The 54,738-nt window shown below is 68.2% G+C and carries 51 protein-coding genes and 17 pseudogenes (1 of these 68 only partly in view); 29 read left to right on the top strand and 39 right to left on the bottom strand.

What is annotated here, in order from left to right; all coding sequences use genetic code 11:
* Positions 1-160: 160 nt before the first annotated feature.
* Positions 161-586 (bottom strand): annotated as a pseudogene (locus ACZ41I_RS07470) (ATP-dependent DNA ligase); the annotation flags it as partial.
* Positions 562-954 (bottom strand): hypothetical protein, encoded by a 393-nt coding sequence (locus ACZ41I_RS07475; RefSeq protein WP_468513445.1) that lies wholly within the window; start codon positions 952-954, stop codon positions 562-564. The pseudogene ACZ41I_RS07470 and the gene ACZ41I_RS07475, both read right to left, overlap by 25 nt.
* Before the next feature lie 526 nt (positions 955-1,480).
* Here ACZ41I_RS07475 and ACZ41I_RS07480 point away from each other — a divergent pair.
* Together ACZ41I_RS07480 and ACZ41I_RS07485 are read left to right on the top strand one after the other, a co-directional pair.
* Positions 1,481-2,103, top strand: a pseudogene (locus tag ACZ41I_RS07480) (alpha-glucosidase C-terminal domain-containing protein); the annotation flags it as partial.
* 205 nt (positions 2,104-2,308) lie between these two features.
* Entirely contained in the window at positions 2,309-2,881 is a 573-nt protein-coding gene (locus ACZ41I_RS07485; protein ID WP_468513446.1) for an EF-Tu/IF-2/RF-3 family GTPase, read from the top strand.
* A 6-nt stretch (positions 2,882-2,887) separates the two neighbouring features.
* Here the strand turns inward: ACZ41I_RS07485 and ACZ41I_RS07490 are convergent.
* Positions 2,888-3,765, bottom strand: a protein-coding gene (locus tag ACZ41I_RS07490; protein WP_468513447.1) for an IS5 family transposase whose coding sequence is annotated in 2 segments (ribosomal slippage) — positions 2,888-3,276 and positions 3,276-3,765 — 879 coding nt in all. Because the reading frame shifts where the segments join, the coding sequence is not laid out codon by codon here.
* Positions 3,766-3,998: 233 nt separating this feature from the next.
* On the opposite strand from ACZ41I_RS07490, the pseudogene ACZ41I_RS07495 reads away from it, so the two are divergent.
* Together ACZ41I_RS07495 and ACZ41I_RS07500 are read left to right on the top strand one after the other, a co-directional pair.
* Positions 3,999-4,908, top strand: a pseudogene (locus ACZ41I_RS07495) (transposase).
* Between the two features lie 98 nt (positions 4,909-5,006).
* Positions 5,007-5,772: pseudogene (locus ACZ41I_RS07500) on the top strand (transposase).
* A 75-nt stretch (positions 5,773-5,847) separates the two neighbouring features.
* On the opposite strand, the gene ACZ41I_RS07505 reads toward ACZ41I_RS07500, so the two are convergent.
* Positions 5,848-6,156 carry a DUF7677 family protein gene (locus tag ACZ41I_RS07505; RefSeq protein WP_468513448.1) on the bottom strand — a complete coding sequence of 103 codons (309 nt, stop codon included), beginning with the start codon at positions 6,154-6,156 and terminating at the stop codon, positions 5,848-5,850.
* Between the two features lie 304 nt (positions 6,157-6,460).
* Between ACZ41I_RS07505 and ACZ41I_RS07510 the strand changes: the two genes are divergently transcribed.
* Complete coding sequence (locus tag ACZ41I_RS07510; RefSeq protein ID WP_363215602.1) at positions 6,461-6,661, top strand: hypothetical protein; 201 nt, start codon at positions 6,461-6,463, stop codon at positions 6,659-6,661.
* A gap of 402 nt (positions 6,662-7,063) precedes the next feature.
* Here ACZ41I_RS07510 and ACZ41I_RS07515 read toward each other — a convergent pair whose 3' ends face one another.
* From ACZ41I_RS07515 to ACZ41I_RS07540, 6 genes are all read right to left on the bottom strand, one after another.
* Positions 7,064-7,321, bottom strand: a complete 258-nt coding sequence (locus ACZ41I_RS07515) for a hypothetical protein (RefSeq protein ID WP_468513449.1) — start codon at positions 7,319-7,321, stop codon at positions 7,064-7,066.
* Positions 7,318-8,478, bottom strand: a complete 1,161-nt coding sequence (locus tag ACZ41I_RS07520) for an LLM class flavin-dependent oxidoreductase (protein WP_468513450.1) — start codon at positions 8,476-8,478, stop codon at positions 7,318-7,320. Before ACZ41I_RS07520 ends, ACZ41I_RS07515 begins: the two co-directional genes overlap by 4 nt.
* Positions 8,479-8,511: 33 nt before the next feature.
* Complete coding sequence (locus ACZ41I_RS07525; protein ID WP_468513451.1) at positions 8,512-9,708, bottom strand: SfnB family sulfur acquisition oxidoreductase; 1,197 nt, start codon at positions 9,706-9,708, stop codon at positions 8,512-8,514.
* Positions 9,705-10,262, bottom strand: coding sequence for an NADPH-dependent FMN reductase (gene ssuE / locus ACZ41I_RS07530; RefSeq protein ID WP_468513452.1), 558 nt, complete (start codon positions 10,260-10,262; stop codon positions 9,705-9,707). The genes ACZ41I_RS07525 and ssuE overlap by 4 nt, the downstream gene beginning before the upstream one ends.
* A gap of 41 nt (positions 10,263-10,303) precedes the next feature.
* Positions 10,304-11,437: a dimethylsulfone monooxygenase SfnG gene (gene sfnG, locus ACZ41I_RS07535; protein ID WP_468513453.1), complete on the bottom strand. Its 1,134-nt coding sequence runs from the start codon at positions 11,435-11,437 to the stop codon at positions 10,304-10,306.
* 175 nt (positions 11,438-11,612) lie between these two features.
* On the bottom strand, positions 11,613-11,693 hold the full coding sequence (locus tag ACZ41I_RS07540) for a putative leader peptide (protein WP_351611030.1): 81 nt from the start codon (positions 11,691-11,693) through the stop codon (positions 11,613-11,615).
* A gap of 137 nt (positions 11,694-11,830) precedes the next feature.
* Here ACZ41I_RS07540 and ACZ41I_RS07545 point away from each other — a divergent pair, with 137 nt between their 5' ends.
* On the top strand, positions 11,831-12,757 hold the full coding sequence (locus ACZ41I_RS07545) for a LysR family transcriptional regulator (protein WP_468513454.1): 927 nt from the start codon (positions 11,831-11,833) through the stop codon (positions 12,755-12,757).
* Between the two features lie 4 nt (positions 12,758-12,761).
* Positions 12,762-13,264 (top strand): annotated as a pseudogene (locus ACZ41I_RS07550) (P-loop nucleotide/nucleoside kinase family protein).
* Positions 13,265-13,537: 273 nt separating this feature from the next.
* Here ACZ41I_RS07550 and ACZ41I_RS07555 read toward each other — a convergent pair.
* Both ACZ41I_RS07555 and ACZ41I_RS07560 read right to left on the bottom strand, forming a co-directional pair.
* A pseudogene (locus ACZ41I_RS07555) lies at positions 13,538-14,091 on the bottom strand (LLM class oxidoreductase); the annotation flags it as partial.
* Positions 14,092-14,496: 405 nt separating this feature from the next.
* Positions 14,497-15,396: an ADP-ribosylglycohydrolase family protein gene (locus tag ACZ41I_RS07560; RefSeq protein ID WP_468513856.1), complete on the bottom strand. Its 900-nt coding sequence runs from the start codon at positions 15,394-15,396 to the stop codon at positions 14,497-14,499.
* 697 nt (positions 15,397-16,093) lie between these two features.
* Between ACZ41I_RS07560 and ACZ41I_RS07565 the strand changes: the two genes are divergently transcribed.
* Positions 16,094-16,336, top strand: coding sequence for a DUF5133 domain-containing protein (locus ACZ41I_RS07565; RefSeq protein WP_468513455.1), 243 nt, complete (start codon positions 16,094-16,096; stop codon positions 16,334-16,336).
* 482 nt (positions 16,337-16,818) lie between these two features.
* The gene (locus ACZ41I_RS07570) at positions 16,819-17,307 is read left to right on the top strand and encodes a MarR family winged helix-turn-helix transcriptional regulator (protein ID WP_399775398.1); all 489 of its coding nucleotides are present in this window, start codon (positions 16,819-16,821) and stop codon (positions 17,305-17,307) included.
* Positions 17,308-17,338: 31 nt separating this feature from the next.
* Here ACZ41I_RS07570 and ACZ41I_RS07575 read toward each other — a convergent pair whose 3' ends face one another.
* The 7 genes from ACZ41I_RS07575 to ACZ41I_RS07605 form a co-directional block, all read right to left on the bottom strand.
* On the bottom strand, positions 17,339-18,556 hold the full coding sequence (locus ACZ41I_RS07575) for a PP2C family protein-serine/threonine phosphatase (RefSeq protein ID WP_468513456.1): 1,218 nt from the start codon (positions 18,554-18,556) through the stop codon (positions 17,339-17,341).
* Entirely contained in the window at positions 18,534-20,378 is a 1,845-nt protein-coding gene (locus tag ACZ41I_RS07580) for a PP2C family protein-serine/threonine phosphatase (protein ID WP_468513457.1), read from the bottom strand. The genes ACZ41I_RS07575 and ACZ41I_RS07580 overlap by 23 nt, the downstream gene beginning before the upstream one ends.
* Entirely contained in the window at positions 20,375-21,430 is a 1,056-nt protein-coding gene (locus ACZ41I_RS07585) for a SpoIIE family protein phosphatase (RefSeq protein ID WP_468513458.1), read from the bottom strand. The genes ACZ41I_RS07580 and ACZ41I_RS07585 overlap by 4 nt, the downstream gene beginning before the upstream one ends.
* The gene (locus ACZ41I_RS07590) at positions 21,427-21,873 is read right to left on the bottom strand and encodes an ATP-binding protein (RefSeq protein WP_468513459.1); all 447 of its coding nucleotides are present in this window, start codon (positions 21,871-21,873) and stop codon (positions 21,427-21,429) included. Before ACZ41I_RS07590 ends, ACZ41I_RS07585 begins: the two co-directional genes overlap by 4 nt.
* Positions 21,873-22,286 carry an STAS domain-containing protein gene (locus ACZ41I_RS07595; RefSeq protein WP_363220745.1) on the bottom strand — a complete coding sequence of 138 codons (414 nt, stop codon included), beginning with the start codon at positions 22,284-22,286 and terminating at the stop codon, positions 21,873-21,875. Before ACZ41I_RS07595 ends, ACZ41I_RS07590 begins: the two co-directional genes overlap by 1 nt.
* Positions 22,283-23,167 carry an STAS domain-containing protein gene (locus tag ACZ41I_RS07600; RefSeq protein ID WP_468326108.1) on the bottom strand — a complete coding sequence of 295 codons (885 nt, stop codon included), beginning with the start codon at positions 23,165-23,167 and terminating at the stop codon, positions 22,283-22,285. The genes ACZ41I_RS07595 and ACZ41I_RS07600 overlap by 4 nt, the downstream gene beginning before the upstream one ends.
* A 144-nt stretch (positions 23,168-23,311) precedes the next feature.
* Positions 23,312-24,472, bottom strand: coding sequence for a PP2C family protein-serine/threonine phosphatase (locus ACZ41I_RS07605; RefSeq protein ID WP_468513460.1), 1,161 nt, complete (start codon positions 24,470-24,472; stop codon positions 23,312-23,314).
* Between the two features lie 161 nt (positions 24,473-24,633).
* On the opposite strand from ACZ41I_RS07605, the gene ACZ41I_RS07610 reads away from it, so the two are divergent.
* From ACZ41I_RS07610 to ACZ41I_RS07625, 4 genes and pseudogenes are all read left to right on the top strand, one after another.
* Positions 24,634-25,119, top strand: a complete 486-nt coding sequence (locus ACZ41I_RS07610; protein ID WP_363220748.1) for a MarR family winged helix-turn-helix transcriptional regulator — start codon at positions 24,634-24,636, stop codon at positions 25,117-25,119.
* 651 nt (positions 25,120-25,770) lie between these two features.
* Positions 25,771-26,117: pseudogene (locus tag ACZ41I_RS07615) on the top strand (sigma-70 family RNA polymerase sigma factor); the annotation flags it as partial.
* A 480-nt stretch (positions 26,118-26,597) separates the two neighbouring features.
* Positions 26,598-26,939: pseudogene (locus tag ACZ41I_RS07620) on the top strand (PRC-barrel domain-containing protein); the annotation flags it as partial.
* Between the two features lie 125 nt (positions 26,940-27,064).
* On the top strand, positions 27,065-27,418 hold the full coding sequence (locus ACZ41I_RS07625) for a hypothetical protein (RefSeq protein WP_468513461.1): 354 nt from the start codon (positions 27,065-27,067) through the stop codon (positions 27,416-27,418).
* A gap of 43 nt (positions 27,419-27,461) precedes the next feature.
* Here ACZ41I_RS07625 and ACZ41I_RS07630 read toward each other — a convergent pair whose 3' ends face one another.
* Positions 27,462-27,875: an ATP-binding protein gene (locus ACZ41I_RS07630; RefSeq protein WP_468513462.1), complete on the bottom strand. Its 414-nt coding sequence runs from the start codon at positions 27,873-27,875 to the stop codon at positions 27,462-27,464.
* Between the two features lie 317 nt (positions 27,876-28,192).
* On the opposite strand from ACZ41I_RS07630, the gene ACZ41I_RS07635 reads away from it, so the two are divergent.
* The 4 genes and pseudogenes from ACZ41I_RS07635 to ACZ41I_RS07650 form a co-directional block, all read left to right on the top strand.
* Positions 28,193-28,366: a hypothetical protein gene (locus ACZ41I_RS07635; RefSeq protein WP_468513463.1), complete on the top strand. Its 174-nt coding sequence runs from the start codon at positions 28,193-28,195 to the stop codon at positions 28,364-28,366.
* A gap of 387 nt (positions 28,367-28,753) precedes the next feature.
* A complete protein-coding gene (locus tag ACZ41I_RS07640) occupies positions 28,754-30,325 on the top strand; it encodes a diacylglycerol kinase family protein (protein ID WP_468513464.1) in 1,572 nt (523 codons plus the stop codon).
* Positions 30,326-30,602: 277 nt separating this feature from the next.
* Positions 30,603-30,902 carry a hypothetical protein gene (locus tag ACZ41I_RS07645; RefSeq protein ID WP_468326086.1) on the top strand — a complete coding sequence of 100 codons (300 nt, stop codon included), beginning with the start codon at positions 30,603-30,605 and terminating at the stop codon, positions 30,900-30,902.
* Positions 30,895-31,309 (top strand): annotated as a pseudogene (locus tag ACZ41I_RS07650) (transposase); the annotation flags it as partial. The gene ACZ41I_RS07645 and the pseudogene ACZ41I_RS07650, both read left to right, overlap by 8 nt.
* 30 nt (positions 31,310-31,339) lie before the next feature.
* On the opposite strand, the gene ACZ41I_RS07655 reads toward ACZ41I_RS07650, so the two are convergent.
* From ACZ41I_RS07655 to ACZ41I_RS07670, 4 genes are all read right to left on the bottom strand, one after another.
* Positions 31,340-32,074: a hypothetical protein gene (locus ACZ41I_RS07655; protein WP_399775370.1), complete on the bottom strand. Its 735-nt coding sequence runs from the start codon at positions 32,072-32,074 to the stop codon at positions 31,340-31,342.
* Between the two features lie 601 nt (positions 32,075-32,675).
* Positions 32,676-32,849: a hypothetical protein gene (locus ACZ41I_RS07660; protein WP_468513465.1), complete on the bottom strand. Its 174-nt coding sequence runs from the start codon at positions 32,847-32,849 to the stop codon at positions 32,676-32,678.
* A 279-nt stretch (positions 32,850-33,128) separates the two neighbouring features.
* Positions 33,129-33,356, bottom strand: coding sequence for a hypothetical protein (locus ACZ41I_RS07665; protein WP_468513466.1), 228 nt, complete (start codon positions 33,354-33,356; stop codon positions 33,129-33,131).
* Between the two features lie 232 nt (positions 33,357-33,588).
* Entirely contained in the window at positions 33,589-33,852 is a 264-nt protein-coding gene (locus ACZ41I_RS07670; protein WP_468513467.1) for a hypothetical protein, read from the bottom strand.
* A gap of 101 nt (positions 33,853-33,953) precedes the next feature.
* Here ACZ41I_RS07670 and ACZ41I_RS07675 point away from each other — a divergent pair, with 101 nt between their 5' ends.
* From ACZ41I_RS07675 to ACZ41I_RS07710, 8 genes and pseudogenes are all read left to right on the top strand, one after another.
* Positions 33,954-34,154, top strand: coding sequence for a galactose oxidase-like domain-containing protein (locus tag ACZ41I_RS07675; protein WP_468513857.1), 201 nt, complete (start codon positions 33,954-33,956; stop codon positions 34,152-34,154).
* Between the two features lie 234 nt (positions 34,155-34,388).
* Positions 34,389-34,518, top strand: a pseudogene (locus ACZ41I_RS07680) (IS5/IS1182 family transposase); the annotation flags it as partial.
* 416 nt (positions 34,519-34,934) lie between these two features.
* Positions 34,935-36,281, top strand: coding sequence for a S8 family serine peptidase (locus ACZ41I_RS07685; protein ID WP_468513858.1), 1,347 nt, complete (start codon positions 34,935-34,937; stop codon positions 36,279-36,281).
* A 108-nt stretch (positions 36,282-36,389) separates the two neighbouring features.
* Complete coding sequence (locus tag ACZ41I_RS07690) at positions 36,390-36,626, top strand: hypothetical protein (protein ID WP_363220657.1); 237 nt, start codon at positions 36,390-36,392, stop codon at positions 36,624-36,626.
* 259 nt (positions 36,627-36,885) lie between these two features.
* Complete coding sequence (locus tag ACZ41I_RS07695) at positions 36,886-37,482, top strand: hypothetical protein (RefSeq protein WP_468513468.1); 597 nt, start codon at positions 36,886-36,888, stop codon at positions 37,480-37,482.
* Between the two features lie 283 nt (positions 37,483-37,765).
* Positions 37,766-38,083 (top strand): annotated as a pseudogene (locus tag ACZ41I_RS07700) (IS110 family transposase); the annotation flags it as partial.
* An 828-nt stretch (positions 38,084-38,911) separates the two neighbouring features.
* Entirely contained in the window at positions 38,912-39,052 is a 141-nt protein-coding gene (locus ACZ41I_RS07705) for a hypothetical protein (RefSeq protein ID WP_468513469.1), read from the top strand.
* A gap of 506 nt (positions 39,053-39,558) precedes the next feature.
* Positions 39,559-40,254 carry a hypothetical protein gene (locus ACZ41I_RS07710; protein WP_468513470.1) on the top strand — a complete coding sequence of 232 codons (696 nt, stop codon included), beginning with the start codon at positions 39,559-39,561 and terminating at the stop codon, positions 40,252-40,254.
* Positions 40,255-40,831: 577 nt separating this feature from the next.
* Here ACZ41I_RS07710 and ACZ41I_RS07715 read toward each other — a convergent pair.
* The 7 genes and pseudogenes from ACZ41I_RS07715 to ACZ41I_RS07745 form a co-directional block, all read right to left on the bottom strand.
* Positions 40,832-40,990: pseudogene (locus ACZ41I_RS07715) on the bottom strand (LexA family protein); the annotation flags it as partial.
* Between the two features lie 9 nt (positions 40,991-40,999).
* A complete protein-coding gene (locus ACZ41I_RS07720; RefSeq protein ID WP_468513471.1) occupies positions 41,000-41,326 on the bottom strand; it encodes a hypothetical protein in 327 nt (108 codons plus the stop codon).
* An 8-nt stretch (positions 41,327-41,334) separates the two neighbouring features.
* Positions 41,335-41,766 (bottom strand): annotated as a pseudogene (locus ACZ41I_RS07725) (transposase); the annotation flags it as partial.
* Between the two features lie 316 nt (positions 41,767-42,082).
* Positions 42,083-42,745 (bottom strand): hypothetical protein, encoded by a 663-nt coding sequence (locus ACZ41I_RS07730; protein WP_468513472.1) that lies wholly within the window; start codon positions 42,743-42,745, stop codon positions 42,083-42,085.
* A 935-nt stretch (positions 42,746-43,680) separates the two neighbouring features.
* Positions 43,681-44,157 (bottom strand): hypothetical protein, encoded by a 477-nt coding sequence (locus ACZ41I_RS07735; protein WP_468513473.1) that lies wholly within the window; start codon positions 44,155-44,157, stop codon positions 43,681-43,683.
* Positions 44,158-44,545: 388 nt separating this feature from the next.
* Positions 44,546-44,836: a site-specific integrase gene (locus ACZ41I_RS07740; RefSeq protein ID WP_468513474.1), complete on the bottom strand. Its 291-nt coding sequence runs from the start codon at positions 44,834-44,836 to the stop codon at positions 44,546-44,548.
* Positions 44,837-45,456: 620 nt separating this feature from the next.
* Positions 45,457-46,050, bottom strand: a complete 594-nt coding sequence (locus ACZ41I_RS07745; RefSeq protein ID WP_363220697.1) for a TetR/AcrR family transcriptional regulator — start codon at positions 46,048-46,050, stop codon at positions 45,457-45,459.
* Positions 46,051-46,308: 258 nt separating this feature from the next.
* On the opposite strand from ACZ41I_RS07745, the gene ACZ41I_RS07750 reads away from it, so the two are divergent.
* A complete protein-coding gene (locus tag ACZ41I_RS07750; protein ID WP_468513475.1) occupies positions 46,309-47,475 on the top strand; it encodes an FAD-dependent oxidoreductase in 1,167 nt (388 codons plus the stop codon).
* Here ACZ41I_RS07750 and ACZ41I_RS07755 read toward each other — a convergent pair.
* Positions 47,475-48,086, bottom strand: a pseudogene (locus ACZ41I_RS07755) (IS5 family transposase); the annotation flags it as partial. The gene ACZ41I_RS07750 and the pseudogene ACZ41I_RS07755 sit on opposite strands and share 1 nt — an antisense overlap.
* A 605-nt stretch (positions 48,087-48,691) precedes the next feature.
* Between ACZ41I_RS07755 and ACZ41I_RS07760 the strand changes: the two are divergent.
* Positions 48,692-49,015, top strand: a complete 324-nt coding sequence (locus ACZ41I_RS07760; RefSeq protein ID WP_363220577.1) for an LppU/SCO3897 family protein — start codon at positions 48,692-48,694, stop codon at positions 49,013-49,015.
* 292 nt (positions 49,016-49,307) lie between these two features.
* On the top strand, positions 49,308-49,574 hold the full coding sequence (locus tag ACZ41I_RS07765; RefSeq protein WP_468513476.1) for a hypothetical protein: 267 nt from the start codon (positions 49,308-49,310) through the stop codon (positions 49,572-49,574).
* 659 nt (positions 49,575-50,233) lie between these two features.
* On the opposite strand, the gene ACZ41I_RS07770 is transcribed toward ACZ41I_RS07765, so the two are convergent.
* From ACZ41I_RS07770 to ACZ41I_RS07790, 5 genes and pseudogenes are all read right to left on the bottom strand, one after another.
* On the bottom strand, positions 50,234-50,575 hold the full coding sequence (locus tag ACZ41I_RS07770; RefSeq protein ID WP_468513477.1) for a hypothetical protein: 342 nt from the start codon (positions 50,573-50,575) through the stop codon (positions 50,234-50,236).
* Positions 50,565-50,903, bottom strand: a complete 339-nt coding sequence (locus ACZ41I_RS07775) for a hypothetical protein (RefSeq protein ID WP_468513881.1) — start codon at positions 50,901-50,903, stop codon at positions 50,565-50,567. The genes ACZ41I_RS07770 and ACZ41I_RS07775 overlap by 11 nt, the downstream gene beginning before the upstream one ends.
* A gap of 61 nt (positions 50,904-50,964) precedes the next feature.
* Positions 50,965-51,294 (bottom strand): annotated as a pseudogene (locus tag ACZ41I_RS07780) (pre-toxin TG domain-containing protein); the annotation flags it as partial.
* A gap of 103 nt (positions 51,295-51,397) precedes the next feature.
* On the bottom strand, positions 51,398-51,556 hold the full coding sequence (locus ACZ41I_RS07785) for a hypothetical protein (RefSeq protein WP_363220579.1): 159 nt from the start codon (positions 51,554-51,556) through the stop codon (positions 51,398-51,400).
* A 497-nt stretch (positions 51,557-52,053) separates the two neighbouring features.
* Positions 52,054-53,079 carry a hypothetical protein gene (locus tag ACZ41I_RS07790; protein ID WP_468513478.1) on the bottom strand — a complete coding sequence of 342 codons (1,026 nt, stop codon included), beginning with the start codon at positions 53,077-53,079 and terminating at the stop codon, positions 52,054-52,056.
* Between the two features lie 272 nt (positions 53,080-53,351).
* On the opposite strand from ACZ41I_RS07790, the pseudogene ACZ41I_RS07795 reads away from it, so the two are divergent.
* Positions 53,352-53,496 (top strand): annotated as a pseudogene (locus tag ACZ41I_RS07795) (GNAT family N-acetyltransferase); the annotation flags it as partial.
* 65 nt (positions 53,497-53,561) lie between these two features.
* Here ACZ41I_RS07795 and ACZ41I_RS07800 read toward each other — a convergent pair.
* A pseudogene (locus ACZ41I_RS07800) lies at positions 53,562-53,864 on the bottom strand (hypothetical protein); the annotation flags it as partial.
* A gap of 119 nt (positions 53,865-53,983) precedes the next feature.
* On the bottom strand, positions 53,984-54,738 hold the 3' portion of the coding sequence (locus ACZ41I_RS07805) for a helix-turn-helix transcriptional regulator (RefSeq protein ID WP_468513479.1). 235 nt of this gene lie beyond the right edge of the window; the window shows 755 of its 990 coding nt (coding positions 236-990); its start codon lies off the right edge, out of view — the gene reads right to left on this strand; its stop codon occupies positions 53,984-53,986.

The following is a 54,738-nucleotide window of genomic DNA, read 5'->3' on the forward strand; positions in this document are numbered from 1 at the left end:
GATCGCCGGGTTCAGCTCTCGCTCGGAGGTGGTGAAGCCGGGTACTTCGGCGTTGGTGGAGTCGGTGAGGAACAGGTCCACGCCCTCCTCGCCGAACAGCGAGCACGTCCAGCATGGCTGCCCGCCGCCACTCGTGGGACCGGGTGCGGACGTCTTCACCGGCCGGCAGAGCCAGCATGTCCCACACGATCAGGAGCGCCGGATGAATCCCGGCCAGTCGCGCCGCCCGGGCAGGCGACGAAGCTGCTCGCGCTTGCGCCGCCTCGAACGAGATCACACCGTCCACGACGACGGCCTCGCCGTCCAGAACCACCCCAGTTGGCAGCGCCATGCCCTCCACCGCGAGGTCCATCCACGGCGCGGTCACGTCCCGCCCGGACCGCGCCTGCAGACGCACGCTGTCCGCTGTCCGCCACAGGACCGTTCGGTGGCCGTCAAGCTTGATCTCGAACCACCAACGCGGTCCTGCCGGCAGCGTCGGGACCAGCTGCGCGAGCGCGACAGTGACGGGAAACTCCACAGGATCAGGTTGAGACGAGCGGCGTCCACCCGCGCGCCGTGCTACTCCGGGTACGCATCCGCACACTCGGTCGTGATGCGGTTCACGGTGCCAGCGATGGCCTGCGTCACCGTCTTGCCGCCGTTGATGGCGATCACGGCATCACTGCCCGCGTGCAAGAAGATCTGCATCTCGGGCTTGTCGCCGTAGGCGACGACGAAGTCGCGGCCCCGCTGATTGCGCTCTGTGTTGTTCCTGACCTTCCCGGAGTCGGCCCAGAGCTTGTCCGAAACCGCAGCCAGAACCCTCTTTGTGCACTCGTGCGCAGGGCTTGCCACCGCCGCGGCGGACGCTGGAGGCGCCGATGCCGCCTTCGGTGTGTCTCCTCCTCCGCACGCCGCGGTCCCCGTCATCAGCAGCCCACCGCAGATCCCGAGCATGAGACGTCTACTCATATCAACCCCCACCCCTTGGCTTGGCGCGGCCCCCGGCCGCCCGCACATCATGCCCTGGACCGTAGGACGGCGGGTCCTGGGCACCGCAGCCGGCCGACAGGCCCACTGTCCGGGCCCAGTGACAGCAGTCCCATCGGCCTTGTGACGGAGCAGCGTTGTTTGCGAGTGATTGACCTGTCGCAGCGAAGGTTGACCGTTCTCACCCAACTTTGAGTGGGTCCCGCCCTGACCGACCTCGTGGAGGGTAAACGTGCCCGACCCCTCTGGATTCCTGAACGCACCCAAGGCACGGCAGCTGGCTCGCGTTCGAGGTCCGAGGGCGACTGCATGCGGGCTGAGTACGCGAAGGGTCCGCCGATGCACGCCAACATCGGCATCCGGCTCCGGAGCTCGTTGACGCCATCAGCGCGGTATGCGCGTGATCACCGATTTCGTCAGTTCAGACGGCCGCCTGGACCCCTACAGCGGCAGGACGCCCGGATCATCTTCCTAGACACGGAGGTGTCTAAGTTCCCGCGGTTGGCCGAGGCCGAACTTCTTCGCCAACACCCCCGACATCCTGCACGCCTACCTCCAGCACGGCGGCCGTCCCGCCTTCGAGGTCCGTGCCGTCCTCGCCGCCGCCCTCTCCCCCCACCTGGGGCGTCTACAGCGGCTACGAACTGTGCGAGAACACCCCGCTCAGGGAAGGCAGCGAGGAGTACCTAGACTCGGAGAAGTACCAGCTCAAGCCCCGCGACTGGGAAGCGGCCGCACGCGAGGGCCGGACCATCGCGCCCCTCATCACCAAACTCAACGACCTCAGGCGCCGCAGCTCCGCCCTGCGCCAACTGCGGGATCTGCACTTCCACCACGCCGACAAGGACGCGGTGATCGCCTACTCCAGGCGCAGCGGCTCGAACACGGTCCTGGTGGGTCGCCAATCTCGACCCCCACCATACCCAGGAAGCCACGGTCTCGTTGGACACGCCTCAACTCGGCCTGGTCTGGCGCGAGTCCGTGCCGGTGCGCGACGAGCTCACCGGCGAGACCTACTACTGGGGCAGCGGCCAGCCACGCCTTGCGGCCCGGTTTACACCTGCATGCACTGCATGCATGACACCGTGGCGGGATCATCGATGCTCACACTGTCCAGACTTGCCTGCCTAGTCATCCTGCTGTGGCTCCTGGTGTGCCTGTTGTGCTCCGGAGCCTTCGCCTACGTTGCGCACAGGCACCCCCAGCTGGTGCAGGCGATCCTGGTCGGCCTAGGACCTGTCCGATGGGACGCAGCACCGATCGGGCACAGGGTGGCCAGTGATCGCTGTTAACCTCGGCAGTCCGTTGATGGCTGGTCGTTGGGAAGGGAGCCCAGATGGAAGCACCGGGCAGGCCGTTCCTGATGCATGTCGGAGATCTCTTCTGGCAGAACCAGGGCAGGGTGGTCATGCTGGCCGGCTTGATCGAGCGCGGGCGGGTTCGTAAAGGCGATGTGGTGGAGATCGTCGGTTTCGGTGGGACCGCACTCGTCGCCGTCGAAGAGATCGAAGCTTCGCGGCGGTATGTCGATGAGGCGAGTGCAGGCATGAACGTGGGCCTGCTGATACGTGGGGCGGCAGCCGGCGCGGTGGAGCGGGGGCAGGTGCTGGCGGCGCCTGGCTCAATCAGCGGACACACCCGTTTTGCCGCGGACATCACGCTCTTGTCCGAGGAGCACGGTGGTACTGAAGTACGCACTGGTGAGCGACTCCACTTCCACTTCGGCACTGCTGCTTTAGCGGGAGACGTGACGCTTACCGGGGGATTGGATGTGTTGAATCCGCTCCATCGGGGCGACGTGACGATCACGCTTGAACGGCCTGTCGCCTTGGAGGAAGCACAGTCCTTTGCTTTTCGGCACCGCGGACGGGCTGCTGGCTCAGGGCGTGTGATGCGCCTTCTCGACTGAGCCTCGTCAACGAAGCCAGAGCCGAATCGTTGCGGCAGTGACCGTGCCATGGAAGACATAGACGCGCTTGTCAAAGCGTGTCGCCACGGCGCGTGATCCCTTGAGGCCATTAATCGTTCGTTCTACCTCGTTCCTGCGGACGTACTTGGCCCGGTCGAAGCCGGCAGGTCTCCCTCCCCTGCTGCCACGCTTCTGTCGATGGTCTCGCTGATCGCGGCGCTCGGGAATGGTGTGCTTGATCTGTCGGCGACGCAGGTAACGGCGGTTGCGGCGGGAGCTGTACGCCTTGTCCCCGCTCAGGTGGTCGGGTCGAGTGCGAGGATGGCCACCGGCCGGACGGGGTACGCGAATACGCTCCAGTACAGGGATCAACTGGGGCCCGTCGCCAGCCTGACCGGTGTGACCAAGATGGCCAGCGGCCGCCGACCGCCTTCGCCCGCCAAGTGGATCTTCGTGGTCAGCCCTCCTCGGGAACGACCCAGCCCCTCGTCGCCCCGATGATGTGCAGGCCGGGCCCGTCTGCCCGGAATCCGTGGAGGCGCCTTGCGGGCGCCCGCCGCGTGTTGATGTGCACGGCACACCGTAGAATCCACGCCCACCATGGACCAGTCGATGCGGCCATCGGCATCAGCCGCGGTCAAGACGGCCTGAAGTATCCCGTCCCACGTGCCGTCCGCCGACCAGCGGCGGTGCCTGTCATGCACGGTCTTCCAGCTCCCAAAACGCTCAGGCAAATCCCGCCAGGGGATGCCCGTCCGTTGCCGGAAGAAGATACCGTCGATGATCACGCGATGACTCTTCCACCGTCCGCCCCGTCCTGTGTTCTTCGGCAAGTGCGGCTCCAACCGAGCCCACTCCAGGTCTGTCAGATCGCCCCGCCCCATGTGGGACAGAACGATCCGGGAACGCGCCTGTCACCTGACCCACCGGACACGGCCTAAGGAAGCAACTACCTCCGACAGGCCGGTCGGCCCCGCCGGCGGCGCAGCACACCGGTCGCCGAGGACGCGTACGCCACGGCCCGCGATGCCGGCATCGACGCGCGGCTAACGAGTTGGTGCGCGATAGCGGGTGAAGCATCCGTGCTGGTGGATGGCATGATCCATCTGTGACGATCATGGTCAATCGGGCGGTCCTGTCGCATCAGCTGTTCACAGGGATCTCCCGGCGTGATCTGAGCTCCCTGGCCCAGGAGTTGGACCATGGCAGGCCGCCGTGGAAGGCCGCCGTCATGAAGTACGAGGCGGGGCGAGGAAGCGGGCCGCGGGTGCCGGCGCCCGCCATCAGCTCGTCTTCGTCGACCGGCTCGTGGCCACGCTCATCCACCTGCGGCACGACCTTCCGCACTCTGTCCTCGGGCTGCTGTTCGGCGTCGACCGCTCCACCATCACTAGGGCAGTCCAAGAAATGCGCACGCTCCTGGCCGAGCGGGGATGCGCGGTCCCCAACCGTCCTGACCTGCGGTTGCGGACGTTGGCGGACGTGTTTGCCTATGCCCAGGCCGAGGGCATCGAGCTCCGCCTCGACGCCACCGAGATCCAGGTCCGCCGGCCCCTCACCAGCCGCGGCGGACGGCGCGCGTTCGTCTCCGGCAAGAAAAAACAGAACACCATGAAGGCCACCGTCATCGCCGACTGCGTGGCCGCACGTTATGGACCGATATCCTGCGACCTGGCCGCATGCATGACGCCACGGCTGCCCGCAGCGAAGGCATCGCCGACTGCTTCCAGCACTTCCCCGACGTGGAAGTGCTCCTGGACGACGGCTACCTCGGCCTGAGACGTGATCACCCCGACCAGGCCATCACACCACCGAGGAAGCCACGACCCGGGGCACCGCCAGGGAGAGTCGAGCAGTGGGAACGTGACCATCACGGGCACTCATCCGACCGCATCACCGTCGAGCACGCCCTCGCCGACCACAAACGCTGGAAACAACTCATGCGCTGGACCAATCGCCGCGATCGCCTGCCCGAAACCTACCGAGCCATCGCCGGCCTCGTCTCCGACCGCACAGTCATGACCTGAAAAACGGCCGTGAGCAGGGCGAACACGCATCACCCGCTATCACGCACCAACTCGTAAGGGGTGTCCCGTAAATGATCTCGCCGCCCATTGTCTTGGTCGTGGCTGGCGTGATCACGGCGTCGGAGCCGTCCTGGACCCCCGTTCACCGGGCTGAGCCCGCGTACCTTCGGCAAGTTGGTGACCCAGCTGCGCCGGGAGAGCGCCGACGAGCCGGTCCGAGGTCGGCCGTGGAAGCTGCCGCTTGCCGACCGAGTGCTGCTCGTCGCTGCGTACTGGCGGACGCACCTGACGCTGCCGCAACTGGCACCGCTGTTTGGGGTCTCGAAGTCGGCTGCCGACCGAGTGATCGACCACCTCGGACCGCAGATCGCGCTGCAGCCACGCAAGCGGTTAGCGAAGGACACCGTGCTGATCGTGGACGGCACCCTGGTCCCGACCCGAGACCACACCATCGCCGCGCAGTCGAAGAACTATCGGTACTCGACCAATCACCAGGTCGTCATCGACGCTGACACCCGCCTGGTCGTCGTGGTTGGCCGACCCCTGCCCGGGAACCGCAACGACTGCAAGGCGTGGAAGGAATCCGGTGTCAAAGCTGCCGTCGGCCGGACCACTACGCTCGCCGACGGCGGCTATCCCGGCACCGGACTCGTCATGCCCCACCAACGCCGCAAAGGCGAAGACCTGCCCGACTGGAAAGAGGCGGACAACAAGTCCCACAAGCAGGTCCGAGCCCGCGTCGAGCACGTCTTCGCCCGTATGAAGACCTGGAAGATCCTCCGCGACTGCCGACTCAAAGGCGACGGAGTCCACCACACCATGCTCGGCATCGCCCGCATGCACAACCTCACGCCTGCCGGATAACCCCACCGCGCAGTGGATCGAGGGAAGGGTGGTGGGCAGGTCCTGCCTTACTCGAATGACAGCGCACATCAACGGTCAATGAAGCTGGCATTCCCACGGCTCGATGTCCGGCTCCCCCGGGGGCAGTTCCCCGGTGCAGTATCGGTAGAGCCAGGCTGCAGCCCGGCGCTCCGCGTGCTTCTCGTTGACCGGTTCTCCCTGCTCATCCAGTTCGAGGACGTTGGCGAAGATCGCGACACAGATCTCCATTTGGGAGGGCGACTCACGCAACTCCTGCCAGTAGTCGATCCCTTCCAGCATCGGGTGGCCTACCGACCCCCGGGCGAGCCATCCAGCGAAGCGTCGGAGGGCTCCGGAAGCACCATGACTGAGATGCGAAGGCATGCGAAGAATCTAGCCCCAGCCTTCCGAGGCTGATCGTCGACCTCCCGTCGCAGGAGGCGGCGAACCCTCAGAGGGTGGTGCCGATGGTTACGGGACACCCCTTGGCTCAGGGCGGCCGCTGGTAGCGCGCTTGCGGTATCGCTGTCAGCGTGCGTGAGTCGCCAAGTGGTGCGACGGTTGAAGTAGGGCTAGTGCCTGGACGGATTGCCTCGGTTAGGGCTCTAGTCAGCTTGATCTTCACCCATGTGGGTGGCTCTTCATGTTGCGCCATTTGGGTGATAGTGCTGGATGAAAGGGGAACCAAATGCGTATTCGTCGAATCCTCGCCGCCGTCTTCGCCACGGCAGCCCTCGCCGGACTCGGCCTCGCAGGCGCCGCCACCGCCACCGCACAGGGTGCCCACTCCTACGTCACCCCTGGTGAGTGCAAGGCGGGCGGCGGAATGGCCGATCTGTCGGACAACACCTGTAAGGGCGGTACGCACGACGGGGAGCGGATCGACTGAACCCCACAAGGCGCCCCGCAGCCGCGCGCCGCGGGGCGTTCCCGCGCAACGGTGGCTGACGCGGGGGCCGCCGGCGTCTTCGAGTCAGATCCTGCGTGACTGCCGTGTGAAGGGCGACGGCGTCCACCACGCCGTACTCGGCATCACCCTCACTTTCGGGACAGCCCTTGGGTGAGTCGGTGACCGAACTGCATCCACTGCCACCCCCACCACGCAAGGTGCCTGTACAGAGACGCAAGAGCGCCTCAGCCCGACAGGCCAGCCCCGGCGAGGCGGCGTGGGAGTGCGGCGGTGCGCCGTGACGCGTCGGCTTCATCATTCTCACTCGCCTCTTCGACCGCCGTCACGCTTTCCTAGTAATTTCGATAGGAAAACTAGGAAAGCTGGTGTGTTCCGGCTGTTTCAGTCCCGGATGGCGAGTTCACGATGGCGGGCGGCCTGGTGGTCGTCCCTGATCCGGGAGCTGCCGGCCGCGCCGTGGAGGCGTTCGCGAAGCGTGGTGCCGCCGGACGGGGCCGCGATCCTGCCGCGGCTGCCCAGTTCCGGGACGACGAAGTCGGCGAAGGAGCCAGGGGTGGTGACGTAGGCGAGGTCGAAGCCGTCGAACCTCGGCGCCTCCGTGGGAGCGGGGCCGGTGTCGTCGGCGAACACATGGGTCATCGCGCGCTCCCGGCACCGGCGAAGGGGACCTGGGCGGTGGGGGCCACCTGCTGCCCGTACGGGTGCCGCCACAGACCCTGCGCCTGAAGCTTCGGCAGCACGCCCTCGCCCAACCAGTACGCCTCCTCCAGATGCGGATACCCGGAGAAGATGAACTCCTCGATCCCCAATGCGGCGTACTCCTTGATCCGCTCGGCAACCTCGGTGTGGCTGCCGACCAGGGCGGTCCCCGCCCCACCCCGCACCAGACCGATGCCCGCCCACAGGTTGGGATGGATCTCCAGCCCGTCCCGGCTCCCACCCCCGTGCAGGGCCAGCATCCGCTGCTGTCCCTCCGACTCGCTGCGGGCAAGCCCGGCCTGCACCTGCCGCACGGTCTCCGCATCGAAGCCCGCCAGCAGCCGCTCCGCCTCGGCCCAGGCCTGCTCGGAGGTGTCGCGGGTGATGACGTGCAACCGGATTCCGAAGCGGACGCTGCGACCCTCCTTCGCGGCCAGCGCCCTGATCCAGGCGATCTTCTGCGCAACGGCGGCGGGCGGCTCACCCCAGGTGAGGTAGACGTCGACATGCCTGGCGGCAACTTCTCCGGCGATCGGCGAGGAGCCCCCGAAGTACACCTCGGGCACCGGGTCGGGCACCCGGGCGAGCCTGGCGTCCTCGACCTGGAGGTGCTCGCCGGCGAAGTCGACGGTCTTCCCCTCCCACAACCCCCGGACGATTTGCAGGAATTCGCCGGTGCGGCGGTACCGCGCGTCCTTGTCGAGGAAGTCCCCGTAGGCCCGCTGCTCGTGGCTTTCGCCGCCGGTGACGACGTTGAGCAGGAGCCGTCCGCCGGTCTGCCGCTGGAAGGTGGAGGCCATCTGCGCGGCGAGCGTGGGCGAGACGAAGCCGGGGCGGAAGGCGACGAGGAACTTCAGGCGCTCGGTGTTCTGGCTGACCATGGCGGTGGTCAGCCACGCGTCCTCGCACCACGCGCCGGTCGGGGTGAGCGCCCCGGTGAAGCCGAGGTCCTCGGCGGCTCGGGCGATCTGGCTCAGGTAGGCGACCGTCGGCGGCCGGTCGCGCCCGGACTCCGTGGCGGGAGTGCCGTGGCCGCCGCCGACGACGTGGCGGCTGTCGCCGTTGGTGGGCAGGAACCAGTGGAAGGTGAGGGACACGTGGGGGCTCCGTTCGGTGTTCGTCAGCGTTCGTCACAGGAGGCCGTGCCGGGGCGGCCTGGTGCCGTTGAGCACGTAACGGCCGATGTGCTGGACCTTCCAGCGGGCCGGGTCGTGCAGGGTGTGGGTGCGCGCGTCGCGCCAATGGCGGTGCAGGCCCAGGGAGTCGAGAGCCGAGCGGGTGCCGGAGACCTCGAAGAGGGCGCTTGCGACCTCCACGGCGGCCTGGGCCGCCGTCACTTTTGCGGCGGCAACCGCGATCGAGGCCTCGGCGGCCGAGTCGTCGGTCAGGCCGGCGCGGGCGTCGTCGACCGCGCGGGCGGCCTCGCGAAGCAACGCTTCGGCAGCCCTTTCTCTGATCGCCAGTTCGCCGAACCGCTGGATCAGCAGCGGATCCTCCGCGGCGGTCGCGTGCCCCTCGGCGGCGCTCTCGAACCAGGGGCGGCTCTTCGTACGGACGAACTCCACCGCCTCGGCCAGCGCCCCGGAGGCGATGCCGGCGTCGATGGCCGCGTGCAGCAACTGAGCCACCGCACCGTGGAGTTGGGGGCCCTGGAAGGTGAGGTGGTGCGGCACGACCCGGTCGGCGGGCACGGGCACCGACTCCAGGCGGACGGTTCCGCTGGCGGTGGTGCGCTGTCCCATGCCGTCCCAGTCGTCCACGACCGTGACGCCGGGCGCGTCGCGCGGGACGTACGCCACGTGCAGGGTGTCGTCCTCGGTACGGGCGAGGACGGGGATCCAGTGGGCGAACAGCGCGCCGGTGGAGTAGTGCTTGACGCCGTCGAGGACGTACGACCCGTCCGGGAGCCGGGCGAGGCGGGTGCGGATGTCCTGGACGTGCTGGGTGCCCGCCTCGGACTGGGCGTTGCCGAACCGCCTGCCGGCCAGTACCTCGCCGAAGAAGAACTCCTGCTGCTCGTGCGTCCCGTGCCGGCGCAGCACGTTGACGTACACGAAGTGGCTCTGCGGGATCTGGGCCAGGCTGGCATCGGCGGCGGCCAGCAGTCGGAAGGTCTCGGCGAGCGTGTCCGCACGGACGTCCGCGCCACCGAACCGGGCGGGCACGGTCACGGCGAGCAGCCCGGAGGCGGACAGCCGCTCCAGCTCCGTGTGCGGGAGCCTGCGCCGGGCGTCCCGCTCGGTGGCGCCCTTGCGGCAGTCCGCGGCCAGCTCCGCGGCCACGGCAAGGGCCTCGGCGTCGTCCGCGATGACGTGCGCGGCGCTCATCCGGCGGCCGCCAGCAGTGTCGTCCGTCCGCCCAGCGCGGCCGAGAACTGGTCCGTGACCTGCGCCAGAGCCTCGGCCGATCCCGGCGCGACGGTCAGTGTTCCGTCCTCGCCCACCGTGATGTCCTTGTCGAGCGTGAACCAGCCCGGCGTGATGTGCGCAGGGCCCATGGAGGCCAGCACCGGGCGCAGCGCGTAGTCGATGGCCAGGACGTGGGCGGTGGAGCCGCCGGTGGCCAGCGGGAGGACCGTCTTGCCCGCCAGGGCGTACTGCGGGAGCAGGTCGAGCAGGGACTTCAGCAGTCCGGAGTAGGCGGCCTTGTAGACGGGGGTTCCGATCACCACGCCGTCCGCCTGCTCGAACAGGGCGGTGGCCCGGACGATCGCCGGGTGAGCGAAGTCGGCCCGAAGCAGCGCCTCGGCGGGCAGGGTACGAACGTCCAGCGCAATCACCTCGTGCCCCTGCGCGATGAGCCGCTCGTCCAGGTGGCGCAGCAGCCGAGCGGTGCGGGAGGTGGCGGAGGGGCTTCCGGAGACGGACAGGACAGTGGCCATGGGAGGACCTTTCGGTTCGTCGTTTCGTGTGCGGGCCGCGGTCAGGCGTGGGCGGCGGGCTCGGACGCGGCTTCCTGTGCCTCCAGTTCGCGCACCAGGGGCAGCACCCGCTTGCCGAAGTACTCGACCTCCTCCAGGTAGTGCAGGAAGCCGAGGAGGAAGAGGTCGACGCCGAGACGCTTGTAGGCGACGATCCGCTCGGCGATCTGCTCGGGGGTGCCGATCAGTCCGGTGCGGAAGCCGTCGTTGTACTGGACGAGGTCCTCGAACGTGGAGTCCTGCCACATGCCCTTGCCGTCGACGGTGGACGGACCGGCCTGCTGGACGGCGTCGCGGAAGCCGTGCACGGCCTGCGTGTCGGCCTTGGCGACGATCTCGCGGAGCGTCTCGCGGGCTTCGGCTTCGGTGTCGCGGGCGATGAGGAAGCCGTTGAGGCCGAACTTCGGTGCCGTGCGGCCCGCTTGGACGGCGGAGGAGCGGACGTCCTGGATCTGCTCGGTGACGCCGTCGAAGTCCTTGCCGTTGGAGAAGTACCAGTCGGAGACACGGCCGGCCATGGCGCGCGCGGCGGTGGAGTTGCCGCCCTGGAAGATCTCCGGGTGTGGACGCTCGGGGGTGTTCAGCGGCTTGGGCTTGAGGGAGAAGTCACGCAACCGGTAGAAGTCGCCGGCGAGCTCGGCGTGGTCCTCGGTCCAGATCTTCCGCAGGGCGCGGATGAACTCCTCGGAGCGCCGGTAGCGTTCGTCGTGCTCCAGCCAGGGCTCGCCCAGCGCGGTGAACTCGCCCTTGAACCAGCCGCTGACGACATTGACGGCGAAGCGGCCGTTCGACAGGTGGTCGGCGGTGGCGCCGAGTTTGGCGAGGACGCCCGGGTGCCACAGGCCGGGGTGGACGGCGGCGATGACCTTCAGTCGCTGGGTGGCGAGCAGCAGGGCGAGGCTGAAGCTGGTGGACTCGTGCTGGTACTCGGCGCCGTAGCTGGCCATGTAGCGGACCTGGCTGAGCGCGTAGTCGAAGCCGTTGTTCTCGGCGAGGACGGCGAGTTCGCGGTTGTACTCGTACCCCCAGTCGGTGCGCTGCTCGACGGTGCTGGTGACCAGACCGCCACTGACGTTCGGCACCCAGTAGGCGAAGCGGACGGGATCGGATCCGGGGAACGCGGAGGATGCGGGCATGGGAACTCCTGGCAGGGGAATGCTGCGCGGGCAGGACGAATGAGCTCCGCGGAATTCAGGCACGCTGGAGCGGCGTTTCCGGGAAAGCCGTCGTCACGACGTAAACGAGCCGGGACCGGAATTCACGGAAGGAAGTCACAGAGGGAGCGGGTGGGAGGGTTTCCCTCGGGCGCGCTCAGACCCGACAGCGACAGAAGGCGCTGGAAACACGCGCAAGGTCGACATGGAGTCGCCGCGTGAGGTCCTGTCGCTTCATGCCATCGATCGAACCAGGAGGGAGTCCGGCCGGTCAAGAATTCCCGGAAGTGATTCCACATGGTGAGAGTCGGTATTCACGAGGTTGTGACAGGGATTCCCTTGAACCCGGCCCCGGGAGGGCGCAGTCTCCTGTTCGTGCGTATCGAACAGCTCGAATACATCGCTGCCGTCACACGGCTCGGTTCGCTGCGGCGCGCCGCCGAGGAACTGCACCTGTCCCAGCCGGCGCTCAGCGAGACCGTACGCAATCTGGAGCGCGAGCTCGGCGTGGACCTGCTGGAGCGCAAACGGTCCGGGGCGAAGATCAGCGACGAGGGACGCGAGCTGCTGCCGCACATCATGAGCGTGCTCGACGCGGTCGACCGGCTGCGCGGCGCGGCCGGCGACCAGCACCGCATCAGCCGCATGGTCCGGCTCGGCACGGTGAACACGGCTACCGTGCCGCTGGTCATCCCGACCGTGCGCGAGTTCCGGGCCTCACACCCGGTCACCCAGGTGGAGTTGGTCGGCGCGCAGCAGGCCGACATCCACCGCGGCCTGTTGGAGGGCGCCTTCGACCTGGGACTGGTGAACTACCTCCGGGGCGACGACATTCCGCCCGGCTTCGAGACGACGGAGTTGCTCCGCGGCCGGCCGGTGGTGTGCGTGCGTCCGGACAGTCCGCTGGCGGCCCTGGAGGCGGTGGACGCGGACAGTCTCCTGGCCGAGCCGCTGGTCGTGATGCGGTCCGGCTATGTGATGCACCGTTTCGTGCACCGGCTGCTCCGCGGCCGGACTCCGTCCTTCTCGTACTCCACCGACGGCGCGGAGATGGGCAAGCTGATGGTGGCCGAGGGGCTGGGGGCCACGGTGCTGCCGGACTTCAGCGTCGTCGGCGACCCGCTGGAGCGACGGGGCGCGATCACTGTGCGGCCGCTCGCGGGGGATGCGACCGACGTACTGCTGGTACTGCAGCGCCGCCACTCCGGTTCCGTTCCGCGGGCGGTCCGCGACCTGCACGAGCTCTTCGTGCGCAACGCCCAGGCGTGCCGCACTCCTTCGCGACGGCTGACGGAGGCGTGATCCTGTGCTCATCGTCATGGGCGGCCTGCCCGGCACCGGCAAGACCACGCTCGCCCGTCTCCTGGCGGCCCGGATCGGCGCGGTCCATCTGCGGGTGGACACCATCGAGCAGGCGATCGTCCGTTCCGGGGCGGCCCGGCACCCGGTTGGCCGCGTGGGCTACGCCGTCGGATATGCCCTGGCCGAGGAACATCTGCGGCAGGGGCTGACCGTGATCGCGAATCGGTCAATCCGTTGAGTGTGACGCGTGACGCCTGGCGGGACACGGCCGTCGGGGCGGGCGTGCGTGTCGTCGAGGTGGAGGTGGTGTGCTCGGATACGGCGGAGCACCGGCGCCGCGTGACCTCGCGCTCGGCCGACATTCCAGATCTGCCGCTGCCCGACTGGCAGCAGGTCGTCGACCGGGAGTACGAGGCGTGGGACCGCGAGCGCGTCGTCGTCGACACCGCGGGACAGAGCCCGCAACACTCACTGGCTCTGCTCCTCCGGGGCCTGGCATCGGGCTGACCGGTACCGGGCGGCTGTGCAAGCGCCCGGCTCGGCCAAGTCGTCGCGTACGTCCAGCGGTTCAAGCACCTCGATGCCGGGACCCGAAGTCCAAGAGGCGGCATCGGGCCACGGACGGAGAGCTGCGGCGAAGGACGAACACGAGGTCGTCTCAGCATGGCTGCATTCACGTGGTCGTCTTCACGCAAAAAGATCTTCCGCTGTCGGCGCGGTGACGAGGCGGGCCGCGCCGAAGCGGTCGCGTGCAGCCGGTCGGTGGGGTACTCCCGAACGTCAGCTCGACTGGAAGGAGTGACCCCGTCGGCGCCATTCCTCCGCGAGCAGTTCGTACGAACGGACCCACTCCGTGTGGTCGTGGGTGATCGTCGTTATGAGCAACTCGTCCGCGCCCGTGGCCTCCTGGAGTTGTTCCAACTGGTCGGCCACCCGGCCCGGTGATCCGACGAACTGGGTGTCGAGGCGGTCCTGGACGAGGGCCCGGTCCTCGTCGGTCCATGGGTGGGCGCGCGCCTCCTCCGGCGTCGGGTCTCGATGGCGCCCTCGGCGGTGCGGATGCTGCGGACCCACGGTCCGTAGCCGGTGGCGAGTGCGCGGGCGGTGGCGTCGTCCTCGGCGACGACGGCGTCCGCCGAGACCCTGATGTAGGGCTTGTCGAGGAACTCGGAAGGCTGGAAGAAGAACCGGTAACCTTCCACCGCCTCCAGGACCGTGACCGGGCTGACGTGGTAGTTCGCCGCGAACCGCAGACCGTTGTGGCCCGCGACAGCGGCGCGCTGACCACCGCCACATGGCGCGAGCTTGTCACAGACGTGACGGCACTCCCCCGGTGTCCGGGGTGACCTCGACGAGCCGCTGGTCTCAGGGCCCGCCTCGGCTCTCGTCCCGATCCTCCTTCCCCTCGTCGACAGAGGATGGATCGAAGTGTGCCGGCTCGTGCCCTGGACAGCGCCGGATGGCACTCCCGGGGATCGACACCGATCAGGATCACAGGATCGCCTTGCACTCGATGAGGAAGGGGGACAGGCGGTGGGCATCCTGACTTGAAGTCAATGTGTCATCTTCATGCCTCTGTCGAACCACACCGCGTGGGTGCCGGTCGGCGGCGGCACGTTATCGGTGAGCCAGCCCGCCAGGGGCGGCAAGGAGCCTACGGCCCCGTGCCGACCGGCACCCTGGACGCTACGGCTGCAGACCGTGCGTCTGGGCTCGATTGAACAAGTCAGGAGTCCTTGCTACGTCACGACCGGGGGCAACGGTTCACAGGCCGCGTGCCATGCGGGAGGGAGAGCGGCAACGCCGGTGCGGGCTGCGATGACCCCGCCCGCGATGGCGCAGGTGGTATCGATGTCGCCGCGCCCGACGACAGTGACCCACAGGCCCTCGTGCAGGTCGTCGAGGTGCCCCGCCGCACACCACAGGGCGTACGGGACGGTGTCGGGCCCTGACATCCGGTAGCCGGAGCCCAGGACCTCCGCGGCGTGCCGAACAGAGGTGTGCTCCGGCATCCGGGCCGCGATCCGCACTCCCGACCGGACGTCGCTGTCGGGGAGTCGTTCGGCGACTGCCTGAAGGAAGTCCGATCTGGCCGGGGCGGCCCCGCCCCGGCTTCGGGTCGCCAGCGCCGCGGCCAGGGCAACTGCCACCGCTCCTGCGACCGCCTCCGGGTGGTGGTGCGAGACCGCACTCTGATGGGCGGCCTGCTCCGCGGCCACATCGAGGTCGGCGCTGTGCCATGCGCCAAGCGGGGCGGCTCGCATGGCCGCGCCGTTGCCCCAGGAGCCCTGGCCGCCGAACTGTCCGGCGACCACCTCCTGCCAGGGCTCGCCCGCGTGGATCCGTCGCAGCACGTCATGCATCGAGGCTCCATAGCCGCGGTGCGTGTCCTCGGTGTAGGCCGCCGCGAGACGCAGGGCCAGGCGGTCCTGGTCGACGATGCCCCCGCCCTCGACGAGCTCCCGGACCAGAACCAGCGCTTGAGCGGTGTCGTCACTCCACCGCCACAGCGGTTCCGTGGGCAGCGTCCGCGCCTCCAGGGCTGCCGGGCCGTGCCTGCGCAGGATGCCGAACCAGCGGTCACCGAAGGCGTCGCCGAACGCGAGCCCGTGCAACGAGTCCAGCACAGCGGTAGGCATGTTGATCACCGGCGCAGTATCGCAGCGCGGTGGCTCTCCCGCACTCCGATTTCGGAGCCGCCAGGCTTCTGCCTGCGGGTCCGTTGGAGATCCGCCACGCCATCCACGAAGCCTTCCTCGCCCTCCGATGCGCACTCATCTGCTGGTCTTTCCGTTAGGACCTCTTAGGCGACCATTTGCTGGGGCCAGCCACTGTGGAGGTCGCCGGACCGGCTCCACCCGCAAGGAACCCGATCGACAGTATCCGGCACCCCTGCCCGTCCACTCCGGATGTGTATGGCCCTTCGTTGACCGGGCACAGCTGACCGGACCCCAGGCGGCCGCTTGCCCCCCGGGCAGACCGAAGGAATTGGCACTCTCTCATCGAGACTGCTAACGGCTGGGTCGGGTGACGTGCTCGTGCGCCGGTGAGGGAAACCTCGGGCGGCGCGGGCGAAACGTCGCGGGCGTCACCCCGGTCCACCGTCATCGACTCAGGGATTCGATGCGGAGGAGACCGTACCCATGACTGCGAAGATCATCGCCTACGAGGAGGAGGCGCGCCGCGCTTTGGTGCGATCGGCGGTGGGCGCCATGCCTTGGCATCAGAGCGGGGTCACGGCGGCCGGCCCGCCCACTTCCCGCCCCCCGCTGGTCTCCCGGGTGCATGGGGCGCCGACAGCTGGGACCGTAGAGGTGGAGGGGATGGTCCGAACAGGTGACGACGGAGGCGTTCACCATGGTGATGGCGCATCCTTCGCTTCTGCGGGAACTGCTCGAACGGTGCGAGAGGCTCAAGCGACGCGTGTCCTTCGATGGTGACCAGCAGGCCGCGCGCGAACTTGAGGACGCAGAGTACACACTGTGCGTGCTCACAGGGACACGCCAACTGGACACCGCCTTGTACGTGGCGCGTCAGCAACTGGCCGACGCCCTGGCACGACAGCAGCCGCGGCACTGACCGGCACGCCGGGTCCGTCCGACAGGAGCGGCTCGTGAGACCGGAGACCGGACTCGCCCGGGTCGGTGCCGCACCGCTCCACGCCGGTCGCAGCCCGAGGCCGCCCCATGTGATCCTTACGTCCTCGCACGCCACCGTCCCGAACCGAACGCCGGGTCTCCGCCTGAAGTCGGCTTGCCCACTTCTCTCAGAGCACGCGAGGCCATGTGCAGCGGTGTGAGTCCGCAGATCAGAGGCCGTCCATCCGACGCACATGACAGTACGGGGACCCAGGTCCTCCTGGCATGGACCTGCCGTTGAGCACCTCGTCGGCCTCGTTGAGACGGGTACGGGCATTGCGCCCGATCTCACCCCCCGCGACCGGTAGCGTCCAGGCGATGTTCAGTCGCCCCAGGTGCTGCTTGCACCCCTTGTCTTCGGGTACAGCGATTGAATGAGGATTGTCTCGGCAGCATGCGGAACTCACTGAAAGCGATGTGTTCGTGACCCGTCTCGACGACTCCGGCGGCGACCGTGTGGAGGGACCGGACGATGGCCCGGACGCCGTCGCGTCGGAGATCGCCGATGCCGTGGAGAGTCTCACGAACCTGTGGTCGCTTGCCGCGCAGGAGGCGGCCCTGCGCCTGTCCCCGCACCAGCTTCGGGCGCTTCTGACTCTTCAGGCGGCGCCGGGGCTGAATCTCACCGGGTTGGCCGAGCGGTTGGACATAGGGCTTCCCACGGCCAGCCGTCTCTGTGACCGGCTGGAGGCGGCGGGGATGCTGGAGCGCGCGCTGCATCCGGAGAAGCGCCGTGAGGTCCGGCTGAGTCTCACCGCGCAGGGACGCCGTGTGCTGGACGATGTGGCGGCGCGACGGGCCCAGGCTCTGACAGTTGCGTTGGCGGTCATGGATCCGGCGGAGCGGTCGGCGCTGAGTCGCGGGATGAAGGCCTTTCTCGCCGCTCAGAAAGGACCGCTGCCTCCTTCGTGAGAGCCGCCGGACCCACGGTGAGAGGAGTCCGTCAGGTGCCTTCGGGGGTGAGCCGCGCAGTGTCGACGGGCCTGCCCGCCCAGTCGAGGCAGACGACCACTGCGTCGGAGGTGAGGTCCTTGCTGCCGAAGTGCTCGATCAGGCCGGCGACGACCGCGCGCGCCGTCTCGTGCGGCGGGGTCTGGCGGGTCGCGCTCAGGATCTGGCGCAGGGCTCGTTCCCCGAAGAGGTCTCCGGTCGCCGAGCGGGTGCCGTGCACACCGGTGCTGATGGCGACCAGGCGGTCCCCGCGCTCCACCTGGAAGGTCTGCTCCTCGTACGGGGTCTCCTCGAACATGCCCAGCGGGAGCTGCGCTTCCAGTTCGATCAGATCGATACCGGTGGCGCGCAGGCGGTAGAGCTGGGGAGAGCCGGCGTCCACCGCGCGCACGGTACCGGTGTCCAGGTCGAAGCGGAGCAGCAGCGTCGAGGCATACACCTTGCCTCCGTATTGGGCGTAGACGGCCTGGTCCGCCAGGGCGGCCTGGTCGGCGAGCCCAATACCGGCACGGCGGGCGTTACGCATGGCGCTGACAGCGAGGTTGGTGAGCAGGGAGGCGTCGATGCCCTGGCCCATGCCGTCGGTGACAGTGAGGGTGAGGTGGTCGGCGCTGGTGGACCAGTCGAAGTTGTCGCCACCGACGGCATAGGCCGGCTCCAGGTGAGCGCCGATGGTGTACTCCCGGCGGGCGCAGCCGCGCCCCGGCAGGAGCTGCCACTGCATCTCGGCGGCGAGGGTGAGACGGCGGGTTCGGCGGGCCTGCAGGTACAGGTCGGTGTCCCGGCCTGCTGTGGCAACCTCATGGCCCAGGGCTGTGGCGAACTCGCCGAGCCTGAGCACGGTGGCAGGATCCGCGGAGACAGCGGGTACGCGGAGGGACAGGATGCCGAGCCGGTCACCGCGGACGGTGATGGGCAGGTAAACCCGTTCCATGGTCGTGTCAGCGATGACCTCGACCACCGGCGTCTGAGTGGTGAAAGCAGTGCCGGCCGGACCGTCGTGCGCGGAGACCGGGTCGCCGGTGTGCGGCAGGTGCGTGACGGGCTGCAGAACTGTCAGGCCGTAGTCGGCCAACAGCAGGGTGACGTCCTGAGCGCCGAAACCCGCGGCCAGAAGGGACCCGGCGGTGGCGACCAGCGCGTGGGGCGGAACCGCCCGCAGCCGGCTCTCCGCGGACGAGAACGGTTCAGAGGCATTCACGGCGTCCACCCTCTCCCCTTGTGACCTCCACGCTATCGCGGTGAAGGCCCGTTACGGCGCGATCGCTTGGGATCACGGTCAGCCGCTCCGGGGATTCGGCTCCGGCCGCCTCCGGCGTCACCGGCTGGGTCGTGCGGCACAGCAGGAGGCAGACGTCGTCGTCGCGTTCGGAGTCGTGCACCAGCGGTTTGAGCAGCGACTCGGCGCACGCGTCCAGGTCTTCTTCCAGCTCGGGCTCGTCCAGGGCGGCCAGTGTCCGGCTGAGCAGCTCGATTCCCGGGTCGATTCCGTGGGCGCGTCGCTCCACCAGGCCGTCGGTGTACAGCACGAGCGTCGAGCCGGCCAGCAGTTCGGCCGTGTGGTCCTCGTACTCGAAGGGCAGGGGCACTCCCAGCATCACGCCGGGTTTGGTGTCCAGGACGCGCACGCTGCCGTCGGGCGCGCGGACCACGGCCGGCGGATGCCCGGCCGCGGCCCACACGACCTGGGGATCGCCTGGCTGGAAGCGGGCGATCATGGCGGTCGCGTACAGGTTCGGCTGCTGGTGGCGGAGCATGCGGTGCAGGCGGGTGAGGATCTGGGCGGGGCCGTCGTTGTCGATGGCATGGGCGCGCAGAGCGGTGCGGAGCTGGCCCATGATGACGGCGGCGCGCAGACCGTGCCCGGTGACGTCTCCTATGACCGTCAGCAGGCTGCCGTCGGGCTGGAAGAAGGCGTCGTACCAGTCGCCGCCGATGTTGAGGCCACGGGTGGCGGGCAGGTACCGGGCGGCCAGGTGCAGGCCGTCGATGGCGGGCAGGTCTGTGAGCTGGGCGCGTTGCAATGCCTCGGCGGTGTCCCGGTGCTGTTCGTAGCGCAGGGCGTGGTCGAGGGCGATGGCGGTGCGGCGGGCGAGTTCGAGCAGCATGACGCGGGTGTCCGCGTCGAAGCGGTCACCGGCGGCGGTGAGGGTCAGCACGCCCAGGGTCCGTCGCACGGTGAGCGGGATGCTCAGTACTGGCCCTGTGGGCTCCGTCCTGGAGAGCGGGAGATCGTCGATCCAGGCGAGTCCGCATCGGTCCGCTCCGGCGTGTTGGGGACGGTCGGCGCGGGCGGCGGCGACCGCGGCACCTGGGTGGGCGCCGTTCCTGTCTGCCCGTTCGTCGTCGAAGAGCCAGACATCGACCCGGCTCGCGTACTCGGGGACGAGCAGTTCGGGTAGGCGGCGCAGGATGTCCTCGTGGTCGAGGGACGCGGTCACGGTCGCGCTGGCGTCGGCGAGGAAGGTCAGCAGGCGCCGTGCCTTCTCCGCCTCGCCGCGCGCGGCTCGTTCGGCGTCGAGGAGTTTCTGCTGGGTGAGCGCGGCGGCGTCCAGTTCGGCGTGCAGGGCCAGCACGCCCTGGTTGGTCTGATGCAGCTCCTCACGGTGGACACGGAGCAGCCTCTCCGTCTCATCCAGCCGGCTCAGGACCGCTGCGGTCTCCTCATCCGCCGCGAGGACGGCCTCGACCGGGTCGTCATCCACGTCCGCGAAGGGAGACAGGTTCCCTGTCACAGGGCCGGGGCAGGTGAGAGCGAGCCGCCATGGCGGCATCGGGTCTCGCGTCGGCGGCCTGGGCCGTACGACGGCCCGGACCTGCCCGCCGCCATCCGGGCCGACCCGCCGAACACTGAGGGTGACTTCTGCACCACCGTGGCCAAGGCACTGGCGAAGCCGCGCCGTGAGTTCGGTGAGGAAACGGGCCCGCTCGACCTCGGGCGCGCCCAGAACGGCCGTGAGGCGCGCCGCGAAGGTCCGGGCGCGGGCGGCTTCCGTCGCGGTGGTGATCTTCCGAGCATCCACCGGGATCATGGGCGCCGGTCCGCGAGTTCGGAGGTCAAAACGGCCACACTGGTGTCGTCGCGTACGGGGCTGGCAGGGCTGTTGGCGTCCCGCAGGATGGTGGCAGCCACCACCGCCGGGTCATGGGTGAGGAGATCGGGATCGTCGGGCGGCGCCCACCTGCTGGGCAGTCCGTCGCTGTGAAGGACGAGCAGGCTGCCCTGCTGCCAGGACCGGCGCTGTACCGGTACTGCCGCCGGGAACTGGGCGCCGACGATGCCGGGGTGGGACACAAGGTGCTCCCATGAACCTGAGGTGTACAGCCGGGCGCCGATGTTCCCGACCCCGGCGAAGGTCAGCTCCGAACTGTCCGTGTCCAGCTGGGCCACGGCTACGGCCGCCCCGCGGGTGGGGCGGAGGGCAGAGTGCATCTGGCGCAGGATCTCGGCAGGCTGCAGGTGCGCGGCGCGGCGCAGTCCGTCGACGGCCGCGCTGGACGCGTGCGCGGCCTTGGCTCCGTGACCGAGGCCGTCGGCGAGCATCAGGGTCAGGCGAGCCTGTGAGCGGATGCAGCTCCAGGCGTCTCCGGAGTCCTCGGCCTGGCCGAGCGGTACGTTGATCCCACCTGCGGTCGGACCTTGTCTCCCCTTTGCAGACCGGGTGGTGCCGGGCTCCTGGTCGATATGCGCCACCGCGACGGTGCCCCGGTGGGTGCTGTGCAGGTCGAACGCGCTGGATATACGCAGGCAGGTGCCCAGACCGGCACCAAGCGACGCATCGCTGGTGGTGTAGCCGTCACGAATGGCCGCGTTGACATCGTGGATGCCGGGACCGTGGTCGAGGGCGGTGAGCTGCACGGCCGCAGTGCGGGTCTCCTCCCGCAGACGATCGACGAGGCCGATCACCATGCGACCGCCGCCTGCGTGTTTGAGCAGGTTGGTCGCCAGCTCGGTGGCGACCAGAGCGGCGATCGCGGTGCGATGTGGGTCGAGGCCGGCGAGGAGGCTGGCCGCCTCGGCCGCTACCCGGACATCCCGTACGCGGGTGGAGTCGTGAACCGGGATGTCCCAGACCCGGCTCATGACAACCCCACGCGAGCTGTGGGCACGCCGGTCGCCCAGGCGATGACGGTGACGGTGGTGCCCCGGCCGGGTTCGGTGTCGATCTCGAACTCGTTCACGAGGCGTTTGGCCCCGCTCAGCCCGAGGCCCAAACCGCCGCCCGTGGTGTATCCGTCGGTCATGGCGAGTTCGACATCGCGGATGCCTGGTCCGGTGTCGACGAAGGACAGGCACAGTCCGCGGGTCACGCCCTGGGACAGCGAACTGATCTCCACATGCCCGCCACCGCCGTGGACCAGCGTGTTGCGGGCCAGTTCGCTGGCCGCGGTGACCAGTTTCGTCTGCTGCACCAGGCCGAAGCCGAGTTCCGCGGCGGACTGGCGCACCTGCTGCCGGACCCATGCGAGATCCGCGTCCGAGCCGATCGGCAGGACTGTACCCGTGGCGGGGTCGGATGCCGGCATCACGTGCCCCTCTCGCGTTCGTCCGAAGCGCTCGACGCAGACGGCTGCGCGAGCAGTTCCAGTGCACGTTCGACATCGAGGGCGGTGGCAAGACCGGGCAGGGTGAGGCCCAGCTCGACCAGCGTGATCGCCACAGCCGGTCGCATGCCTGCCAGGACGGTGCGGGCCGCCAGCAGACTGGCGCTTGCGGCGATCTCGGCGAGTACGCGTCCCAGGAAAGAGTCGACGATCTCCACTCCGGAGATGTCGATGACCACACCGTTTGCCTTGCTGTCGGCGATACGGCGGGCGATGTCGTGCTGAAGCTGCTCGGCCAGGCTGTCGTGCAGCTCCCCCTGGAGGCTGACCAGCAGGGTCTGCCCCAGTGCCAGGACCGGTACCGCGGTGGCGCGGTCCGGGAAGCGACCGGTCACGTCAGGCTCGCCCTCGGGGACACTTCGATGCCCTGCTGACCTAGGGCGTAGGCCAGCGCGTCGGCGAGCGAGGCGCGGGTGAGGACGGAGCCCAGATCGATGCCGAGCTGAACGATGGTCTGCGCGATGGCCGGACGGATGCCGGAGACGATGCACTCGGCGCCCATCAGGCGGGCGGCGGCGACCGTCTTCATCAGGTGTTGGGCGACGAGCGAGTCGACCGTGGGGACACCGGTGATGTCCAGGATGGCGTAGCGGGCGCGCTGGTTGACGATGCCTTCCAGCAGGGACTCCATCACCACCTGGCTGCGGGCGCTGTCCAGGGTGCCGATCAGCGGTACGGCGACGATGCCCTCCCACAGGTTGATCACCGGGGTGGCGACTTCGAGCAGTTGCTGCCGCTGCCGCGCGATCAGCTCCTCGCCCGCACTGAGCGCCGTCCGCATCACCACCAGGCGCAGGGTGCCCATCAGAGCGGTCAGCGCCAGGAGGCTCTCCGCTGCCTCGGAGGCGGAGGAGTCGGTGAATTCGGCCCGCAGCAGCTCGGCGACCGGGGCGCGCAGGGCGGCGACTTCGTCCGCGATCTGGGCAGGGCTCGATCCGGTGCGGGTCCGGGAGCCGGACATACGCCCGAGCTGCTCACGCACGTTGTCGAAGCCGGGTGCCTCGATGTCCTCGAGCCGCCCGGCCGCCGCCACGTGGGACAGCGCGTCCACGACGGCCTTGCACGCCTCCACGGCTTCGTCGCGCGAGACGGTGAAGACCGTGCGGAAGAGCGGGACATCGGCCCAGCGCTGAGCGATCTGCTCCCGGCGGCGCTCCAGGAAGGCCCCCAACTGGCGCGCTGTCGACTCGACCGCCGCTTGCTCCGACACCTGCATCGTCCCTTCTGTACAGGCTCAGCGGCCGTAGGTCGGCCACACTTACCAAGAGGCGATTATTGCCTCATGGCAAACGTAGCGCTGGGCGCGTGATGCAAACAACACGGGATCGACACATATCGAGGAGGGACGTTCGCGACCTGATCAGCGGCCGTGCCAGTCGAGGCAGACCACGAGGGCGTCGTCATCGGGAACGGGCCGGCCGCGATGTCCGGTCAGCTCGCGAAGGATGGCGCGCGGGACCTCGGCGGCGGGGAGCAGCCGGGTGGCCTGGATCGCCCGGGCCAACGCGACGTCGCCGTACGCCTCGCCCTTGGGGTCGGCGACCGCGTACACACCATCGCTCACGAAGACGAGCCGGTCGCCGGGCTCCACCCGGAACTCCTGAGCCACGTAGTCGGTCTCTTCGAACATGCCCAACGGGAGTTGTGCCTCGAAGGTGACCGGTTCGACCGCGCCACCCCGTAGCCGCAGCATCTGCGGGGAGCCCGCGTCCACGACCTTGGCATGACCTGTTGCGAGGTCGAAGTCGAACATCAACACCGACAGATAGCAGCGGCCGCTGTAGTGGGCGTAGACCGCCTGGTCGGCCAATGCCGCTTGATCGGCGAGGGCGATCCCAGCACGCCGGGCGTTGCGCAGGGCGTTGATCGCCAGGTTCGTCAGCAGGGAGGCCTCTATGCCCTCCCCCATGCCGTTGGTGACGTACAGCATCAGGTGGTCGGCCGTGGCGGACCAGTCGAAGTTGTCACCGAAGATCGCGTACGCCGGCTCCAGCTGCGCGCCCAACTCGTACTCGGGCCGGGAACACGAACGTCCGGGCAGGAGCTGCCACTGCATCTCAGCGGCCAGTGTGAGCCGGTCCTTGCGCCGTGCCTGCAGATAGATGTCGGTGTCCCTCTCGGCCACGACCACCTCGTGGCCGAGCACCTCGGCGATGTCCATGAGCTCGCCCAGCAGGTCGTGCACCCGGCCGTCGTCCGGCAGAGTCACGGACAGGACGCCCAGCCGGTCCCCACGCACACTGACCGGCAGATGCACACGCGCGTAACGGCCTGCGTCGGCCTCAACGACCGGCTCCTGAGCACCGAAAGCCCGGCCCACAACGCTGCTGTGCACGGACACCGGCTCCATGGTGTGCGGCAGCACCGACACCGGCTGAAGCACGGTCAGGCCGTAATCGGCCATGAACAGCTCCACGGACTCCGCGGCGTACTGCTCAATCAGCGCACGACGGACGGCGTCGAGCAACTCGTGGGGTGCCGCCGTACGCAGGGCGCGCTCGGCGGTCACAAATCTGTTCACGATGGTAAATACACCAATCTTTCAGCGGACACTTAAACCGACCTCGCCTACGTGACGAGGTCGTACGATTCAGCCGCGCCAAGCTGTCCGGGCCGTCCAAACCATCTCTGGCCGCTGTAGGCACCTAGTAGGCTGGCGGCCGTCCCAGTGCCTGCGAGAGTGTGACAGTGGCTGCTTTCCGCCCCCGCCCGGAACCCGTCGAGGTCGCCCGTGTGACCGCGACGGCAGGAGAGTTGCTGGAAGTCCTGTGGGGGCGGGCGTCCACCGCTCCGGCGTCCGCGTCCCAGATGCGGGTACTGCTCACGCTGGAGCACCAGGACGGTATCAACCTGCGCACGCTCAGTGACGCACTCGCCTCAACGCCCCCGTCCACCAGCCGGCTGTGCGACCGCCTGGTCGCAGCCGGGCTCGTCGAGCGCCTGGTCAGCGCCGCCAACCGGCGCGAAGTGCGGTTGCACCTCAGCAATCGGGGCCGCGCCTTCCTGGACGACCTGCGCGCACGCAGGGAGCAGGAACTGCAGACGGTGCTGGCCCTCATGCCCGTCGGCAAGCGAACGGCGCTGCTGGAAGGACTCGAGGCGTTCTGCCGCGCGGCGGCACTGCAGATACACGACAACGTCCAGCAGCAGGACGACCAGACCGCCTGACGACGCGGCCACTCCACCGGGCTCCCCGACACTGCGGGGCGTCGGTGGCCAGCGCACGGAGCAGCCTCCGCCCACCGGAACATTCCACACCCTTCCCCGTGCAGCACGACACGGCTACTTTCTTGCCCTAGGGTCATTATTGTCAAATGACAACAGACACGCTTGGGCGCTTCCTTGCTTCGGATACCCCGGGACCGCCTCCGTTTGGCCTCGAAAGTTCGTAGGCCCTGGTCGGCAGGTGCCGGAGCTTCCCTGCCGCCAGTTCCGGGCATAGCGACCGGCCTGAAGACACAGGCTGTGAGTATGCGGACAAAGGCACCGGTCGAGCCCCAGGGATGAAGCGATGGTGTCCGCGGACAGTCCCGCGCACCGCTGAACACGCACACGAGATCACGTGGACCTTCCTGTCCGTGGTGGAACCCAAGGATTCAGCAGAGTGGAGGCGCATTGACGCAGGCACCAGGTGCTGGTCGGCCGGCAGGAGAGCGTGCCGGGCCGGGGACGATCGGGGAGGGCTTGTGACGGCGGCAGGCGTCAGTGCGACCACGGAAACCGACATGGAGCTGCCCCGGATCAGCGAACCACAGGCGCCAACGGCCAGTCGATGGAGGACATCGTCCAGGTCGGCACCATCGGCCTGATCAAGGCCAGAACCTCTCCGAGGAAGAGGTCGTCGAGGCCCAGATCGCCGCGAACGGCTACTCGTCGGCATCCCTCGACGCTCCACTCAGCTCCTCGGACGAGGACAAAGAGGCGGCGCTGTCCGAAGTCATCGGCATCGAGGATCCGGCCCTGGAACTCGTGGAAGACTTCCGTGCTCTCGCTCCCCTTCTCGCTGATCTCAGCGAGCGGGAGCGCTTGATCATGCATCTGCGGTTCGTCGAGAGCGGACGCAGGCCGAGATCGGTAAGCAACTCGGTATCTCCCAGATGCACGTCTCCCGCCTGCTCTCCCGGCTTCTGACCCGCCTGCGCAGCGGCATGCTCTCCATCACCTGACGGTGCGCCTGTCCTGAGCCGATAACAGGTGGCCGGCGATGTAGCTCCCGACACCGGTTCCACTCCCGATGAGCAGCCGGTGGCGCCCGTCTGTGGTGGCTGCCTCCGCGGGCGCCACCGGCATGGCGGAACACGTCCCGCGGCTCCGACGAGCCGCCGTGCCCAGGACAGCCCCTGCCAGGACTGAACTCAGCTCCGCGCCTCGGCCTTCAGGACAGGGCAGGCGCCTCTCCATGGTTCTCGCCAGAAGGCGCGTCGTGTTCGGTATGGAGGCCTGGGAGTTCGACCTGACACTGCTCTTGGGTGAAGGCATGCTCGGCGTTGTTCACACGCGCTCCTGTTGTGCGGGTCGGCAGGCTGTGGACCAGGGGTGCCCGGGTCTCCAAGCTGCTGATGCCCCGACTCTTCCGGTGCAATGTGAATGCCCTCTCCGTGGTTCGAGCGCACGATGGAGGGGAGCTCAGCCGCAGGAGGCCGGTGATGTTCGAGGCGGATGACATTCGGGAATGGCGCGGGCCCGATGTGGTGGATCCCGGCGGTCACAAGATCGGCACGCTGGAGTCGGTGTACGTGGACACGGCGAACGACAACGCCGTGTTCGCCACGGTCACCGTGGGACTGTCTACCCGGCGCCGTCTCGTATTCGTCCCGCTCGGCGGCGCCACCGTGGGCCCGGGCCATCTGGGAGTCACCAGCCCTAAGAGTCTGGTCAAGAAGGCACCTTCGATCGACACCGACGGTTTACTGCCCGCTGGCGACGAGCCCGCACTCTCCGCTCGGAGTCGCCGCGCATGGCCTGTTCTGCCTTCTGGTCATCGGCGTCCTCGTCCGTCGCCGACCTCGTCTATGGGGCGACGCGGCTCCGCCGCCGAGGCTCACGGTCCCCGCGGGTCCGCTGAACCCTGGCTCACCCAGTTGATACGTGCACGAAGTGAAACGGATGGAAAATGAACACAAGGGAAGACAGGGACGGCGGCGAGGCCGAGTCGGTGGGCGTGCGGCAGCGCTCAGAGGTCTCGTCCGCCCTCGGCGCCCTGACGGATGGCCAGGGAGCACAATCGCCCCAGTTCCGTGCCGGGGAAGCGGTGGCCTACGAGTGGGCACTGGGGAGGGCCGACAGTTCCCCGGTCACCGGTCGGGGTGTACCAGGTCCACCTGATCTCGCGCTGCTGACCGCCGAGTTGGACGCGGTCACGGTCCAGTTGGAGGACACCGGGAACCTGCCCGGAAACACCGACTATCTGCGCGGGCTGCACGCCGGGCTGACCTGGGTGTGTGGATACGGGACCGAACCGGGCTGACCGGGACGAAGCCGCGTGTTCCCGTACGGGGATGCGGTGCGAGTCATCTGGGAACCAGGGCGCAGATGGCCTTGCCGTTGGGAACCAGCACCACGGTGACCTTTCTGGCCAGACGACGGATCATGGGCCAGCCGAATCCACCCAGGCGTCCGCTGAAGTCCGGTTTCCGAGGGCGAGGCGGTTCGGGATCCGAGTCGAGGACGGTCACCTCGACGGCGTCCGGCCGTGCGTCGAGACTCAGCACGCAGGTCGTACCGCGGGCGTGCCGCACCGCGTTCGTCACGAGTTCCGTGACGACGAGGGCCACGTCCTGGGCGGATCGGTCGTCGACCGGTGGAGCGAGTTGGTGCACGAACCGCCGGGAGACCTGGCGTGCCTTCGCGGCAGCGTCTGGGCGGTTGCGGAGTACCAGGCGCCGGGGTGCGCTGGTGGCTTGTCTCCTACCGGGGACGATCACTGTTCCTCCCTGCAGCAGCATCGGATTGCTCGTCGTTTTCCGGCTTCCCGCGACAGGGTGATAGATGTTCGTCCGATGAGTGGAAAGCGATTCAAACGCCACCGCCCAGCGCATACTGCGGTGTTGAGATGTACACGGGTAACTCCAGGTGGCCCGCCCGGACCTTCCACGCCGCCGTGGCGACACGCCGTCGAACGAACGCACACGCCTTACGGGACCATACGTTCGCGTGCTGGACGCCATGTCCGGGACCCGGCTTCCGTGTACTCCTCCGGGTAGGAACACCCTCACTTCCTGCAGCGAGGAGGGAGGGCGTGATGTCCCCCGAACCCGCGCCCGCAGACGCCGTCGAGGCGGCTGAACAGCGCTCCGACCACAACCTGACCGGCCTGGCCAAGGCACTCGGCACCAGCCCGCGGCCGGTCACTGGTGTCCGCCAAGTACACCGGACGGCGGTCGAACCAGTGGACTGCAAGGTTCAGCAGGCCTGAACCAATCACGGATACCAATATCCCAGGCCATGCAACGCCACGGCCCCATGTCGGAGGCGAACGTATCCAGCCCATCTCGTACGGGCATTGGGCTCCCCGCCCTTGGGGGCCGAACCGAACACAGTGGGCTCCGGAAGAGTGATCCGAGGTCTGGTCTTCTGCGCCAGGGGTACGTGGCCAACAGGCCGTGCTGGTTCGGAAAAGCAGCCAGGGGGCCAGTGCTCCGGGTCCGTGGGACGATCCGGCTGCGCGCCGCCGGGGGCGGGCGTGGCCCGCCCCCGGGCGCGGCGACCAAACCAGAGGCCGGAAGGCGTAGTCGGCAGAGGCCGAGTAACCCGAACAGCAGCCGGAACGGGTGCGAGACGTTCGGTGGGGTAAAGGGGGTCCATGAGTGATCGAGCCCGGCACCCCATCCGGAACCTGCTACGCGCCGCCGACCAATCGCTGTTCCAGAGCGTGGCGGCGCGCGAGGGGCCCGCAGCCGAAACGGTGCTGCCGAGCCTGAGCCGGAGCGCCAACCACGGTCTGCTGTGGGGCGGCGTCGCCCTCGGTATGTGGGCCCTCGCAGGGGCGCGCGGCCGTCGGGCCGCTGTCCGCGGGGTGACATCACTGGCGCTGGCCTCGGTCACGGTGAACACCATCGGCAAACGCTCCGTCGGCCGGGCCAGGCCGGCACTGGACGCCGTGCCGGTCGTCCGGCCCCTGCCCCGCCGGCCCTTCACCAGTTCCTTCCCTTCCGGGCATGCCGCCTCGGCCGCCGCGTTCGTGTCGGGGGTTGCCCTGGAGTCACCGCGCTGGGGCGCAGCCTTGGCTCCGCTGGCCGCATCGGTAGCCTTCTCCCGCGTCTACACCGGAGTCCACTGTCCAGGTGATGTCCTGGCTGGTGCGGCCCTCGGAGTGGGTGCCGCCTATGCGGTGCGCGGCATGGTGCCATCCCGCTCGCAGATGCCGCCGCCGGCCCGGCCACGAGCGGACGTGCCCGCACTCCCCGAAGGAGAGGGACTGGTCGTCGTCGTCAACCCGTCTTCCGGGAGCCAACCTCAACTTGCCGACCCCATCAAGCAGTTGAGAACAATGCTGCCGCAGGCCCAAGTCGTGCTCTACGACGAGGAGGCCGGCCCACTGCCCAAGGTACTGGCGAAGGCGGCCCGGGAAGCTGCAAACCGGGGCGGCGCACTGGGAGTGTGCGGCGGCGACGGCACCGTCAACGCAGCCGCGACCGCCGCACTCACGGCCGACGTGCCCCTCATGGTGCTCCCCGGCGGCACGTTCAACCACTTCGCCGCCGATCTGGGAGTCGACACAGTAGCCGACGCCTGCACCGCGGTGATGCAAGGCAGTGCCGTCCGTACCGACGTCGGCCGGATCCGACCCCTGCGCACAGCGGATGGCGGCACCGAGCCGACCTACTTCCTCAACACCTTCAGCATTGGCGTCTACCCGGAACTGGTACGGCTGCGCGAACAGTGGGCTCCAAGGATCGGCGGACCACCCGCCACCCTCCTCGGGGTCGCCCGGATCCTCCGCCAGTCCGCTCCCATGCAGGTCGAGGTGAACGGACACCGCCGGTCGCTGTGGCTGCTCTTCGCGGGAAACGGCCTGTACCGCAGTGTCGGCATCGCACCGGTCCGGCGCCACGACCTGGCCGACGGCATGCTCGACGTGCGGGTCGCCCACGCCGGCCGCTTCGCCCGCACTCGCCTGCTGGCGGCAGCGTGCGTCGGCCGACTGGCGAGGACGCCGTTCTACGCAGCCGCAACGCCGAAGCGCCTGCTGATCTCCGGCCTCCCCGAGGAGGCCTGCATGGCCTACGACGGCGAGGTGACCGACGCTCCTCCTGCCCTCCTCCTCGACAAGCTCGCCGAGGCCCTGACCGTGTACCGCCCGACATCAGACGACATCCCCGGCAGCTCGCTCACTGCGCCCATGGACACCGGCCGGCTACGCGAGACAAGCTGACCGCCGCCACCGCCCAGGCAACTCTGGCGGCCAAGGCCTCGGAAACGGCGAGAGCCCCTGTCCGGCCGGCGGACCGCACCCTGACGAAGTGCGGGGCAAGGCGCGCAACAGGACCTCGCTGGCCGTGAGTTGTAGGAGGAAAGACGGTGCCGCGAGTACGAGCTGATGGACACGGCCGACGAGGTAGAGCGGCTGGGCCGGATCGCCAGGAACCTGCCACGCTTCCCGATCGCCCGTCGGCTGTGCCACCAGCTCCCTGGAGCACAGAGACGGTCTCGTGGTCGACGACATGGCGGAGTGGTGGCTCGATGACATCGCCGCAGTCGTCGACAACCGCACGACCGACCTGGAGAAGGCCAACCTGACCGATCTGCTGGAGAGCTTCGTACGAGAGATCCACAAGTTGGCCCGGGAACGCAATCAGCCCGCAACGGCGACGGACGAGGCCCGACAGGCCCTCACCGCGGCAACCGACTTCGTCCACCACCCACTGCCGGCGATCCCACGGCAGAACATCAGCCCAGCGTCATCTCCCGGCGCGGTACGCTCTCGCGGCCCACGGCCGGCGACGGCGTGAACGCACGCCGGTGGTGCGGGTGCAGGGTCGCTCCTGGCACCGCTGGTCGATCGCGGCACCATGTGCTGCTACAAACCGGGCGAGACGTCCCGGCTGATCTATCGGCCGCGCCGCCACCGCGAGCGCAAGGGCAGGGGACGCGACACCTTCGCCTCGAGCGACTACCGCGACCTGGTCGTCCGCGCCCACATCCACCTCCAGGCTCCCGTCGTGCTGATCTGGGACAATCTCAACACCCACCGAGCCGCGGGAATGCGCGAGTACGCGGCTGCACACGAGTGGCTCACCATCATCCAACTGCCCGCGCACGCGCCAGACCTGACCCGGTCGAAGGCGTCTGGTCGCTGTTACAGCGCGGGCCGCTGGCCAATACCGCCTTCACCGACGATGAACACCTCGAACGCACTCACCAACCAGCCGACACCAACCCCAAGAGCTCAGAAGTCGTCCTTGTGAACCGCGTCGGTTGAGACGTCAGCTGGAGCGCTGATCAGCTGCTGGAGGTGGTGAATGAAGTCCGGGTCGTCGAGACGGGAGTCGGTGACACGGTCGCGCACATCGGTGAGGAGCCATTCCACCAGCTCCGCGGTGGCGTGGTACTCGCTGTAGAACCCCAGGCTCAGGTCGGTGATCTCGTACTCGAACAGCACGTCGACCATCAGGTCCGCCAAGTGCGCGTCGGCGGCCGGGGTCCGGGTGGCGGTCCATATGTCCAGCCAGGGGCGCAGGCTGTCGGTGGCGACAGTGATGAGGCCGAGGATGTCCCTGATGGACACCGGGCTGGGGTGGGTGTGCAATGTGGCCTGCCACCATGCGGTCCAGACGTTGCGAAGAGCGTCGGCCAGGGGCGCGTCCCAGGTGCTCCAGCCCGCCTCGACCAGGCGAGAGGCGATCAGCTCCTCGGAGACGTGGAACTGACCGGCGACAAGGGGGCGGATGATGCGCGGGACAAGACGGCGGTAGAGACGCGGGAAGTCGTCCCAGTGGCTGGGTACCTCTCCGGCGGCCGCGGACACCATGTCGTCGGGTATGAGGTGCAGCGGCCTGGAGAGTTCGGCGAGTCCCTCCTCGCCGTAGCAGTACGTGCAACCTCCGATGGGGAACGGCTCTTCAGAGGCGAAGGCGCGGTCCAGTGCATCGAGGGCTGTCATGAGTTGCTGATGGTGTGACATGGCGACCCGCCGGGGGACTCCGTCCGGGTGACCGGCGAAGATCGCAGGCTATCAGGCTGTGCCGGAGCTGATGCTGCGGACTGAACCGTCACTACCCAACTACAACTCGAAATTCTCAGTGCAGGGCAGGAAGCAGCAGTGGCCGCTTGATGAGCATTGGCTGGGGACGGCACTGCTCAGGTCATCGAGATGCAGTCGGCTACCGAGGACGCCAGGTGCGGATCTCGAGGTGGAGGACCTGGGCGTCGGCGTGGATGCGTTTGGTTTCCACGAGCCATTGGTGGACGGCTGCCGTGACGTCTCCGCTGGCGGCGTCGAGGGGTGCAGGTAACCAGTTTTTGCCAGGCGGACAGTGAAGGCCAGGCGCAAGCCGCGGCGGGCGGCCTCGGCGATCAGAGGGCGCAGGCGGGCGGAGCCGGACGCGATGGCCTGAGTGCCAATGCGGCCGGTGCCGGTGCCGGTGGGGCTGATCAGGACGGCATTGCCGCGTACGCGGGCGCGGCTGCCGGAGGCGGCGGTACGTCGGGTGATGTGGCGGGCGGCGATGGAGGTCGGTTCGGGCAGGTCGGTGATGCCGCCCGCTTCAACGGCGGTGAGGAGTTCACGGAGGGCCGGGACAAAGGCCGCGCACCACGAGGCCGGGGATGTTGTACTCGGCGAGGTCGATGAGGTCCGGGAAGAGCCCGTCGCGGCGGGCCTGGGCGAGCCGGGAGGACAGCCTGCGGTAGGTGGGTGCGGTGCTCGGCAAAAGCCCCTCGGCAACCAGCCGGTACATGGCCTGCAGCCTGGCAGGCCGACGGCGGGCTCAGCAGCCGTTCGCGTCGGCCGGGTCGCCGACGGGATGGCCGGACGGAGCCGAGATGGGCTGAAGTCGCGCGGGTTGTCTCACCGGGCACCGGACCACCCTCTGCCGGCTCTGTGACAAGTTGGCGACCGGTCCAGAGCAGAGCAGCACAAGACCGCCCGCTGTAAGCGCGGATCACGCGGCGGGCGGCTTGCGGGCTTCGACCACTACGACACGGAAGTGGGAGTCGCGGGCTGAAAGGCCCGCCGGTCAGGCGGTCTTTGGGCGCTCGGGCGCCTTCCGCGTCTTCACCCCGCCGACGATGAGCGCCAGCCCCACGACGACGACGCCGAGGTAAGCGGTGGACGGAAGGTCGACGACCTTGTGCATCCAGCCCCACTCCGCGCCGAAGAAGGTCCGCGAAGCGAAGCTGACGAGCCCCTGTGCTCCTACGACGTAGCCAATGCTTTCGACGGTGTATCCGATGGTTGTTCGCACGGATCAACCCTCTCGCGGTGGTGCCGCGAGATCGTCCTCCCCAAGGGTGAAAACACGGTAGGCCAAAGGATGCAGTCGCTTGCGGAGAGCACCGGCACAGCACAGCACCCCCGCAGCGGAGCGCCCGACGTCTGGCGCTGGCGACCGGTCTACGTGTCCAGTAACTCGACCGACCAGTCCCTACATGCCCAGTGATGCCGTCAACGACGGAGGGGATCCGCGCGACGCAGTCCTACCAGTCGGTCAGGTCCACGAGGAGACCGCAGTGGGGATCGTCCGGGGTCGGCTGATGGCGCTCCCCTTCTTGGATGAGAGTGGGAAGCGAGGCGATCAGAGCGGTAGGCAGGCTGGTCAGACGGATGTCGACGCCGGGGTAGCCGCTGTCGGCGAGGGCGCGCAGTCCGCCGATGTCTCCCTGATGTTCGAGCAGATTGGCCAGCGTATGCGCGGCGTATCGGTCACCACTGTCCGTGCGGGCCCGCAGCTCCTCCCCCACACCGGCGGGGAGGACATCTCTCCGTCCTGGAATCCGACCTTCCTTCTCAGAACACCCCCGCGTCGGCGAGCAGTTCGCCGTCCGTACGACTCGAACGGGCGATATTCGGCGTATCGCCATGGCGCACGGGCTCATGCACCCATGCCTTCAACCCGGATCAGCGTTACGTATCGCTTAAGTTCACCCTTGAAGGCAGCGCCTTTTTGACAGTCACCGCGCCTCCCGGCAGGGACATCGGCCCCTGCTGGCATGTACGCCTTTTACAGACCGACATCAAGGGTTGCCGCCGGAAGACATCATGATCTACCGCAGCACAGACCCGACTACAGATGTACAGGGTGAATGGGATGCTTTGGTCGACTAGGATCGTGTCCTACGTGGTGAGGCGGACGTTGGTCCGTTCATGAGGCGGGTACGGGGAGTTGGACAGTTCCGGACGGCCTGTGGGAGATCGCGAGGCTGCTGATCCCGCCGTCGAAGGTGCGCCTCAGGGCGGGAGAACGCAGGACACGCCTGATGAGAGGTTGTTCGCGGCCATGTCGTGGCTGTCCGGCTACCGCCGCCTCACCCCCCCCGCTACGAGCGCAACCCCCGAAACTACCTGGCCCTTCTCGGACTCGCGCCGCCCTGTGCTGCTACAAGAGACTCGTCCGCCTCACCACGTAGGGCACGGTCTTAAAGCGAGCGGGTCTGGTCGTTGAGGTTGTAGCCGCGCAGGTCGTGGATGGAGCCGCCGCTGCGGGTGACGCACGCCCTTCCCTGAGGGCCGAACCCGCGATCTACCAAAATCCAGGATGGAACATCCCCACGGCCAAAAAGGTGAACGCAGGCAGAGCCAAGTTCGTGTCGTGGAGCGCCGGGTACAGATTTTCCGCACGTTGCTGTGGCATATGCCCGCGGCAGCAACGCAGCACCGCCCCGCTTTATCGGCGGCTTGCCGCAGCCCGACCTGGGACGATCCCGGGACCCATCGAGCACGGCAGTGAGTGTGTCGTGGGGTCGGCAAATGAGTGCCGCCAGGCAGTGCCGACTCGGAAAGCGCGGCCTTTCATCAAACGAGCGAAGAGAGGGTGTGTTGAGTGATGATGAGCGTGCCGGGTGAATTTGGTGACGGCGAGGTCGACGGCGCTCTGTCGGAGTACCTGAGGGGTGAGGCGGGCGAGCCGACGGGGCGTTATGTGCTGACCTTGGCCGATGATGTGGTGGGCGATGCGAACGCGATGAGGGCGACGTGCCAGTCGTTGGCCGGGGTGTCGAACGTCGTGGAAAGTCGTGAGCTGTCCGAGGGCGCCGCTGAGCTGCACGAGCTGACCGAGTCGGAGGCCGTGCTGTATCCCACGCTGGGGATCGCGGTGGTCGCCGGTGCGGAGGACCGGTTGGAGACGTTGAGCACGGCGGCGGCCGAGGACGAGCGGATCGAGGCGGTGGAGCCGGAGCTGATGGTCCATGCGCTGCAGCAGCCGGGGGTGATCGCTGCGGAGTACCTGCGGGGGTATCGGGACGCTGCGAACGAGCTGTATGAGCACGCCAACGGCGGCGCTGCCGGTGTCGCGGTGGAGGCCGCGCCGTTGTTTGCCGACACGGCGGCGTTTACCTGGGGCCTGCAGGCCGTACGAGCCAACACGTCCCGGTTCAGCGGGCAGGGGGTGCCGGTCGCAATTCTGGACACGGGGTTCACGATGAGCCACCCCGACTTTGCCGGCCGCCGCATCACGAGCAAATCGTTCATCCCCAACCAGGCACCGGAGGACGGTCACGGTCACGGCACACACTGCACCGGCACCACGTCCGGGCCGCAGCGCCCGCCGGGGGGCACCCGCCGCTACGGCATCGCCCACAACGACAACATCTTCATCGGCAAGGTTTTGAACAACCAGGGCACCGGAACCGACGCGCAGATCCTGGCCGGCATGGAATGGGCCGTGAATAACCACTGCCGAGTCATTTCCATGTCCCTCGGAGCCGACGTGCCCACCGTGTCGGCGGCCTATGAGGCTGCCGGTCGGCGGGCACTGGCGAACAACTGCTTGATCATTGCCGCCGCCGGCAACAACGCCGACCGCGCCCGCGGCAGATTTGGGTTCGTCGGCAGGCCGGCGAACAGCCCGTCCATCATGGCTGTCGGCGCGGTAGACTCCCAACTGGACATCGCGAACTTCTCGGCGCGTAGCAACCCGGTCGCCGGCGGCCAGGTCGACATCGTCGGACCCGGCGTGAATGTGTATTCCTCGTGGAAGATGCCCGACCGGTACAAGACGATCTCCGGCACCAGCATGGCCACCCCGCACGTGGCGGGCTGCGCCGCATTGTGGGCGCAGGCCACCGGCATGGGCGGCGCCGCCCTGTATGCACTGCTCATCCGGTCCGCGCGGCGGCTTCCCATCTCCTCCGTGGACGTGGGCGCGGGCCTGGTGCAGGCCCCGCAGTAGTCACGCCCCTCGGTTGGCCGGCCGCCCCGCCGGCCAACCGGCACAGGCCCCGCGGCTCCTTGAGTATCCGGCCACTGGCGTCAAAAGACAGAACCTGGAGGTGTCAGCATGGACCAGAACATCACGGTCACCGTCGATGACGCTCATCAGGAACGTATCAAGGCGGTTGCAGACCAGCTTCGGGCAGCCGGAATGCAGGTCCAGCAGGTTCTGCCCACGATTGGCATCATCACCGGGACGGTGTCAGAAAGCCAACGGGACGCAATCGGCAACGTGGGGGGCGTTGCCCATGTAGAGGAACAAGAGGCAATCCAACTACCACCCCCGGACGCTGAAATTCAATAGAGAGGGTTATGGGGCTTCAGCAGTCCTGGGGAAGTTTTGGTTGGATATCCCTGGAGAGGCATTTTGACCTGCCCGCCGCCCTCCCTTGATCAACCAGGCTGTCGGCCTGGGACCGTACCGGCCTGCGGCCCACGTTCCCGTCCGAACGGGCCCGCCGACTGCGGGCCCGTATCAGCGTGAACGACCTCACCGAAGCCGTACGGCAGTGGATGTGTCTGGCAGCCTGGCTGGATGAGCGCGGCCTGACCTCGCTCGCCGAGTGCACGACCGCCGTCTGGGACGCCTACGACCAACACTTGCTCGCAGCCGGGGCCAGCCGGGACCGCGTGCTGGAGATCCTCGGTACTCTCACCGGCTCTGGGCGTTCGACCAGCTCTCCGCCCGCCCCACGGGCATCGCCCTGCCGCCCTGGCACGAACTGGGCGCCGACGACTTCCTGCCAGCCGCCTCCTCCAGTGGCAGCGGGGAGAACACCAGCGAGGTGCCGGCCGAGGAGACCATGGGACCGCTGCTCGTCTGGGCCCTGCGCATGGTCGACGACTTCGCCCAGGACATCCTCGTCGGCTTCGCCGACACCCAGCGCTTGGCGGAGGCCGGACAGGACGAACCCCAGCACCCCGGCCGGCCAGACGGCGCTGGAGGCCCGTCTGGATCCTTTGGTCGCCGCCCGGGCACGCTGCCCGCCGTACGGCTCAAGGGCCAACAGGAGGGGTACGGGCTCGCCCGGTACTACATCGGCGGCATCACTGGCGCCTCCCGCCACCAGGTCGCCCTGTACGTTGCGCGCCGCGGTCTGGTGGCCACGGCCGTGCAGCACCCCGGGCCCTGTCCCCTGCCCACGCCGGTCGGCCCTTGACTTCGCCGAGACACCCGGACTGATCCGGCTGCTGGTCACCGCGTACTTCATCGTCATCGCCTACCTCACCAGGGTGCGTCTGGGAGAAGTGCTCGGGCTTCGCCGCGGCTGCTGTCCCGACCCGGAACCCGACGACTCCAGCCGCACCGGCCGGCACCTGATCTACGGCCACGAATACAAGAACGCCACCGACGACCGCGGCAACCATCAGTCCGGCGGCCGGCAGCGCGACGTCCCTTGGGTGGCGATCACTCCGGTCGTCTCCGGTATCCGGGTCCTGCACTTCGCCGACGCCCGCGGGCTGAAGGTCTACGCCGGCTCCTCACCCATCACCCGTGCCTCTGGCAAGAAGTCCGCCATCACCAGACGGTGGGTGAAGAACGACCGGCTCAGCCATGCTGGCTACCTCTGGACCTTAGCCTCACTCCGGGCGTCCACCGGGGCGAACGCCCACTACCGGCTCCGGCGCGGACAAGGCGACTGGCACGCGGCCGCCCAACGGAACCTTTTCCACCGCATGATCGGACAGCTCTACTACTGCCTGAGGCAAGGCACGGCCTACGACGAATCGCTCGCCTTCGGGGCTCCTCCCGCCGAGGCCGTTGTCACCGCGTCTGGCCAATGCATCGCTCGCCTCGGGCGCACCCTGAGCGACCAGAGCCTCGACCACCGACGTCACGGCCTCCTCCGGAACCGCCGCGTCGCCGAGAACAGGCAGAAGAAGGAGAAGACGGGCATGAGAGTCGGTGACGCCCGCCGCACCCGGTGGTGCCTCCACCAGGGCGGCGAGCTCGAGCCAGCACAGGCCAGGGCCGATGCGATCCTGATCGTCGCTGGACAGGACGAGATCCTGGCTCCAGTCGGGACGCGTGAGGAAGTAGTCCGTGGTCGTGAACTCCTCGCCGCTGTTGAAGTGCACGACGATCGCGAAACCGCCGGCCAGTGGCACCGTGAACATGGGCCACGCCGACGGGTCGTGGAGCGTGTCCAGCATGGCGTCCGCGTCGCCGGCGTCCGATCCGAAGGCCTCCGGCGCGAACCCCTCGGCCAGATCCACCAAGTACGCAGGCCAGAAGCCCGGCTCGTCCAGGAGTGGGTGCCCGTCCACGACGGGCGACGAGGAGTACCAGTGCCGTGCCATCACCATGCCGGGATTCTCTCCAAGCGCGGTCGGCTCTGTACGAAGACCCCGGCCCTCACGGTCGACCAACTTGACGGCACAGCAACGTGAGGCGTCTTGGCCGATAGATCACCTGCGGCGTGGGCGCCAGTGAACGGCGAGAGGCGTGCGCGACTTGCCCGCCGCAGATCGTACAGCCCCAGGCGCGCTCGTTGTGACAACCGCCCCTCCTTCAGTAGGCCATGACGGTCCGGCGAGCCACGAGCCGCCTTGGAGGGTTCACTCGGGTCAGCATCCGGACACTCGGACGTGCCTGTCATACTGCGGACCGAGGCCATGGAACTGGGTGGGCTCCGCCGCGTGCATGCCCACGACACGTTCTGGTGCGGGATTCCGCTGGGCGGCTGCGGCGCCCAGCTTGTGCACAAGCTGTACGTCGACCTTCTCTGAAGTACCGGCGGCAACGTCAGCGGCTGCCGGCACACCCGTGGCTGGCTTTGTAGGTGAGTTTCGAGAACCTGAGAAGTGCAGGCCAAGACAGCTATGGAGCGGTTGGAGAGTACTGCCTGGGGAGGCTGCGAGAGCCGTTGTCAGAGGCAGTTGGCAAGATCGTGGCTATGAATGGCACTCCTGTCACTCCGCCCCGGCCACTCGATGTTGCCGCGATTTTTCCTCAACTGGCCCCGCTGGCACGCACGGCGACCCGTTTGCATCCCCGCCCCGGGGCACCGACGTGGTGGGACAGCTCGATCGGCGGGCCTCTGCTGTGGCCCGCCGACGAGCCGTGGCCCCACTGCGAGGGCCCCCATGTGGTGGACGGGATGAACCCGGCCCTGTCCCCAGCTGATGTACGGCTGGAACGACAAATCCGTGCCGCCTCGCGCGGCAGGAGCCTGACCCCGCAGGAACGAGAGACCCTTGAGCGAATCCGACCCCCTCGGACATATCCGGTGAGGGTGGCGGTCCAGCCGTACGACGGTTCCATAGCGATGCTGCCCGTCGCGCAACTGTACGCACGGGATGTGCCCGATCTGCGCACGCCTGAAGGGGCGGACCTGCTGCAGATTCTGTGGTGTCCCTTCGATCATCCGATCATGCCGAGGACCGTGCTGTTCTGGCGGTCGGCAGTCACCATCACCGACATCCTCACAACGCCCCCCGAACCGCCCGCGATGCAGTTCGACTCCTACCTGCCCGAGCCGTGCCTGCTCCACCCGGAGCAGGTCACTGAATACCCCGACCATCTGGAGCTGAGTGCGGAACTGCAGGAGCAGCTCAGGCAGTGGAGTGTGCCGGAGGCAGCCGAGGAGGACATGGACCCGTGGACGTACTACGACTGCGTGCTGTCCAGTGCGCCTGGCTGGAAGGTCGGCGGCTGGCCCGCCTGGGACTCCACTGACCCCATTCCGCGGCCCTGCCCCGAATGCGGCACTGAGATGGAAGTCCTGCTGACCATCGCCACGTTCGAAGAAGGGGACGACGAGGGGCGCAGTTGGTCCCCGTCCGAGGACCCAGATGCTGAACCGCCCTCCGGATCGGAGCACTTCGACCCCAACCAGCCCACCGCGGTCCAGATCGGCAGCGGCTACAGGCAGCAGCTCTACGTCTGCCCGGCGGCACCCGAGCATCCCCACATCGAATTGATGACGTAGCCCGTCGCCCTCTTATGGGTTGAGAGGCCCGGCTTGTTGTTGGCCACAGTGTCGCGCCCGTCCTTAGAGCGCTCGGTGGGTGGATGAAGTCGCCGCAGCAACATGGCAACTTCGTTCCCGCGAGGCGGCGCCAGGTTCGGGCCCGCTGCAGAGCGAGGACGGCGGCAGCATACATGCGCTGTCGGTCCCAGACGGCCGAAGTAGTCGGTGTGCAACTGGTCGAATTCTTCGTTCCGGCCTGGGCGGACGCGCATGCCGCTGCCGCGGCCAAGGAGAAGGTTGGCGCGGCTGCTCACCTCCGGGTTCGGACCGCGGATCGGTGGAAGCGATTGCCCTCCGAAAAGTGTGCCGTCGGGGACGTATGCCTCGTACAGGGTGTCGCGCTTTCGGTAGCCGACGCGGCTGGCCTGCAGCAGACGTGCCTGCTTTGGCGACTTCTTGCACCAGTGGGTCGTCGGGGGCGCCGAGTCGGAGCTCCGGTCCGGTCGGCGGGATCGCTCGCCAGGTGTCGGCATCCGTGGCGTTGATGCTGTTCATCCACCACTGGGGCACGTAGCGGCGCTGCAGGCCGGGCTGTTCAGGGGACGCGGAGGACGCTGACGACCTTGCCGGGAATCTGCGCCTGGTCGCCGGGGATCGGCTCGTAGGCCGGGTTGCGGGGCATGAGCCACACTCGCCCGTCCTGCCGGCGCAGTACCTTGACGGAGGCCTCGTCCTCCAAGAGCGCGGCGACTATGAGGATGTCTCAGTTGGTGGGGTACGGAGTGTCGTCTGAGACGCGTTGAGCCAGTTGGTGCAGGTGCTGCCACCTTCGAGGTGCGTCTTCCTCGGTTAGGTGTGGCAGGACCTGCTCCAGCTCGCGGATGCGCCGGTTCAGGGTCCTGATGCGCCGCGCGTCGAGGAGACCGCCATTGTTCAACCACGTGTCCACGCACCCGGCGAGGTCGGCATCGAGCGTCACGAGGTCGATGCCGGCCAACTCGGCACCGTTCAGCCGGGCGGGCCACGGCTCACTCATGAATTCCTGCCACAAGCGGGCCACCACGACTTCGGACTCATCAACTGCGTTCACGGCACTGATCATCGTGCAGCCGTCTCCGTGGTGTCACGCGGTTTGGGGCACCGTCGACAGCAGATCAGCGCGCCGGCGATCTCGACGAAGGCGAGGAAGTGCTCGGCCTTGCGCTCGTAGCGGCGATGGAGCCGGCGGCAGCCAGTGAGCCACGACAGGGTGCGTTCAACCACCCAGCGGTGCCGATCCAGCCGGTCGGAGGCATCGATGCTGCGACGAGCGATGCCCGGCACAACCTGCCGCCGCCGCAGCCAGGCGCGCAGGTGCCCGAATTCGTAGCCCTTGTCGGCGTGCAACCTGGCTGGACGCCGTCGCCGGGGGCCACGGCGGGAACGGATCGGCGGAATGCCACGCATCAGCGGTATCAAGGCTTGGCAGTCATGCAGATTGGCTGGGCACCGGCCGGGGCGAGCGGGAGACACCGCCTCCACCACAAGGAGGTCGGAGGAGTCGCTGACGCGTTCCACACGCACATCGATCCCGGGAAGCAGCACAGCCTCGACCGTCGTGCTCACCATGCCGAGACATACTCTGCCGAAACGATCCCTCGCTCACCTCGCTGACCTGGGGATTCACGGAACTGCGGACGGAGCCCTGAAACTCCCCAGGGCTGCTCGCGTTCCCCAGTTGGTGCACTGTGAACGGAGGGGGCGGATTCGCCCGCCAGTTGAGGGTTCGGACGGCCTCTCCCCGTCAAGGGCGCCTACGGCGTCGTGCATCCGGTCCGAGGCGCCGGTACGGCGTGGCATTGCCGCTCTACCGCTCGGTGGTGCCGTCCTCGCCGTCCATCTCGTAGATCCGCCCTTGAAGGCGTTCACCGGCCCAGTCCAGCCCGACGCCCAGGTCGAACCAGTGCCTATCCTTGCGGACTCCGGGCGGTGAGAGGTTCACCGCCGCCCAGGAGAACACCCCCAGGAGGATGGAACGCCCGTGCTGCGCGGTGCGCACGGACAACGCAAACGGCGCGGCGAGTGCCGCGCGGGTGACCAACATGACCTGTTCGTCCTCAGAATGCCGACGCCCACCGGTGAGAAATCGGGGCGTTTCAAGGATCTTGACCCACTCGACCACTGCGTCTGCCACCTGGGCGCGCAAGGACTCCTCAATGCCCTTGCGGACGGCGGTCGCGGGATCATCGCCGAGCCAGCCAAGCCAGTGATCAGGATCAGTGAGCTTGCTGAAGTCGTCCTGTGGCACCCCGTGACAGGGATTCTCCTGGTACTCACCTGTCAGGTTCCCGCTGCTGTCCACCAACCACGCGCCGCGGATCGCCTCGGGAGGTACGTAGCCGTTCGGGTCGTCGATATACGTCGGGTCGATCTCGGCGACGCTGCCACCAGGGTTCTCAGCAGCCGCAGCCAGTAGCGCCGGCTCGTTCGGTATGCCCTTGCGTCGGCTTCGCGAGCCAAAAAGCCCCACGTTCCCATCCCCACCGTTGCCCGCCCAGTTGACCGCGATTGTGCCGCACCGGCCAGGACCGCATGAAGGTGGGTGTGCGTCACGGCGACGGGTGGGTGGGGGATCTCAGCGAGCAGGTCCGTCCCATCCTCAAGAGGGGTGGGGATTTTCAATGATGCATGATCAGCGCGGCAGCTCAGGGCGTTCCGGTCTGCTGCCGGCTTCCCTCAGTGGGTCGTCGTGCTCGGCGCGGCGGCCGCCACGTCCACAGACGCCGTACAACACCGACTCCAGTGGGGCCGGGCCGTTGGCCGACATGGGAAAGCCCCCTGTCGGGGGCTTCACACGGGCACCGGGACCGGGCCCCTGACGGGACCCGGGTGCTCGAGTGCCGCCCTGGAGTGCCGGCCCGGTGCCGCAGGGCCGCCTCATGAGCCGGCCGTCTCACGGAACTGAGCGTTTCCAACTGGTCAACGATGCGCTGCAGCAGATCGGCATACACACCTGCGCGACCGGGCCCCCACCTGAAGATCAGGCGAACCTGCTCATCCGTGAATCCACCGTGAAGCGCACGGGCCGGCCGGTGGTCGGCTTCGGTGTGGCCACGGGCGGGGGCTTCGACAGAGGCGAAGACCGCCCCCTGGCAGGGCCCGGGCGGCCGGCTGAGCGGCACCGAGTCAATCCCAGGCGCAGCACCCCGCCGTGCCCCCGGAACGGTCGGCCCCCGGGGGACAGGTGTCCCGTCCCTGGGGGGCCCGCACCGGCCCATCTCGCCGCGGACGCAATGGAACACTCCTGGGCCCCGAGCCGCACTGTCTGGTCACCACACGCGCCCCTGGCCGCCGCACCCGAGGCCGCAGGGCATTCAGGCCCCTGCCGGGCCGCCCACAGGGCGCCGCGGATGTCGCTGGGTTCGCGTTGGCGGGTGGGCAGTTCACTGGCGACGAACGTGAACGTCAGCGTGCTGTGGCCGCGCGGCTGAGGGCGCGCAGGATCTCGTCTCGGTTACCGGCCTTGACCATCCATCGCGGAAGCCGGGCAACCGCCGTCACCTTCACGTTCATTCCGTACCAGGGCGCACGTTCGCGCAGGGTGGCTTCCACGAACTGCTGTATCAGCGTCAGGTGTTCACGGTTGTACGCCCACACGTACCCGTGCCGGGTGCGAGCCTTCAACAACAGCGGGAGACCAAACCACGGATCCGTCGGCTCAGCCACGCGCCCGGCGAAGGGCAGGACCTTGCCATGGTTCATGCGCGACAGACCGCACCCAGCGCAGGTCAGCCGACGCGGTGACCACCAATACGTCTCGGACGAGAGCCGAGCGATCAGGGCCTGACCTCCGCAGCCGGGGCAGTGGACCAGGACGGCGTCCACAAGAAAGTCGTAGGGCTTCCTGCCCGGATCGCGAAAACGCCGTGGTGACGAGGTCATCGAACCAGTATGGACGGCCTGCCGCGAGCACGCATGGGCGTTGGTACCCGTACCCGCGCGGCCCCGTGCTCGGACCGTCAACGCCTTCCGACGCCCACGACACCGCAACGGAAACGGCAACGGGTGAGGAAGTCCCGGGCAAGTACCGCCAGTTCGTCATCAGGCGCGGCCAGACGCACGGCGCCCAGCTCGCGCCAGGCGGAACCGGGCGACGGCAGGCAGGCCTAGCAGCATCAGCCGCTCGCGGGCCACCGACGCGGCCGCAGCCGGTGCTGGTGCGTGAACGGCCCCGCCCCTGGTGGGAGCCCCGGGGAAGCCTCGCTGGGAGAGCGACTACGGCGTGACCGGTCCATCGCCTGCGGTGCCTCCCGCCGTCCGCTGTCCGGCGTCAGCAAGCAGTGGTGGCGCTGCGGAAGTGGATGAACAGGTGGGGGCTGGCAGTGGTGGGCCAGTGTCGGCGGCGGTGGTCAAGGTAGGCGGTCAGGTACCGGCGGACAGGGGCCGCGAGCGGGAGCATTCGGCCGTCGACATCGAGGTGGCCGTCACGGACATCGGTGCGCTGCAGGCCCTGGATCTGGCGGGCGGTCAGCCCGTGGAAGGCGATCAGGGCGCACAGCAGCGCCCGGGCCGGGTCGGCGAAGTCGAGGGCGGCGCGGATGCGCTCGACCTGCAGGGGCATCGGGGTGGTGGGGTCGGAAAACCAGTCCTGACCTGGCTGGCCGGGTTGGTGAACACCAGGCGGCGGGCTTTCAGGACGCGGAAGAGCGAGCGGAGTCCCTGGCCCATCCGGCTACGGGCGGCGCCGGCCGACGGGAGCGCGGAGCGGACGTCGGCGGGGGTGATCTCGCGCGGGGATGTCTTGCCGTCGGCAACCCGTTGGGCCAGAGCGGGCAGGGCCCAGCGCAGGTGAAAGGGGATGGTGGACTCAGATCGGGGATGGCCCGGCGGCGAGACGTTGCTGCCCTCGTGCACGATGGCCGGCCAAGCGCGGACCCCGCCGGCCATGGCGGCGGGCAACGCCGTGATCTGCTGCTCCGCCCAGGCGAGGACGGCGGGGGCGCGGCCGCAGGTGAGCAGGCCGGCTGTCTTGAGGATGACCGTCACATGCCCGTGGGGCAGGTTGACCTCCATCAGCACGGCGACATCGTCGACGGTGAGGGCGGCGCCCGAGGCTGGAGGAAGCCGAAGACGATATTGACGCCTGTACGGACCCGCCAGGTCAGGTCACGGCTCCAGCTGCTGCGGATCGCGTACTCATGCGTGAACTGCTCCACCCACGCCGCGGGTGGGGACTGGGGACTACGGGGCAGGCGGCTTACTGGGCGGTTCCCAGCCGCGTGTGAGGATGTCGAAGATTGCCTCGACGGCGGCTCGGCGGTCTTGCCGACCGCGAGTGAGGGCCGGGATGTCGAGTACGAATCGAGCAAGAGTCATACAGGCGAGGTCGTCGTGGTCCACGCCGACCTCGTCGGCGATGGCTGCGCTGAGGCTGTCGGTGTACCGGGTCCACATGCGTTCGGCGTACGCGCGCAGCACCGGCGTGGACTCCACCAGGTTGGTGAACGCGGCCGCCTGAGGGTGTGCCTCGATCGAGGGCCATGTGTCGAGGACGTGCTGTCGGAGGGCGTCGAGGATGCTCTGACCGCGGGGTCGCTCCCGCACCGCGGCGATCAGTTCCGACTCACGGTCCTGGTCCTGGTCGAATACCAGCGCTTCCTTACCGCTGAAGTGCTTGAACACCGTAGCGGTCGACACGTCGGCGGCGTCGGCGATGTCACGGATGCCAACTTGATCGTAGCCATGCTCCAGAAAGAGCTGCAGTGCGGCGTCGGCGATTGCCTGCCGGGTGGCTGCCTTCTTGCGGTCTCGGCGACTGACGGGGGGCACGGTCATGACTGGAGCCTATCCGATAGTCGATCCCCTCTCAAAGTAGAGTCGTTGCACTTTTTTGCTTGTTCTGATTTTATGAGGTTGTGAGCACCTGAGCGGCACGTCCGTGCCGGAACGGTCATCGTCCGCACCGCACCACCCGTTGCCGTCCCGTCCATCAAGGGGACGCGCGAGGCACCTCCATGACCGAGGCGACCTCTGAGTGCCGCCGCCCCTCCTGTTCGCCCAATGACTCCTCGTCGCCGACCGAAAGGAACAACCATGAAGTCCCCAGAACCCGCCAACGCCAGCATCAGCATCATCGGCGCCGGACCCGGCGGACTGACCTGCGCACGCATCCTCCAGCGGCGCGGCATCGCGGTCACCGTCTACGACCGCGACCCGGGCCGCGACTCTCGCAACCAGGGCGGCACCCTCGACCTGCACGCCGACGACGGCCAGGTCGCCCTGCGCGAAGCCGGCCTGCTCGACGAATTCTTCTCCCTCGCCCGTCCCGAAGGGCAGGAAATGCGCCAGATGGACCCATCCGGCGCGATCACGTCCCACCAAGTCCCGGCGGCCGATGAGCTCTTCAAGCCGGAAATCGACCGCGGCCAGCTGCGCGACCTGCTGCTCGACTCCCTACAGCCGGGAACTGTGCACTGGGGCCGCTCCCTCGAGACGATCAGCGGACCCGCCGATGGGCCGCGGCAATTGCACTTCGCCGACGGCACGAGCATCGAGACCGACCTGGTCATCGGCGCCGACGGCGCCTTCTCCCGGGTACGCCCGGCCGTATCCCCCGCCGTCCCCGAGTACACCGGGATCAGCTTCCTGGAAGCACGGTTCTCCGACGTCGACAACCGACACCCCGAGATTGCCAAGCTGGTCGGCCCGGGCAGCGCCCACGCAGCTGATGGCGAACGCAGCCTGTTCGCCCAGCGCAACAGTGGAAACCACATCCGCGTCTACATCATCCAGCGCGTTCCGGTCGACTGGATCAGCTCCAAGGGGCTGACCGCCGAGGACACCGATGGCATCCGCGCCGTGCTACGCGACGAGTACGCCCACTGGTCGCCCCGCATGCGCCAGATGATCACCGAAAACGACGGCCCCTACGTCCACCGCCCGATCCTCGCCCTCCCCGTCCCGCACACCTGGGACCACAACCCGACGGTGACCCTGCTCGGCGACGCCGCCCACCTCATGCCCCCGCTCGGCGTCGGCGTCAACCTCGCCATGCTTGACGCCAGCGAACTCGCCCTCGCCCTCGCGAACGCAGCCACTGTCGACGACGCCATCCGCACCTACGAGAAGACCATGCTCCCCCGCTCCGCCGAGACGGCCAAAGCCCTCGAACATGGCACCGAACACCTGCTGTCCGCCAACGTACCCAACGTCGGCGGCGACAACGACGCCCAGCCTTGGAAGCGGACCCGGTCACGCTAGACGTCGTGGTCGTAGCCACGGTCGGCATGGACGCGCGTCGGGCGGCGCAGCGGTTGGCCGCTCCTGCCACGGATCGGCGGAACGGCCTGAATCGGTGGGGTCATCTCTGTGACGTCGTTGCGGTTCCCCCGGTCAGAGTCACCACCAGAGGAATACCGTGTGCTTCGACAATCACGTGGTGCTTGCTGCCGATCTTGCCGCGGTCCAGCGGGGAACGTCCGGAGGCCGAGCCGCACTTCAACGCGCGCACGTGCGAAGAGTCGACGGCGGCCCGGGAGAAGTCCAGCATCCCGGCCGGCCGCAGTTCGACGAGCAGCAACTCGTGCAGACGCTGCCGGACCCCGGCTTCGTTTCCAGTCCCGCAGCCGCCGCCAATAGCTCTTGGGTAGATGCCGCCACGGGATGCCGGTGTACAGCACGAACAAGATCCCGCACAGCACCCGGCGATCATCGATCCCCCGGCGCCCCGGATACCGAAAGCTCCGCCCGACCACTGGAAGCAGCGGTCCGATCCGCTCCCACAGACCGTCCTCGACCAGCCACGGCTTGCTCCCACCATGCGTCTTGGCCGTACCCACCCTCTGTCTCGCGAGTACAAGGCCAACTGACATCCCGTCATTCGCGAGCGGCGAGCACCTCATGCTGATCCCAGTCCTTACGGCACCAGTACGCGCAGCCCGTACAGAGCCGGCCCAGGTTCCGGGTGGCACCCCAGGCCAGGCAGTCGGTGCACGAGTTCGGCGGTGGGATCGCGGACGGATGACAGTGCTCTCACAATCCTGTGGCGTGGTACAGGCGGCATGAACCGCAGCGCAGACACGGCGGAGGGGTGACGGGACCGCACGGCCAGCAGGTGAAGCAGAACTCCACCCGCGGCATCGCTGGGGGCGAGGCCTCGGGACGGCCAGGCGAGGACGGCGGTGACGAGCGCTTCGTACAGGCGCAGTCGAGGGGAAGTTCGGCCTGTGTGACCGTGGTTGGCGACCGTGCGATCCCGAAGGGTAGTCTCACGCTCGCATTGATCAGATCCGACACTCAGCAACGGGGAACCGCAGGCATGTCGACACCTCCACCGCAGTATCAGAATCAGCCGCCGTACGGGCAGCCGCAGCAGCCCTACGGGTACCCGCAGCAGCCACAGGCCCCCCATGGGCACCCGCAGCAACCGCAGCCTCTCCGTGGAGGGCAGCGACCGCAGCCGGGCGGTCTGGGGCGGATGCTGAAGTCCGCCGTCATCGTCATAGCCGTGTTCGGCGCCCTCGGCTACTGGGTCTGGGACTACAACACCGACCCCCACGGCGGCAAGGCGAAGAAGGAGGCCGAGGCAGCATCGCACAATCCCGCCATCGGCGACTGCGTCAAGGTCGAGGACCCTCAGGGCAGTCCGGTACCGACGGTCGTCGACTGTGACTCTCCCGAGGCTGAGTACAAGATGGGCGACCTGGTGGTCGCGGGCCAGCAATGCGGGTCCCAGTACGACTACGGCATCAAGGTCACCCGCCGGGGCCTGGGCCACACGATGTGCTTCACCAAGCTCTGAGCCTCTGATCCCGTTCGCGGCCGCCGTTCCGAGGAGCGGGCGTCGGCCGTGCGGGCAGGTGCTGCTCGTGCCCGGGGCCAACCACTCCGGCGAGGTGGAGAAGGCCGCAGATGACTCGCCCACGCCTATGATCTGACCCCCGGATCCGTCGTCGTGGACCCGGAACCACGGGACAGCGGACACATCCTTCCTCTGGGCCCACCGAAGCCCCTCCCACGCCCGGCATCACCGCCTGCGCCCCTGGGGCCTGCACGGCAACGACTACGCGGGCGAGTCGCCACCAGCAGGGCAGGTGACGCAACTGGAGTGGAATGACCTGGAGGACTGGGCGTCGAAGTACGCCTTCGTCTGCCAGCAGATCCGGCGGCCCGACGCCCGCGTCGCCATGGAGCAGTTCCTGCGCCGCCTCACACGCCTGGAGGCCAGCATCCTCCATGTCCTACCCCGCACCGGGGCGGAGCACGTCCGCAGGATCGTGGAGAAGTCCGGCCTGCCCTACGAGAGCTTCTCCGAGGACGTCGCCGAGGCGCCAGGGATGCAGCGACCCGGCCCGTCGTAGCCGTACGCATGTGAGCGGGCCTGACGAACAGGTCACGGCCCGGCAGTAGGGCAATTGCTGCCCGCGTAGCTCAACCGCCGGCTACGACCAGCAGATGCTGTCGCAGTTCCTCCTCGATCTGCTCAACCCCGCCGATGGCGGGGATACACCAGTCAGTCTCGATGCCGCGTGCGAACGCCGCTTCGGAGGTGGAACGGATCAGGTGTGGCGAGATCAGGCGTGGCGAGGGGACGTACGAGTCCCGCAGCCAGGCAATGAAATTGGGCCACCTCTGCGACCGTGTTACCGCGCAGGGCGACGGTGTCCCGGGTCTCGTGTCCGCGAAGCCGTCGAACTCGGTCCCGTCCGCCGTCAGTACCCAGATGTCCAGACGGTCCGGGTGACCCTCCTCGGGCGGGTTTCCGACCTCGGGGAAGGCGTCGCGGAGAGCCTCCCCGAACGCGTTCAGGTCGAGCTGCCGGCCATGAGGATCCTTCGCCGGGCCAGGAAATGTACTGAGCGGTTCCCTTGACTTTCTGCTCCGCCATGAGGGGCTGTCAGTAGGCTGCCGGGTCCTTGTCGTTGTGGTGGAGCTGGCGGCCGCGCCGAGCGGAGCCCAGTCGACCGACGTCGACCGGGCTCCGCATCAGCAACTCCTGTTCCCGTTATGCCAGGGCCCCTCAGCTCAGTTCGGGCAGCGTCCCTTCAGGTCCCCCGTCGTCGAGAATCGCGCGGAACGCGTCCACCATGGCCTGAACGCCACCGGTGGGGATGACGACGAGGTCCGGGCACTGGAAGAAGGCGCCTCCCCCGTACTCCCCGGTCTCCCGCCAGCGGTCCAGCACCTTCGTGATCTCCCGGGGCGTCATGAAGGTGGCACTCCAGCGGGTGCCGTCGGGGAGACGGAGCTCGGCGTCGACGTTCTCGACGTCCTCGACCCGGTCTTCTGTGCCGAACATGAAGACGGCAGTGAACCGGTCGTCCTCGACGACGTGCAGCGGGTCGGACATGTCACTTGCCATAGAGCTGCTTCAACCTCGCGATCACCTTGAGTCCCGGGTTCATGTTTCCACGCGACAGCTGCTCGAACCGGCTGTCCAGGTCCCGTTGCACCGCCTGATTCTTGCCGGCCTGATGCGCCATCTTCGTCGGCTGGGCGTCGTGGCCGATGGCCGATGTGATCAGGTTGCAGGGGCTGGCATCATGCACCGGAACCGGGGTGCTGCCGACCAGGACGTGGAAGGTGTGGACACCGGCGACCATGATGTTGTGGACCTTCTGCTGCGGAGCGGTCCACGAGTCCACCGCCACGACCCGGACGAATGCGCCCGCATCGGTGCGCAGCTTCATGCCGGGCCGCGGATCGGAGGCGTCGGTCCACTGCTCGAGTCCCCCCCTTACGGACGGCGTCGGCAGTCAGGACCTTGCCGCCGGTCTTGAGCCAGCGAAGGACGGCGAGCGAACCTGCCGCGCGTTCTTGCCCGCTGAGCTTCTCGCCGGTGACGAGGTCCTTGCCGGTCAGGGCCTCCACGGTGCCCTTGCCGTCGCCGATGCCCGGCATCAGGTCCAGAGTCAGGGCCATCCGGCGCTGCTGCTGGGATCCCCACGTGTCGCCCATGTGGGAAAAGCCGAAGTCGATGTCCGGGACTTCGCGGAGCTTCTCCGTCCCCTTCTCGATCCTTGGTACGGACTTGTTGGCCGCCTTCATACCGCGGTTGGCCTGGGCGGTGCCCTCGTTCATCTTGTCGAAGGCAGCGTTGAGCTCCCTGAGCTCCTTGTGCCAGTCGATGCCGGGCTTGACCGGCTTGATGGGCTTGTCCGGTTGCGTCGGTGGGATGTCGTAGTTAGTCGCCCGCGATGACGGTGAGTTCGCTCAGGATGAAGAGCGAACTGCTCGTCGTACCCATGAGCTTGTCGGCCTTGGCGATGCTGGTGGCCAGATGGCGGAGGTGCGGCTTGGCGGTCTGACTGCGTTCCGTAGAGGAACAGCGCGGTGCCGACACCGGCCGCAACAGCCTTGCCCTCGAACTCCTCGAGTCACTGGACCATTTCGAGGAGCGGGAGATTGTCGCAGCCCCGGAACAAGCAGGACGCACAAGGCCACCGCTGGGCACCGCGCGCCTGGCAACATTCCACCAGGCGGGCCCTTAACCACCCTGGGCGAGCAGTGGCACACCGATGCGCCGCCTCCTGTGCTCCAGCCTGCGCCAGGGCGTGCACCTGCCCGCGACCACTGCCTCGACCTCGGACGCCTGTCGACGGTCAGCCAATTCCCCATGTCAAACGCCAGACAATTTTCACCGGCTCCTCGGAACCGTCCGTGCCGCAGAAAGCGCTACCTTTGGAGTCGTGGCGGTCAAGGTCATCAATGCCCACCTGGCTGCTCCCTTGCGCCGTCGCTGGCTCCCGCGGCTTCAGCCAACCCTGCCGGGTGTTGTCGTGGCCACATCGCTGTACGTCGAGTACGCGGTCGTACGACATTTCCCGGTCCGATGCCCTTTCAGGGCAGTTCTTCCGCATCCGACCGGTAGGCCGCGAGCAACAGCGGCCGATAGGTGGATTCGCTGACCTTGCTCTTCCTGCGCAGGATCAGGGACCTGCGGTCGACCCCCGTGCTGAAGCTGAACAGGACGGGCCCGTCGTCGCGGTGCTGGAAGACGCCGCCCTGGTTCCTGAAGAAATGCACGCCCAGCGTCTTGGCCGGCAGCAGTTTCCTCTCGTAGTAGTTGACACGTTCGCTGTTGATGGCGGGATCGGTGCCCTCGGCGAGGTGGACTAGGCACAGCGGATCCTCCACCACCGCAAGGAGCTTGCACAGCTCTCTTTTCGCCTGCGCGTGCCCGCTTCCCTTCACGTCATACGGGGGCAGGACCACCGTGAGGCGCTCCAGGCGCTGGAGTTCCATGATCTTGCGCACCTCCCACCACGTGGACCTGCGGATCTCCTGGTGCGGCGGCAGGATCAGGACGATGGAGTGTGCGGCCTCGATGAGCCGGCCGACCGGTTCCTTCCAAGCCGTGTGCGCGGCCCGCATGTAGACGAGGCCGCCGGGGGCCAGGGCGAGGCCGGGGTCGACCACCGCGTACGCCTGGGAGCCGAACGCGTCGGACCAGGCTTTCGAGATCACCTGCTCCATGGTGGAGGTGACCTTCATCCCGCCCAGGGCCAGGGACCGCCGTCCCCTGCCGCTGCGCACGATGATGTGCCCGGCGGACCCGAACGGGCGCAGGATCAAGCAGTACCGCGCGCCGGAGGCGACCAGGTCCGGTACGACTTCGCCGATCTCCTTGATGCGGATGCGCAGTGTGAAGCGCAGCAGCCACACCATCCTGAGCACGCCGACCGTGAAGAGCGTCAATAACAGTAACGGGAGGAGGATGGGGCCGCCGTCGGCGACCAGCCCAGCGATGAACAGCAGCAGCGCGAGGTTGAAGAGCCCGAAGCAGCCGATGTTGCGCCACAGCCGCAGGACGACGGCCCGCGCTCCGGTTTCCCCGTGGAAGCTGCCTGGCTTCGTTCCGGACATGGGGTCATCCCCTCCCCCGACGGGACGTAACGACTGCACCGGATTCTGCCCGGCGAAGTCCCGGACGAGACTACCCACCCCGTTGTCACCCGCGCCGCGGAACGCCGATTATGAACGGGATGCGGCATGAGGAAACGGACGCGAGGCCTGCTCGGGGGGCGGGCTGCCGGTCTCGGTGCATCCCGACGACACCCCAGCAGCCGGGCGCCCATGAGTCGACACCGCGCGTCTGGAGCGTCATCCCCCTCAGCGTCGCCGGGATACGACGTCTCATGCTTGAGACTCCCCGTCTGATCCTGCGTCGCTGGCGCGAGGAAGACGTTGCGCCCATGGGCCGCCGTCAATGCCGGCCCCGAGGTCATGCGGTGGATCCGTGACGGCAGCGTCCGTGACGAACAGCAGACACGCGGCGGGATGGTGCAGCGGATTCCTCGGCGGCGCACGTGGGCGCGGTTCTTCCGGCAGACGTCCGGGCCTCGTGGTCAGCCGGTCCGACGGGCCTCGTCCGGCCACACCACGTCCACGGGCGGTCCCTGCGCCCGTGCCCGGAGGACCACGTCCGCCGTGCCCCCGCCCTTTCCGCTGGGCGGCTCCCGTTCCAGACGGCCACGAGTCGATCGGCGTGTTCCAGGAGGGCGGCGTTGGCGGCATCGTAGGCAGCACGGTCCGCCGTCTCGTGCGACATGACCACGACATCGTCGGCGGCTTCGACGAGGTGGTCGACGAGGGGGCGCGTGGCGTGGGCCGACCACGGTGCGGCGGTAGTCGCGGGAGGGGATGATCAAGTTCGTGTTGGAGAAGGTTCGCGTCCCGCGGATCGGACGGGGCAGGCCGCGCAAGAAGCCTGACAGCCTCGCGGCGGACGAGGCTGGTTGTGCCATCTCATGACATTGGTTCCTCGCTGTCAGGTTTGGCGGGCGTAGGACGCGAGGCGATCGGCGAACTCGGTGACGAGGTCGCGTAGTTCATCGGGGCGCTCGATGACGAACGGCCGGTCGAGTGAGGCGAGTACCGGAGGCAACCAGTCGAGCCGCTCCGCTCGCAGCTCGACGCGCAGCCAGCGCTCGGTTGCCCGGTCCTCGCCTGCCGCGGGGCCGTGCTCTTCCAGTCTCGCGACGCTGGCGGGAAGATGAGCGCGGATCTGCTCAGCAGTCGCGTGGATCCGCAAGGTCACCTCATGCTGGTACTCAGCCGTGGCGAACCCTGACAACACCCGCTGTGCCGGACCGGGCCCCGTCGGCGCTTCGAATGAGCCGGGCAGGGTCCTCGCGTCTGTGATGCGATCGAGCCGGAAGGTTCGGTCCTCGCCGATCCGGACGTCCGTGCCCGTGACGTACCACCGGCCCGCATGGGTGACGATTCCGTACGCGTGCAGTGTGCGTTCGCTGCGCCGTCCGTCGCGGTCGGTGTAACGGATCGAGACCGGTCGGCGGTGGCGCACCGCATCGGCGAAGGTGAGCAGGACCCCGGCGTCCGGGGTGTCGAACTCTCCGGGCTGCTCCGTGAAGGCGAGGGATTCCAGGAGTGTGTCGAGTCGGCGGGCGATGTGCTTGGGCAGCACCCGCCGGATCTTGGCCGATGCAGTCTCGTTTGCCGTGTGCTGCGTCGTCGTCAGCCCTGCCCGGCGGCCGGCGACCAGGCCGAGCAGTACGGCCAGCG

Source organism: Streptomyces sp. NPDC030799, from assembly GCF_055572255.1.

Coding starts and splice junctions, on each gene's coding strand:
- ACZ41I_RS07475 (WP_468513445.1), bottom strand. CDS start 954: ATGAGTAGACGTCTCATGCTCGGGATCTGCGGTGGGCTGCTGATGACG.
- ACZ41I_RS07485 (WP_468513446.1), top strand. CDS start 2,309: ATGGAAGCACCGGGCAGGCCGTTCCTGATGCATGTCGGAGATCTCTTC.
- ACZ41I_RS07505 (WP_468513448.1), bottom strand. CDS start 6,156: ATGCCTTCGCATCTCAGTCATGGTGCTTCCGGAGCCCTCCGACGCTTC.
- ACZ41I_RS07510 (WP_363215602.1), top strand. CDS start 6,461: ATGCGTATTCGTCGAATCCTCGCCGCCGTCTTCGCCACGGCAGCCCTC.
- ACZ41I_RS07515 (WP_468513449.1), bottom strand. CDS start 7,321: ATGACCCATGTGTTCGCCGACGACACCGGCCCCGCTCCCACGGAGGCG.
- ACZ41I_RS07525 (WP_468513451.1), bottom strand. CDS start 9,708: ATGAGCGCCGCGCACGTCATCGCGGACGACGCCGAGGCCCTTGCCGTG.
- ssuE (WP_468513452.1), bottom strand. CDS start 10,262: ATGGCCACTGTCCTGTCCGTCTCCGGAAGCCCCTCCGCCACCTCCCGC.
- sfnG (WP_468513453.1), bottom strand. CDS start 11,437: ATGCCCGCATCCTCCGCGTTCCCCGGATCCGATCCCGTCCGCTTCGCC.
- ACZ41I_RS07540 (WP_351611030.1), bottom strand. CDS start 11,693: ATGAAGCGACAGGACCTCACGCGGCGACTCCATGTCGACCTTGCGCGT.
- ACZ41I_RS07560 (WP_468513856.1), bottom strand. CDS start 15,396: ATGCCTACCGCTGTGCTGGACTCGTTGCACGGGCTCGCGTTCGGCGAC.
- ACZ41I_RS07580 (WP_468513457.1), bottom strand. CDS start 20,378: ATGATCCCGGTGGATGCTCGGAAGATCACCACCGCGACGGAAGCCGCC.
- ACZ41I_RS07585 (WP_468513458.1), bottom strand. CDS start 21,430: ATGAGCCGGGTCTGGGACATCCCGGTTCACGACTCCACCCGCGTACGG.
- ACZ41I_RS07590 (WP_468513459.1), bottom strand. CDS start 21,873: ATGCCGGCATCCGACCCCGCCACGGGTACAGTCCTGCCGATCGGCTCG.
- ACZ41I_RS07600 (WP_468326108.1), bottom strand. CDS start 23,167: ATGCAGGTGTCGGAGCAAGCGGCGGTCGAGTCGACAGCGCGCCAGTTG.
- ACZ41I_RS07625 (WP_468513461.1), top strand. CDS start 27,065: ATGAACACAAGGGAAGACAGGGACGGCGGCGAGGCCGAGTCGGTGGGC.
- ACZ41I_RS07635 (WP_468513463.1), top strand. CDS start 28,193: ATGTCCCCCGAACCCGCGCCCGCAGACGCCGTCGAGGCGGCTGAACAG.
- ACZ41I_RS07640 (WP_468513464.1), top strand. CDS start 28,754: ATGAGTGATCGAGCCCGGCACCCCATCCGGAACCTGCTACGCGCCGCC.
- ACZ41I_RS07655 (WP_399775370.1), bottom strand. CDS start 32,074: ATGTCACACCATCAGCAACTCATGACAGCCCTCGATGCACTGGACCGC.
- ACZ41I_RS07660 (WP_468513465.1), bottom strand. CDS start 32,849: ATGTACCGGCTGGTTGCCGAGGGGCTTTTGCCGAGCACCGCACCCACC.
- ACZ41I_RS07685 (WP_468513858.1), top strand. CDS start 34,935: ATGATGAGCGTGCCGGGTGAATTTGGTGACGGCGAGGTCGACGGCGCT.
- ACZ41I_RS07690 (WP_363220657.1), top strand. CDS start 36,390: ATGGACCAGAACATCACGGTCACCGTCGATGACGCTCATCAGGAACGT.
- ACZ41I_RS07735 (WP_468513473.1), bottom strand. CDS start 44,157: ATGACCTCGTCACCACGGCGTTTTCGCGATCCGGGCAGGAAGCCCTAC.
- ACZ41I_RS07740 (WP_468513474.1), bottom strand. CDS start 44,836: ATGCCCCTGCAGGTCGAGCGCATCCGCGCCGCCCTCGACTTCGCCGAC.
- ACZ41I_RS07745 (WP_363220697.1), bottom strand. CDS start 46,050: ATGACCGTGCCCCCCGTCAGTCGCCGAGACCGCAAGAAGGCAGCCACC.
- ACZ41I_RS07750 (WP_468513475.1), top strand. CDS start 46,309: ATGAAGTCCCCAGAACCCGCCAACGCCAGCATCAGCATCATCGGCGCC.
- ACZ41I_RS07760 (WP_363220577.1), top strand. CDS start 48,692: ATGCTGAAGTCCGCCGTCATCGTCATAGCCGTGTTCGGCGCCCTCGGC.
- ACZ41I_RS07770 (WP_468513477.1), bottom strand. CDS start 50,575: ATGGCAAGTGACATGTCCGACCCGCTGCACGTCGTCGAGGACGACCGG.
- ACZ41I_RS07775 (WP_468513881.1), bottom strand. CDS start 50,903: ATGAAGCTGCGCACCGATGCGGGCGCATTCGTCCGGGTCGTGGCGGTG.
- ACZ41I_RS07790 (WP_468513478.1), bottom strand. CDS start 53,079: ATGTCCGGAACGAAGCCAGGCAGCTTCCACGGGGAAACCGGAGCGCGG.